The organism is Deltaproteobacteria bacterium, from assembly GCA_013151915.1.
Lineage (GTDB): Bacteria > BMS3Abin14 > BMS3Abin14 > BMS3Abin14 > BMS3Abin14 > BMS3ABIN14.
The window spans coordinates 1-57,671 of record JAADHJ010000011.1; the positions used below are offsets into that span (position 1 = coordinate 1).

Consider the following 57,671-nt stretch of genomic DNA (forward strand, 5'->3'; position numbering starts at 1 on the left):
TGGTGGACCAGGGGTTCATCTCGACAGAGTATAATTTCGGCGATATCCTCTTAGGTGGCGTCAGCTTCGATCTGGAACCGTCCATCAATTTCGGATTTGTGGTGGGGCTTGGGCTGAACGACGGCTCCTCGGACTTCCTGCTGGGCGGCAAGCTGGCCTTCTCGCTCTAAGGTTGATGACTTCGCAATAAGTCATCAATGCGCCCATTAATGGGCGCGCAAATCAATGGTTTGCAGCGCAAGTTGTTGATTTGTAAGGAAAGTGAAAATGACACTTTTCGCTTTCCGTGGAATAAAAAGCCATGAATGGACTTTTTACGACCCTATCAAAATTAATTCACCACAGCGTGACCACTTACAGGTCACACCACAGGGTTGTTGCACAGGGAAAAACCTTTAAAGATTAGTATTTTTTACTTTAAAACCCTGTGGAGCAGCCTGTAAGCCGGCTGCGCTGTGGTAAAATAAAATGATTCATCATTTGGTTTTTCGGGTGAAACATACACATTTTCGCGGGAGGTAGATGCTGATGATCAAGAAGAGGATATATTCGCCAGGTCCGGTGGACGTATCTCCATATCTCCATACACTGCGCTGGAGATGGCTCAGCCGATTATCCACCACAGGGCACCGGAGTTCATAACCGTCCTGAAGGAGGTTTTCGATGGTCTGAAGTTCATCTTCCAGACCAGAGGTGATGTGCTGCTGTTCACCTCGTCCGGGACCGGGGCCATGGAAGGCGCCGTTGCCAACATCCTGAACCCGGGTGAAAAGGCCATCTGCGTAAACGGCGGAAAATTTGGCGAGCGATGGGCCCAGCTCGTGTCTACCTATGGCGGCATCCCCGTGGTAATTGATGTTCCCTGGGGCCAGGCGGTTGACCCGGCGGTCATCGCCGAGAAGTTGGAAGACGACCCCGGGATCAGGGCGGTCTACGTTCAGGCCAGCGAGACGTCCACCGGGGTGTCCCATCCGGTTAAGGCCATCGCTGAGATCGTCAACCGCTACGAGGACAAGCTCATCATTGTTGACGGCATCACCGCGGTAGGGGTTATGAACCTGCCCTTTGACGAGTGGGGACTGGACGTGGTCGTGGGGGGATCCCAGAAGGCATGGCGGCTTCCTCCCGGCCTGTCCTTCGCCGCCGTCAGCGACAAGGCCTGGGCGGCTGTGGCTAAGTGTACACAGCCCAGATACTACTTCGACTGGGCCAAGGAGAGGAAGAACGCCGCCAAACCGAGCACGGCCTACACCCCGGCCGTTTCCCTCATCCTTGGGCTCAGGCAGGTGATACGCGAGATCAGGAAAGAGGGCCTTGAGGACATGTTCGCAAGGTGCGCTTCCTACGCCGAGGCTACCCGTGAGGCCATGAAGGCCATAGGGCTGAGGCTTTTCGCGCCCGACTCTCCGTCCGATTCCATAACCGCCGTTCTTGCCCCCGAGGGGATGGACGCCCAGGCCATTGTCAAGAATCTGAGCGTAAAATATGGGATCACAGTGGCCGGTGGTCAGGACAACGCCAAGGGAAAGATCTTCCGTCTTTCCCACATGGGCTACCTGGACGGCCTGGATATGGTAACCGCCATCGCCGCCGTGGAGATGACTCTCAGGGATTTGGGGCACAAGGTTGAACTCGGCGCGGGCGTCCGCAGGGCCGAAGAGATACTCGTCTGAAAGGGGGGCGGTGATGAAGGTACTTGTAAGCGACAAGTTGTCCCCGGCCGGGGTGGAGATACTTGAAAGGACCCCCGGCCTCTCGGTGGACGTGAACACCGGCCTGAAACCGGAGGAACTCAAGGAGATTATCGGACAGTACGACGGCCTGGTGATCCGCAGCGCCACAAAGGTCACCGGGGAAATCATCCAGGCGGCCTCCCGCCTCAAGGTCGTCGGCCGGGCCGGTATCGGGGTGGACAATGTCGACATCCCGGAGGCCACGAAAAGGGGGATCGTGGTCATGAACACCCCCGGCGGAAATACGGTGACCACCGCCGAACACGCCATCTCCATGATGTGTTCCCTGGCCAGGAATATCCCGCAGGCCGACGCGGGCATGAAGGCCGGCCGGTGGGACAAGAAACTCTACATGGGCGTTGAGCTCATGAACAAGACGCTGGGCATCATCGGAGTCGGTAATGTCGGCTCCATTGTGGCTAACAGGGCCCAGGGGCTCAGGATGAACGTCATCGCCTACGATCCGTATATCAGCGAAAAGGCCGCCGAGAAGATGGGCGTGGAGTTGGTTGATCTTGAAGAGTTATACAGGCGGTCCGATTTTATCAGCATCCATGTTCCCAAGACCGATGAGACGAAGAACCTGATCGACATCGAGGTGTTCAAGAAGATGAAGAAGGGGGTCCGGATCATCAACTGCGCCCGTGGGGGTATTGTGAACGAGGCCGACATGGCGGATGCCTTGAAGAAGGGGCTTGTGGCCGGAGCTGCATTCGATGTCTTCTCGAGTGAGCCGCCGGACAAGGACAACCCCCTGCTGGGGCTGGATAACGTCATCCTCACCCCCCATCTGGGCGCCTCCACCGGGGAGGCCCAGGTGAACGTGGCCATTGCGGTGGCAAACCAGATCGCTGATTACCTCGTCAACGGGACCATCACCAACGCGCTTAACGTGCCGTCCGTGAGCGGAGACCTTCTCCCGAAGGTCCGGCCCTACCTCGATCTGGCCGACAAACTGGGAAGCCTAACGGCCCAGCTCGTGGAATTTGCCCCCAAATCCGTGGAGGTCCGCTACGCCGGGTCTGTGCGTGATCTGCCCCTCGAGCCCATTACCATAAGCGTCCTGAAGGGAATACTGGAACCGGTGCTTGGCGTTGGCGCGGTAAACTTCGTGAACGCCACTGTTCTGGCTACCGACAGAGGCCTGAAGGTCAACGAGGTGAAGAGTTCGGAACCCGGGAACTACAGCAATCTCATCGAGGTTACCCTGTCCTCGGGTAACGATAAGATGGTGGCTGAGGGGTATATCTTCGAGGGTAGGGAACCGAGGATCGTCAGCATCGACGGATTCTCCATGGAGGCTATTCCCGAGGGTCACGTGCTGGTCCTCCGCAATGATGACCGTCCGGGCGTCATCGGCAACCTCGGCAAGACGCTGGGCAGTCACGGCATCAATATCGCCAGTATGCAGATAGGCCGCGACGAGCCGGGCGGGGAAGCTCTTTCTTTCATCCAGGTCGACTCGGAGCCCGGCGACAATGTCATCGATGCCCTCATGAAGCTGCCGCACATCAAGACCGTAACCAGGGTGAATTTCTAGGGTTTTCGGGGCGCGGGTCGGCGGTAATCCGGCCTGCGCCTTATTGCGTCCGGAAAAAACGAGGCTTTTCCCATGAAGAAACCAGAAGGTTCCTGGCTGCTGCCCACCGGTGTTTTCGAGATGCCCCCCGCCAGGGCGGCGTTTATAAGAAGGGTGGAAGGGCAGATCATGGATGCTTTCCGGCTGTGGGGGTACCGGGAGGTTCGCACCCCGGCCATGGAGTACCTGGAGACCATGGCCCAGGGACTTGAGGCGGCCGAATTGGATATGGCCTTCAAGCTGGTGGACCGGGCCACGGGCAGGGTGATGGTCCTGCGGTCCGATATGACGCCCCAGGTCGCGCGTATGGCGGCCCTGGCCCTTCAGGATGTTCCATATCCCCTGCGGCTGTGCTATGTCTCGGATGTCTACCGTTATCCCAGGGACCCCAGTCATCCCAGGCGGGAGCTGATCCAGGCGGGGGCCGAACTTCTGGGTCCGGGCGACCCACAGGCCGACGCGGAGGTGATCGCTCTTGCCGTGGAGTCCCTGAAAAGGATGGGATTTTCAGGGATCAGGATCTCCTTGGGGCAGGTCAGCTACGCCAGGGGTTTGTTGAAGGAGTGCGGTCTGTCCAGGGAAACGGAGGATCTCCTCATCGGAGCCGCGGACAGGAAGGACGTTGGGGAGGTCGGACGAATCCTTGACCGGACGAACGTACAACCATCCCTGAGGCAGTCGGTCCTCTCCCTGGCCGAGCTGCGCGGCGGCCTCGAGGTAATAAGGAAAGCCGGGAAGGGTGCCCCAAACGGCGAGTGTTCGGACGCCCTTTCCAACCTTATGGAGGTTCTTGACCTTGCTGTTTCCCACGGCGTCGATGCCCATCTCATCGAGGTGGACCTGGGAGAGCTGTCCTCGTTCAGATATCATACGGGAATCGTCTTCTCCGGTTTCGTTTCGGGCGCGGGCAGGGCGATTCTGAAGGGCGGAAGATACGATGATCTGGTTGGGAAGTTCGGTCGTCCCGCCCCGGCCACCGGTTTTGCCATTGATATCCTGGAATTAGTTGAGATCGTGTCGAGGACCGAAGTCAGGCACGGGGGTGTTGATTACCTCTTTGTGAACAGGTCCGGAGACCAGGCGAGAGGGCTGTCCGCCGCCATGGAACTGAGACGTAAGGGCCGGGGAGTATTTTGTCTTATCCAGGACCTGGGCGATGAGGATCTTCCGGCCTTCGCCGGGGCCCACGGGATCAAGACGATAATTGTTCTGGAAGACGGGGGGTTGAGGAGATGGGACAGCAAGGCCGGCAGATCCACCCCGTGTGATATTGATGCTCTATAATAAATAGGGTCGTCCTGGAAATGAGTACCTGAAGGATGGCCAGATTTTGTGAAAAGCTAATTTAACACAGGGTGCACAGAGTTTCACCAGCCGTCGCTGAAGCTATGGCTGGCAGGCAGGGTTAAATCAAAAAAATATTCCCCTCACCTGACTTCTTTGCGTAACTCTGCGGTATGTGCGGCCTACCATCGAGCCGCCTTTGCGTAACTCTGCGTTACAGCTCTAAAGCACAGGTTTTATCGCAGAGGGCCGCCCTTCGACAGGCTCAGGACAGGCGCGGAGGGCGCCACTCTCAGGCGCTGCCGCAAAGGGCCGCAAAGTAAAATAATGAGGTACGCATTATTGTGATGAACCATAATTTATTTCCGGAGGACAGGTAATGCCCAATGTTGTGGTTATCGGTGCCCAGTGGGGCGACGAGGGTAAGGGAAAAATCGTTGACGTCTATACCGAGCGGGCCGATGTGGTGGTGCGTTGCCAGGGGGGGCACAATGCGGGGCACACCGTTGTCGTAGGGGGGGAGACGACCATTCTCCACCTCATCCCTTCCGGCATCCTGCATTCCGGAAAACGGTGCCTTATTGGAAACGGGGTGGTGGTGGCTCCCGACGCGTTGGTAGCTGAAATGGACTCCGTTGCCGCTAAGGGGGTCGAGTTGGATGGGAGGCTTTTCATAAGCGAGAGGGCCCACGTCATCATGCCCTACCATGTCGCCCTGGACCAGGCGAGGGAGGAGAGGAGAGGGGTCAAGGCCATCGGAACAACGGGCAGGGGAATCGGGCCTGCCTACGAGGACAAGGTGGCCCGTACCGGGATACGGATCGGTGACATACTTAACCCTCCTGTTTTCCGCGAGAAGCTCGAGGCGGCCCTCGAATTCAAGAACTTCATCCTCGCCAGGTTCTTCGGCAAAGAGACATTCGATGAGTTGGAGGTTTTCGAATCCACCATGCTCCTGGCTGAGCGTATCCGGGGGTACGTCGCCGATACCACAGATCTGCTGCAGCAGGGGATTGCCGATGGGAAAAACGTCCTGTTCGAAGGGGCGCAGGGAAGCCATCTTGACATCGACCACGGTACCTATCCCTTCGTAACCTCGTCCTCCACCACGGCCGGAGGCGCCTGTACCGGTTCGGGAGTGGGACCCGGTTCCATCGACGAGGTGATCGGTATCTCCAAGGCGTATACCACGAGGGTGGGCGGGGGACCGTTTCCCACGGAACTGGGAGGATCGCCGGGTGAACGCATCAGGGATGCGGGAGATGAGTACGGGGCCACCACGGGAAGGCCAAGGCGGTGTGGATGGTTCGACGCCGTTGTGCTGGGCCAGAGCGCGATGGTTAATGGACTGACCGGGCTTGTGGTCACAAAGCTCGATGTTCTGGACGGGATCGATCCCGTCCGGATCTGTACAGGATATTCCTGCGGCGATCTCAGGTTTGACCATGTTCCGGCGGACCTGGACCAGTTGACCCTGTGCAAGCCCATTTACGAGGATCATCCGGGTTGGAAAGGGACAACAAGGGGTTTGAGAGAGTGGAAGGCCCTTCCCAAAGAGGCTCAGGCCTACATAAGGAGGCTCGGGGAGTTGACCGGGATTCCCATCGCCCTGGTTTCCACAGGGCCCGAGAGGGACGATTATGTGGAGCTGATCGATCCGTGGAGCTGATGAGCCCGCGGTTGGAAAAAAATATTCGTATGTAAGAAATAGACGACAATGTGCGAGGGAAACTTTATTCATGAAATATCGTGGGTGTGAGCCCATGGTATTGAATGGGATGGTATTGTACGAGACGGTTGACAATAAAGACAGTAAGTATTAGATAGTGACCCTCCGGAGCCCGTAGCTCAGTCCGGTAGAGCAGCGGACTTTTAATCCGTCGGTCGAAGGTTCGAATCCTTCCGGGCTCACCAATAAATATGGTCCCCTTCGTCTAGCCTGGCCCAGGACACCGCCCTTTCACGGCGGCGACACGGGTTCAAATCCCGTAGGGGACGCCAAAAAGCAATGGCCCCGGACTTTACTCCGGGGCTTTTTTTCGCGGTCAACCCCCGGTGTCAGAGACCTGACGGTCCACAACCATTTTCACGCATTGCGCTAACCGTTGCAATTCAGGTAATATAAAATATAGGCTGGGTCGGCGCATTTCCGGGGGGATGCTCCGGTTATATTTCAAGGAGGTATGACAATGCCTTATTCTTCACGATTTACGGTTTTCCTGCTCGGTTTCGTAGTTCTTTTTTCATTAACGGTTGCATCCAGCCCGGTATCGGCGGCGTCGGCGGCCAAGATCGATAAAAGGGTGAACGAGGCCCTTCGCACCTTCCACGAAGAGGTCAGCTCCGGCGATGAACTAATGGCCCAGGCAAAGGGGGTCCTGATATTCCCTAAAGTGTACAAGGCGGGTATCGGGATCGGAGGGGAATATGGTGAAGGCGTCCTGAGGATCAAGGGGAAGACCGTCGGCTATTACTCAACAGCCGCCGCCTCCATCGGGTTTCAACTGGGGGCCCAGTCCAAGATCGTTATTATCATGTTCATGTCGAATGATGCTTTGAACGGATTTCGCCGAAGCAACGGATGGGAAGTTGGTATTGACGGGTCGGTTGCGCTTGTGGACGTCGGTGCCGGTGGATCAATTGACACCACAAATATCAAGAAACCAGTCATTGGATTCATCATCGGCCAAAAGGGACTTATGTATAATTTGACCTTGGAGGGGTCGAAGATCACGAAACTTGACAAGAAATAAAAGACCACGAACCCAAATTCGGTTACGCGAGACGGGGAGGCTCCCCATCTCGTATTTTGCTTGTTTTTCCCATGGGTTTGCTGTAAAAATGGTTTGCCCGGGGGAGGTGGAACCCGGATGAGTCTGTTTGTTCTTTTCAGTGAGAAGGGGGTCACAGAATGGCAGAAGGTACGGTGAAATGGTTCGATGAGAAGAAGGGATTCGGATTTATCGCTCAGGAGGAAGGACCGGATGTTTTCGTCCACTATTCGGCGATCGGAGGGGAAGGCTTCAAGACCCTCCAGGAGGGCCAGCGTGTGACCTTTGAAATTACGGAGGGAACCAAGGGTCCCCAGGCGACCAACGTTCTTCCCGCCGAATAGAAAAGATATCATACCACCAAAAAGGCCCCTGTATTGGGGCCTTTTTTTTAGTTCATCCGGCTGGCTAATGCGTACCTTAACCCGGTGTCCAACGTTCAATGTTGATAGGGTCGCAAAAAGTCCATTTATGGCTTTTTGCTCTACGGAAAGCGAAAAGTGTCATTTTCACTTTCCTTACAAATCAACAACTTGTTTGGGCGCCCATCAGTGGGCGTAATGATGACTTTTTGCGAAGTCATCATTGTTCAACGGCGGGATTCAAGATCCAGAGTCCAGAGTAGAAAAGGGGACGCGGCAATCCCGGGCGACTTGTCACGGCGAAGTTCGAAAAACGAAGACGGAAGCTGAAAAAGCCGTCGCGGCGCCCTCCGGGCGCTACGGGATCGCTTCACTCGGATACGGTTCGCGATGACCAGCGAAGTCATTGCGAGGAGCATCGAGGGAGACGAGAGTGACGCGGCAATCTCATGCGGAGTTGAAAAGGTAGACGGAAGCAATCCCTAAAGTCAAAAGCTGATTTATCACAGTCACGCCGATGGCGTGACCTGGAGGTCACTTCACAGGGTTTAAAAAGAGGGTTGCACAGATTTTAAACTTCGCGAAACTTTGTTAACTTGTTTTAAATAAACCCTGTGCCACCCTGCCTGCCAGCCATAGCTTCAGCGACGGCTGGTGAAACTCTGTGCACCCTGTGTTAAGTTAGCTTTCCACAAAATCTGGTCATCCTTCAGGTACCCATTTCCGGGATGAACCAGTTTTTATTCGTTTTCAGCGTTTACCTGAAAACCCGTAGCATTTTACAAGGGTAAGAGGGAGGGAGTTCTGGTCCAGGGATGCATCCAGGACCAGAACCACACGCTTGAACCGTTGCAGCAAAAACTTCCTCTCGTGGGCGAAGTCCCTATAGCTGACGAAAAGGGCATTCTCTCCCGTGTGGGCGGAGGGATCAAACCATGAGAAGTGGCTCCTTCCGTGGACGCTTCCGGGTCCCAGGACGGTAACTTCCGGGTTGCCGGGGGTATAGAAGGCGGCGAGGGAGGAAAGAGCGTAGGACCTGGTGAAAACAAAGGTTGCCCCCTCCTTCTCCATTTCCTTCAGGTTGGCGGCTATCTCGGCGCCCTTTCCCGAGGGGGAGGCGGTGAGGAGCTTCAGATCCGAGATCTTTATCTTGTCGGGCCTGATGGGAGATTTCCAGCCCTCTGGAAAGGTAAGAGGCAAAATAGGAATAAGGAAGATCAGCAGGGAAATTGTCCAGGCGGTGGCGGCGGCTCCGATATAGTATCCGCCGGCCTTTTCCCCACGAAGAAGAAACCCGGCCACCGCAATCGCCAAAAAAGGGACCCCTATGCCGGTCCATTGAGGGTCGACTTTGGTCAGAACGCTGATGGCCAGAAAGCCTCCAAGGGGAACAAGGGCCAGGAAAGCCGGGATCTCCCAACGGGCCGTCACGGCGTTTCGTCCGGGCGGGAAACAGACGGCCAGAGCGGGGAAGGCCAGAAGGAAAACCACAGGGCTAAGGGCAAGAGCCTGTCCGGCCAGGTAATCGGCGAGGTGGGTCAACCCGAGAGCGAGGGGGGCCTGACGGGAGGAGAAGTTAAAGACAAAGGTGGCCCAGTTGTGGGATGCGTTCCAGATGAGAATGGGGACCAAACCAAGTGCTCCAATGCCCAGGGCGATGTAGGGCCCCGATTTCCTCAGGTAAAAACGGTATTTTGGTGAGAGAAGCAAGTATCCGAAACAGGCCGCGATGAGACCCACGCCCAGAAACTTGCTGAGGATGGCTGCGGCAAAGCAAACACCCAGGCCCCACCATGCGTATTTTCGATTCCTGACCACCGCCTGATAGAAGAGGTATCCTCCCATTGTTCCTGCCAGCACGAGAGGGGTATCGGTGGTGTATATCAGACCGCCGACTTCAAGAAGAGGTATCCCCATGGCAAGGATTCCCGTCAGGTTTGCGGTCTTCGTTGAACCCGAGATGAGAAGTGTCAGGCGGCGCGTTATCAGTATGACGAGTGGAATACCGATAATGGCGCCCATCCGGACAGCGAGTTGAGTATTCCCGAACAGTTTAATCAGGGGCCACATGACCCAGGCCGCCATGGGGGGATGGTCGTAATATGAGAGGGCGGGATGCCTGGCCCATTCCCAGAAATAGGCCTCATCCCCTGTAAGCGGCAGAACGACAGCGTAGACCAACCGGATTCCCGTGCTAATAACCAGGAGCGACCAGAAAAGCACTGCAAACCGACTCCCGGTTTTGTCCCCATTTTGAATCATCATTACGGTTTCCTTCAGCCAGGCACCGTTGAGTAAAAAGCCATTGAAGGACTTTTTACGACCCTACCAAGGTTGATGACTTTATAAGAGGTCATCACCGCGCCCTCTTTAGGGCGCTCAAATCGAAGATTTGTGAGGAAAGTGAAAATGACATTTTTCGCTTTCCGTTGAGTAAAAAGCCATGAATGGACTTTTTACGACCCTACCATAGTCGAGATCCAGAATGTGTAAGTAATGATCGAAAGGGCGGTGCTTGCCGTTACCGCTGCCGCCGCCAGGTCCTTGTCCCCGCCCATTTCCGCAGCCATGACGTAGGAGATGGTTGCCGATGGGCTTGCCAGGAAGATGATGGCCGCTCCCGCCGCACCCGGCTCCAGGTGAATAAGACGAAAGATGTAAAATCCAATCATGGGAAGGATTGCCAGCTTTAATGCGGCTGAGAGGGCAACAAGACGAACACGACGGGTTGAGAAAGGTTTCAGCGATCCCCCGATGATAAGCAGGGCCAGGGGAAGGGCCATTTCGGCGACTATCCTGAATGTATGCGCCAGGAACCCCGGTACCTTTATCCCTCCCGCGGAGAAGATAAGCCCAAGCAGGGTAGCCAGAATTATGGGATTGCCTAAAAATTTCCAGACCGTGTTGAGGGAAAGCCTTTCCCCCCCCCGGGCGAGCAGGGTAAAGAGCGAAATGGAGAGAAAATTCTGAAACAGCATGAGAAACCCGGCCAGGACGCTTGCGGCAGCCCTTCCTTCGGTTCCAAGAACGTAGAACACCACCGCCAGTCCAACGTAGCCCAGGTTTCCGTGAAAGGAGGTCTGGGAGAAGGTAGCCCTTCCGTTGGGAGATAGCCGCATTGCCCCCCCTGCGACCAGTGATAGGGCGAATATACCGGCCACAGCCAGAAAGGTCCCTCCGATCTGGCCCGGGTTGAAGCTTTCAGCGAAGTTTCCCCGGGAAATTTCGCTGAAAATCAGGATGGGAATGGCAATGTAGTAGACCAGGCGGTTGGCTGGTTGTATGAATGAATCCGGCAGGAATCCCAGTTTCCGGGAAAGGTATCCAAGTCCAATCACCAGGAAAACAGGGGATATGTTCTCAAGAATGGTCAGCATGGCACGGCGACTATAGCGGATGACATGTCTGCGGGCAAGAGCACTGTCAGCCTTGACAAGGGCCTGGCCGGAGCTAAATTCAGGGTATACAGAGGCATGGCGCCGACGGTTATTGACTCCTCGCCGGGATGGGGAGTCAACGGCGGCAAAGAAAGAAAGGAGGAAAATAAAATGGCGATTGCACGGATCAGAAGTCAAAGGCCTGTACTCTGGGGACCGTTTTTCGGCATGGGCGGCATTCAGAATGAGATGAACCGGCTACTCTCCGATTATTTCGGTGAGCCCGCCGAAACCGCCATAGCCGGTCTTAGTCCCGCCGTGGACCTCGTGGATACGGGGGAAAACATCCAGGTCAAGGTCGAGTTGCCCGGAATCGACAGGAAGGATGTGGAGATCTTACTGAAGGACGACACCCTTACCATAAAGGGCGAGAAGAAGGAGGAGAAGGAGGAAAAGGGAGAGAACAGGTACTACATCGAGCGGAAATTCGGTAAATTCTCCCGAACTCTGACCCTGCCTTCCAGGATAAAGGGCGACAAGGCCGCGGCGAAATTTGTTAATGGCGTCCTGCACGTCACCCTTCCCAAGGTCGATGAGGAAAAGACCCGGGAGACCAGGGTCGAAGTCAAGTAAACGGACTGTGTCCACCTGAGCGCAAGCCGGAAAGGCCGCCCCTTTGGCGGCCTTTTCCTTTCCCCTAGATGGCTCTTTGTCCCTCAATGGGCTATGATGCTTCCAATTCTAAAGAATGCCTGACGGATATGAAAGATGATGGACTCGCAAAAAGTCCATCATCGCGCCCGGGGAGGAAAGTGAAAATGACACTTTTCGCTTTTCGTGGAGTAAAAAGCCACGAATGGACTTTTTACAACCCAATCATGAAAGGAGCTTGAAAGACGTTGCTATGAAAGGGCCGGGAGGTAAGGGCGAGGAGCGATTTTCCCCGGAAACACAGATATTCGTCCGGGATGAGATCGCCGATTGTGGTGGAAATGAAGTCTTCTTCATCGGGCGGACCGATGGGGAGGGTCTCGTTGTGGACATTTTGCCCATGGCCAGGGGCGACCGCGAGGCGGTTCCGGCCATCACGGAGAATACAGGGCCCGGGGATGTGGTGATCCACAACCATCCGACGGGTATTCTGGCCCCATCGAAAGCCGATCTTTCCATTGCTTCCAAGGTGGGTGGTGACGGGGTCGGTTTTTACATCGTGGACAATGAGGTCAGGCGGGTCTATGCCGTCGTGGAACCTCAGCAGGCCAGGGGGACCGTTGAACCGCTCAATCCGGAAGAAATATCCGCTCTTCTGGGTCCCAATGGGCCCTTGGCCGCCGTTCATCCCCACTATGAGTCACGTCTTTCACAGTGCCGTATGGCTGCTGACGTGGCGCGTATTCTTGACAGCCGGGCGGTGGGCGTCCTCGAGGCGGGAACCGGTACGGGGAAAAGCCTCGCCTATCTGATCCCGGCCGTCCTTTGGGCGTTGAAGGGGAAGCGCCGGGTTGTGGTTTCCACCCGAACGATCAACCTCCAGGAGCAGCACCTTCGACAGGATCTGCCTCTTGTGCAGAAGGCTTTGGGGGAACCTTTCAAAGCTGTCCTTATCAAAGGGCGTGGGAACTACCTGTGTCTTCGTAAAAGGGATCTGTTGGATAATGATTCAGGAGAATTGCTGCTCGATTTCGATGACGTCCTGGAGGTCAGGGAACTCATCGAATGGAGCCGGATGACATCCGACGGGACCCTTTCGGACCTGTCCTTTGTACCCGGTGACGCCAACTGGAACCTTTTGAAAGCCGAGTCCGATTCCTGCCTGCGGGCCAGGTGCCCTCACTTTTCCGACTGTTTCTTCTACCGCTCCAGGATGGATGCAGCATCGGCCCAGATCCTTCTTGTCAACCATCATATCCTTTTCGCCGACTTGGCAGTCCGCAGCGCCGGGCATGAAGCCGCCGCGGTCATGCCCCGCTACGATGCCGTGGTACTTGATGAGGCGCACAACCTGGAAAGTGTGGCCCTATCCTACTTCGAGGGCAGTGTGGGGAAATGGGGCCTGATGGGGCAACTGGGCCGTCTGGTCAGCAGGAAAAAACAGGACAGGGGCCTTGTCCCCTTTCTTACGAGACGGATCAGCGGGATGCGTTTCTTGAATGTCGGGAAAAGGAATAAACTCGATGAACTTGCCGGCTCAATAACATCCGGCGTCACGGAGGCGAGGGGTCGTATGGATCGTATATTCGACGATCTCGCAGGTGTGATGATTCCATGGCTGGGAGGCGCCCGGGGAACGGGCTCCAAGTGGCGCGTCCCCCCGGCCCTGAGGAACGAAGCCGAATGGAAAAAGGTTGAACAACTCCTCGATGAACTTGGCGCCGCCCTTTCGGTTCCCTTGGCCCCCTTAAGGAAACTCAACCGGGTTCTGAGGGGTCTGGTTGATGACGGTTTTGATGATCTTACCGGGTTCTGGGGGGATATCGGGGCGGTAGCCTCCCGCCTGGATGCGAGCCTGGATTTCATCACACGGGTCCGGGAAGGTGAGGAAGACGGTGAGGTCTGCTGGGTGGACGTACGCCTCAGGAAAGGACGTTCATCCGTCAGCTTTCACCTGACCCCCCTGGATGCGGCCCAAATCATGGAGCAGACCCTTTTTTCCCTGGATGGGCCGGTGGTGATGACTTCCGCTACCCTGACAGTTGAAGGGACGTTCGATTTTTTAAACGAGAAGCTTGGCATCAGGTCTCTCCAGGACCGTGATGTGGTGGAGGAGGTCTACCCATCACCCTTTGATATGGCCGCCCAGATGCGCCTGGCCGTGCTCGACGATGTTGCGGAACCGGGGAGAGAAGGGTATGTGCGTGAACTGACCCACGCTGTGTTGGATCTCGTGAAAGCTTCGGGTGGTGGGGCACTGGTGTTGTTTACATCCTACAGGACAATGGACGCGGTTTTCGAGGGGTGTGGGGAGGAATTTTCCCGGCGGGGGATTCAGGCCCTCCGCCAGGGGGAATCCCCCAGAACGGTTCTTCTGGACAGGTTTCGTTCAGATCCGGATCTGACCCTCTTTGCAACCGACAGTTTCTGGGAGGGGATCGATGTTGTGGGGGATTCCTTGCGGAGCGTAATTATCACGAGGCTTCCTTTCCCCGTGCCCACGGACCCTGTGATGGAGGCGAGAAGCGAGGCCCTGGTGAGGGAGGGACGGGATCCATTCATGGAGGATTCGGTGCCCCGCGCCGTCATCCGGTTGAGACAGGGGGTCGGCAGGCTCATCCGGCACAAAGATGACCGCGGATTCGCGGTCATTTGCGATACGAGGTTGCTAAAGCGATCTTATGGGAGAATCTTCCTGAACTCTTTCCCGGGAACCGAGGCGGAGGGGGGCACCGTGGCCGGCACCGCGGCCGATATCAGGACCTTTCTGGATATTTGAGGCCGTAGAGTTCAACCCGGATGGACTCTTGTTGACTTTTTCCCACCGGCAATGTATTAATTGACTTATTCCACCCGTTGTGCGGGTGGATTCTTTTTCGGGATAATTCAATGCCTTCTCCAGCGGGGGCATTTTTTGGTTCATTTTTGACAGGGTCGTAAAAAGTCCATCAATGACTTTTTACTCCACGGAAAGCGAAAGGTGTCATTTTCACTTTCCTCACAAATCTTCGATTTGCGTGCTCTGAAGGGGGCGCGATGATGACTTCGCAAGAAGTCATCATTTTTGGAGGGTAAAATCCCATGACAAAATATCCCATGACTCCCGGGGGGCTGGAGAAATTGAAAAGTGAATTGAAAAGGCTGAAGGCCGAAGAGCGCCCCAAGGTAATCGAGGCCATCGCCGTTGCCAGGGAGCACGGTGATATTTCCGAAAACGCCGAATATGACGTGGCCAAAGAGCAGCAGGCGTTTCTTGAGAGCCGAATCCGGGGAATCGAGAATCGGATCGCAAACGCCCAGGTTGTGGATCCTGCGGGAGTCGGCACCGACAAGGTGGTTTTCGGCGTCCTCGTGAAAGTCCAGGACCTGGAGTCCGGGGAGGAACTGGGCTACCAGATTGTAGGCGAGGACGAAGCGGATGTTTCCGCCGGGAAGATCAATGTGACATCCCCTGTGGCCAGGTCGCTTATTGGCAAGCAGGTGGGTGACGTGGTACAGGTGCAGATCCCAAGGGGTCTGAGGGAACTGGAGATCCTTGATATATCCATCCCCGCTAATACTGCCTGAAAATGTGGCATACTGGAGATAGGTTGATGGAACAATGTGCAGTCAGCCGGATTCTTCCGGTTTTCTTTCCCAAAAATATTCAGAATTATTAAGTGGTTACGACCGTATATTTAGTTTAGGATCCTTGGTATGAGTGTTGCTTTAACTTTCGGAGCAGGGAGCCATCCCTCGCCTCGTAAAATGGTTCGAAGAGGCTTTTTGCGAGGTTGTCAAAACTGGAGGATAATAACATGAAAAAGGTTGAGGCCGTTATCAAGCCGTTCAAGCTGGAGGAGGTTAAAGAGGCTCTCAACTCCCTCGGTATCCAGGGGATGACCGTCAGCGAGGTGAAGGGTTTCGGCAGACAGAAGGGCCACACGGAGCTTTACCGTGGAGCCGAGTATATCGTCGATTTTCTGCCCAAGGTGAAGATCGAGGTTGTTGTAAAGGACGAGATTCTGGAAAAGGTCCTTGAAGCGGTGTCTAAAGCCGCCAAAACCGGGAGGATCGGGGACGGTAAGATCTTTGTCCTGCCCGTGGAGGATGTTATCCGGATCAGAACCGGCGAAACCGGGGAAGAGGCGATTTAGGCAGTCGTTTTTTAAGGTTTTCAACGGAGATGACTTTGTAAAAAGTCATCGAGGCGCCCGCTTGGGGCGCTCAAATCGGAGATTTGTGAGGAAAGTGGAAATGACATTTTTCGCTTTCCGTTGAGTAAAAAGCCGTGAATGGACTTTTTACGACCCTATCAATAGAAGATCGGAGGGTGCAGGTATGACACCGAAAGAGGTTCTTGAGTTTGCGGAGAAAAACGGGGTCAAGATGGTTGATCTCAAGTTCATGGATCTACCCGGGACGTGGCAGCATTTCGGAGTACCCATCAGCCAGCTTGAAGAGAGCAGCTTTGAGGAGGGTTTCGGGTTTGACGGTTCCAGCATCAGGGGTTGGCAGCCCATCCATGCCAGCGATATGTTGGTCGTGCCTGATTCGGACACGGCCCAGATCGATCCTTTCTCTACGCGGGTGCCTACCCTTTCCCTTATCTGCGATATAGTGGATCCCATTACAAAGGAGTCCTATTCCAGGGATCCGAGAAACGTGGCGCGCAAGGCGGAAAATTACCTCAAGTCCACGGGTATCGGCGACACGATCTACTTCGGACCGGAGGCCGAGTTCTTCATCCTCGACGACATCCGTTTCGGACAGAACCCCCAGTCAGGATTTTACTTCCTGGACTCGAGCGAGGGGTGGTGGAACACGGGCCGGGAAGAGGAACCCAACCTTGGTTATAAACCACGGCACAAGGAGGGGTATTTTCCCTGTCCCCCCACCGACGCCACCGATGAAATACGCGTGGAGATGGTTCAGGTGCTCGAGAGCCTGGGGATCGAGATCGAGGCGCAGCACCACGAGGTGGCCACCGCCGGTCAGGCGGAAATCGACATGAAGTTTGCTCCGCTGCTTCAGGCCGCCGACAACCTCATGAGATTCAAGTACGTCGTCAAGAACGTTGCCAAGCAATTCGGCAAGACGGCCACCTTCATGCCAAAACCGATATTCGAGGACAACGGCTCCGGCATGCACGTGCACCAGAGTATCTGGAAGGATGGCAAGCCCTTGTTCGCGGGGGACCGGTACGGCGGCGTGAGCGAGTTGACCATGTTCTACATCGGGGGCATTATCAAACACGGGGCGGCGCTGTGTGCCCTGACCAACCCCACGACCAACTCCTATCGCAGGCTGGTTCCAGGTTACGAGGCGCCTATCAACCTGGTCTACTCCTCAAGGAACCGGAGCGCCGCCATCCGGATTCCCATGTACTCGGCAAACCCCAAGACGAAGAGGGTGGAGTTCAGGACCCCCGATCCTACGTGCAACGGCTATCTGGCCTTTGCCGCCATGCTCATGGCCGGTCTGGACGGCATCGAAAATCGAATCCATCCCGGGGAACCCCTCGACAAGAACATCTATGGTCTGCCTCCCGAGGAACTGGCCCAGATTCCCTCCGTGCCGGGCTCCCTGAGCGAAGCCCTCGATGCCATGGAAGCGGATCACGATTTCCTGCTGAAGGGTGATGTCTTTACCCCCGACCTCATCGAGATGTGGTTGACATACAAAAGGCAGAACGAGGTGGACGCCATCAATCTCAGGCCCCATCCCTGGGAGTTCGCGCTCTACTTCGATATTTAAACACCTTCCCGCTTATCAGTAAAAAAAGGGGGTTCGCGTTTGCGAACCCCCTTTTTCACTCTGGACTCTGGACTCTGGACTCAGCGACTCTGGACTCCTAATCCCTTTCCCCCGCCTGTGACCGCAGGAAATAGAACAACAGGCCCAGGGGCAGGAGCACAAGACTCACGATCTGGCTCGTGGACAGAAAGAATCCCATGATTTCAGCCCCACCTCTGGGATCTCCCCTGAGGAACTCCACGCCGAAGCGAAAGATGCAGTAAATTATTATGTACAGGGCTGCTATCTGACCGTCGAAGCGCCTCCGCGGGGTTTTCCAGACCAGGAAAACGGTCAGGATCAGGAGGGCCAGAGAGGAGTATAGCTGGGTCGGATGAACCGGGATGCCAAGCACGCCCGTGGCCAGGCTGCGGGGGTCGGTGAAGATCACCGCCCAGGGCAGGTCCGTGGGCCTGCCGTAGCCGCAGCCGGCGGAAAAGCACCCGATCCGCCCAAGGGCGTGGCCCAGGGTAAGTCCCGGCGCGGCAATGTCCAGGGTTCTCCAGAGGGGCATCCGGTAGATCAGAATGGCGACCAGCAGCCCAATGAGCCCTCCGATAAGCCCTCCGAAGAAGACCAATCCACCTTTCCAGACCATAACCATCTCCAGCGGATGGCTCTGGTAGTAGGAGAGGTTGATGATGATGAAGAGAGTCCTGGCGCCAAGGAGTCCGGAAAGGATGACGATGAGCGACAGATCGACAATGCGGCCCGGCTCTCCACCCTGTTTTCTGTTCAGGTACTCGGCGAGGGTAATGCCGGCGAGCATACCCAGGGCGACCATGAGGCCGTAGGTGTGGAGCGTGAGCGGTCCTATATGAAGAAGTTCCGGGAACATCCTGTCTCCCTGTATCTGTTGATAGAGTCGCAAAAAGTCCGACCCGGGACTTTTTGCACAACGGAAAGCGAAAAGCGTCGTTTTCGTTTTCCTCACAAATCAATGACTTATGTAGCAAGTCGTTGATTTGGGCGCCCCACGCGGGGCGCGTTGATGACTTCCTATGAAGCCATCAACTATTCATCGAGTCCATGTGGCCCCTCAGAAAGAGGAAGCCCAAGTAAATGGCTCCGACGGTGATTGCCGAATCGGCCACGTTAAAGGCAGGCCAGTGGTATGGTCCCACAAACACATCCAGAAAGTCCACAACCTTTCCCGTGACGGTTCTGTCGTAAAGATTTCCCACGGCGCCTGCGGCGATGGCTGTAATAGCCAGACGGACCTGCGTAGAAGAGCTGCGTTGAGCCTCCCTGTAAAGATAAAGCAGGAGAAGCAGAGCGCACAGGGGCACCAGGATAAAGAAGACCCGCCTGAAGGGGCTGTCCCAGCCGGCCAGGATGCTGAATGCCCCGCCGGTGTTCCTCACGTAGGTCAGGTGAAAAAAAGAGGGGATCACCGGTGTCGACTGGTACAGGTCCATCAGGTTGACCACCATGATCTTCGACACCCGGTCCGCCGTCAGGATACCCACGAAGAGAAGAAAATCTACCATGACCTATCCCTCGATAACGCTCTGACACCGGGCGCAGATCCCGGAATCTTTACCGTCGGCCCCGACTTCAGGGGCAAATTTCCAGCATCTTTCACACTTGCCGCCTTCCGCCTTCCCGACCGTTACTCCGAATCCGGGAAATCCCTCATGGGTAAAGGCGTCTTCAGGCAACTCCCCGTGGGATTCGATTGCAGCCGATGAGACGATAAAAAGGTCAGGCAGACCCTTTCCAAAGCTTTCGAGAAATTCCGCGGCTGCCCGATCCGTTACGTGAAGCGTCACCGCCGCCTCGAGGGAGTTGCCGATCTTTTTAAGCCGGCGGTCCTCCTCGAGGGCCTTCGTAACGACATCTCTGATGGCCACCAGTTTTTCGTAGCGGTTTTCCAGATCATGGTCTGCCCATCCGGCGTCCGGTCTCGGAAACTCGGTCAGAAAAACGCTTTCGGCCCTTGATCCCGGCAGGTTCTCCCACACCTCCTCGGAGGTGAATGAAAGGATGGGCGCCATCAGGCGGACGATTCCGTCAGCCAGGGCCAGGAACGCGGTCTGCCCGGACTGTCTCAGAGGACTGTTTGCCTCGGAGGCATACATCCGGTCCTTTAAGATGTCGAGGTAGAAGTTCGACAGATCCACCACGCAGAAGTTGTGGAGCGTGTGGAAGACATTGTGGTACTGGAAGGTGTCATAGGCTTCAACTATCCGGCCTGTCACCCGGGATAGCCTGAGCAGCGCCCAACGGTCCAGTTCATCCATCTCATCGTAGGGGACACTGTCCTTCTCCGGGTCGAAGTCGGAAAGGTTGCCCAGCAGGTATCGGCATGTGTTACGGATACGGCGATATGCCTCCGTCAGGCGCAAAAGGATCTCATCGGAAATACGGATGTCGTCCCGGTAGTCGGTAGCGGAAACCCAGAGGCGTATGATTTCGGCCCCGTATTTATCGATGATCTTCTGCGGGGCGATGACGTTGCCCAGGGATTTGGACATCTTCCTTCCGTTGCCGTCGACAACGTAGCCATGGGTGAGGACCTCTCTGTAAGGCGGCTCGCCCCTGGTTCCCACCGATTCGAGAAGGCTGCTGTGAAACCATCCCCGGTGCTGATCGGATCCCTCGAGGTACATGTCGCAGGGCCATTCGAGATCGTCCCTGTCCTGGAGAACCGCGGCGTAGCTTGCACCGGAGTCGAACCATACGTCCAGGATGTTCATGTCTTTTTTAAAGGAGACTCCGCCGCACGCCCGGCATTTCGTTCCTTCCGGCAGAAGTTCCCCGGCCAAAGCAGTGAACCAGACATCGGCCCCCTTCTCCTCCATCTGGTCGGCCACATGATTGCAGATATCCCCGCTCATGAGGGCTTCTCCGCACTCCTCACAGTAGAAGATGGTAATCGGCGATCCCCAGGACCGCTGACGGGATATGCACCAGTCCGGCCGGTTCTCGATCATCTGGTAGATCCGCTGCCGGCCCCATGAGGGGATCCAGCGGACTTTGTTGATTGCCTCAAGCGCCTTGGAACGGAGGCCGTTGTGTTCCATGGAGATAAACCACTGTTCGGTTGCTCTGAATATGATGGGTGAATCACACCTCCAGCAGTGCGGGTAGGTGTGTTCAATGGGGGTTTCGGCGAGAAGAGCGCCAATTTCTTCCAGTTTTTCAATGATATTCCTGTTGGCCTTGAATACATGCGTGCCCGCGAAAAAACCTACGTCGGAGGTAAATTTACCTTCGTCATCCACCGGGGCATAAACGTCCAGACCGTATCTCAATCCTGTCTCGTAGTCATCCTGTCCGTGCCCGGGAGCGGTATGGACACATCCTGTCCCGGCGTCCAGGGTCACGTAATCCGCGAGGACGACGATTGACTCCCTGTCGTACAGGGGGTGCCTTGTTTTCAGCCCTTCAATCAGCTTCCCCGGGAAGCGGGCTATGATCTCCGGTTCTCCCGCACCTATGGTGGAGGCGAGATGAGAGGCCAGATCCTCCGCGGCTATGAGGGCCTCTCCATTAACGAGGAATGCCACGTAGGAGAAATCGGGGTGAAGGGCTATCGCCAGGTTCGCCGGGATCGTCCACGGGGTGGTTGTCCAGATAGCCACCGCTGAGGGTATGCCCTTCAACTCCGGAATCTTTTTCGCGGGGTCGTCCATGAAAGTAAATTTTACGTAGATGGACGGTGAAGTATGATCGTGATATTCCACCTCAGCCTCGGCCAGGGCTGTGCCGCATGAGGAGCACCAGTACACCGGTTTTCTTCTCTTGTAGACGGAGCCCTGTTGGACGAAAGCGCCGAATTCCCTCGTTATTCTCGCTTCGTAAGGGTATGCCATGGTCAAATAGGGATGATCCCAGTCCCCGAAAACCCCCAGCCGGCGGAACTCCGTTCGCTGGATATCGATAAAGTGGTTGGCGTAATCACGACAGGCCCGACGGATCTCAATGGCCGAAATCCCGGTTTCCCGGGCCTTTAACTCCGTGTCAACCTTGTGCTCGATGGGAAGGCCGTGGCAATCCCAGCCTGGAACATAGTGAGAGTATTTACCGGCCATCCATTTGGACTTTACGACGAAGTCCTTGAGGATCTTGTTTAAGGCCGTCCCCATGTGTATGTTTCCGTTTGCGTATGGGGGGCCATCGTGAAGAATGTAGGTCTCCTTCCCCGCCCTCGCCTCCAGAATTTTTCTGTAGATATCCTGATCCGCCCACTTTTGAAGGCGCTCCGGCTCCTTTCTGGGGAGACTCGCCCTCATGGGGAAGTCAGTTTTAGGGAGATTCAGGGTATCTTTGTAGCCTTTGGGATTTTCAGCAGCCATCGTTGTTCGCCCTCGTTCCCGTAAAGTAGTCGGTAACAATATGTCTCACAGCCACATCTGTCAAGACAGGGGGGTTCCTATCCGGCAATGAGCACGATCAGGCCCTGGATTGCGCCGATGAGGGCGCCGGTGAGGGCGCCGACCCACTCGATATGCTTGAACTCCCGGCTGGCCAGAGCGAATATCAGGGTCTCCAGGGTCTGTATCTCGAACTGCTCGATCCGGTCGGCCACGATTTGTCTGATATCCACGGAGTTCCGCAGTTTTCTGACGAAGGAGTCCCGGTATCGGGCGATGAGCCTGTTGATCTCCGGAGCCAGGAGGTCAATGATCTGCGGAAGGATCAGAGCTTCCCACGCCTTGGCTATCCCCGGGATCTTTCCGATGAACATTCCCGGCCCCTTTGTGTGGAGGATGGATGTCAGGGTGGAACGGACCTCATCCTCCCACTGGACCCCGCTCATGGCCTCATCCAGATCCTCGACGGTCAGCAGCTCCTGCTCGACGGTCTCGGCGATCCTCTGGGCGATTTGGTGCTGGCGCTGTGGAATTAGTCCCTGGATACGGAATCCCAGGAAACTGATGGGTTTCCGGGGTCTGAACAGCATGATGATGGCGATCCGGTTGGTGATCCAACCCACCAGGGCGCCAACCACGGGGAAGATAGCAAAATAGACTATTTTAGGCATGGTGCGGATTCTACCCGTATGGCGCCGGTTGTGTCAACGCAGGTGAGGCGGCGCTGCACAATTTCCATTTTTGCGTTGGCGTTTCCGTTTGCGTGGTTTTTTTTTCATGGTATTGTGCTTAGTTAATTAAGGATCATTTCCAGGATGAACCTAAGTGTAAAACAGCACGGACATATGCCGCCGGTGTTTTACGGGAGGAGAAAATTGGCAAAATCCACAAAGAAAGACGAGGGTTTCGAGGAAGGCCTAGCCGAGTTGGAGGCAATCGTCGCGCAGCTCGAAGGGGGCGACATATCCCTTGAAAAATCCCTCGAGCTCTTTGAGAAGGGCACCGTCAAGTTGAAAAAACTGGCCGGGATACTCGACGAGGCGGAAAAGAAAGTCGAGATCCTTACCCGGGACATATCCGGCGAGGTGAAGGCCGTTCCCTTTGACGAAGAGGAAACTGAGGACTGATGGCAGGATTTCTGGAGGAGGACAAGGCACAGGTTGACCGAGCTCTGGAGGGAGTTATGCCGCCCAAGGGCACCTACCCTTCCCGGCTTGTCGATGCGATGCGCTACAGCCTTTTCGCCGGTGGAAAACGGATCCGGCCCATCCTGGTTCTCTCCTCGGCCAGGGCAGCCGGGGGGGACCCCGAGAACGCCATGGCCGCGGCGTGCGCCGTGGAACTCGTCCACACCTATTCCCTGATCCACGATGACCTTCCGGCAATGGACGACGATGATTACCGAAGGGGGAAACCGACCTGCCATCGGGCTTTCGATGAGGGCACCGCCATTCTCGCCGGGGACGCCCTTTTGACAATGGCGTTTGAACTTCTCTGTGACCCTGAGCTCCTGCAATCCGTCCAGCCTGTTGACAGGTTGAGGATGATTCGGAAGCTTGGCGCCGCTGCCGGATGGAAGGGCATGGTGGGAGGCCAGCAGGTCGATCTCGACAGCGAGGGAAAACCCCCGTCCCAACCTGTCCTGGAGTACATCCATACCCATAAAACCGGCGCCATGATCCGTTGTTCCGTCCTACTGGGGGCTCTCGCGGCCGGGGCTGGAGATGCCGTATCAAGAGCCCTTGGACAATACGGTGAAAATCTGGGTCTCGCCTTTCAGGTCGTTGATGACATCCTTGATGTTACCGCGTCCACGAACGAGATGGGAAAGGACCACGGCAGCGACGCTGCAAGCGGAAAGGTTACCTATCCCGCCCTTTTCGGGCTTGAGGGTGCAAAGGACCGAGCGAGGGGCCTCATCGCCGAGGCAAAGAGCCATTTGGAGGGGATGGCGGATGACGGGCACCTTGCTGAAATTGCAGATTTTGTACTTTTAAGGAGGTTGTAGCATATTGAGTGAATCCGACCCTGGAAAGGCTTCAATCCTCGACGGGATCAACTCGCCCGCCGACCTTTGGGATCTGAAGATCCCGGATCTGGAACGGCTTGCTGGAGAGGTCCGGGAGGTTATCCTCGATGTGGTTTCCAGAAACGGGGGGCATTTGGCATCCAACCTGGGAGTGGTGGAGTTGACCATTGCCCTGCATTATGTGTTCCGGGCTCCAGAGGACCGGATCGTCTGGGATGTCGGGCATCAGGCCTATACCCACAAACTGTTGACCGGACGAAGGGACCTGTTTTCCACCCTTAGGCGAAAAGGCGGAATCAGCGGTTTTCCAAAAAGGAAAGAGAGCCCCTACGATAGTTTCGACGTTGGTCACAGCGGTACATCTCTTTCGGCCGCTCTTGGCATCGCCGAGGCGCTTGAACGGTTGGACAAGCCCGGCAAGGTCGTTGCGGTGATCGGGGACGGAAGCATGACAGCGGGCCTTGCCCTCGAGGGCCTCAACCAGGCCGGGGAACACGGAAAACGCCTCGTGGTGATCCTTAACGACAATGAGATGTCCATCGCCCCCAATGTCGGTGCAATGTCCTCTTACCTGTCGAGATTACTTACCGGCAGCATTGTCAACAGGGTTAAAAGGGAGACCGAAAACTTCCTGAAGAACATCCCCAAGGTCGGCGAGCCTTTCCTCCAGGTTGCCAGGAAGGCGGAGGAATCGTTCAAGGCCCTGATCTACCCTGGAATGCTGTTCGAGGAACTGGGCTACGAATACATCGGCCCCATAAAGGGGCACCGTCTGGATCGCCTTGTCGCGACCTTTCGGAATGCGCGCAGGATTGAAGGCCCGGTGCTCATCCATGTCGGGACGGAGAAGGGAAAGGGGTACGGGCCCGCCGAGAAGAACCCGGCAAGGTTCCACGGGGTCGGACCTTTCGACCGGGAGACGGGAAAGCCGATCAGGAAGACATCCGTTCCATCATATACGAGTGTATTTTCCGATGCTCTCATCGAGGCGGCGAGGAAGGACGATCGCATTGTCGCAATAACCGCCGCCATGCCGGAAGGTACGGGGTTAGACAGGTTTGCAGATGAATACCCTGACCGTTTTTTCGATGTGGGGATTGCCGAACAGCACGCCGTAACCTTCGCGGCGGGGCTGGCAACACAGGGGTTTCGCCCGGTGGTGGCCATCTACAGCACTTTCCTTCAGAGGGCTTACGATCAGATAATCCACGATGTCTGCCTCCAGGGCCTGCCGGTTGTCTTCGCCATTGACCGGGGAGGGCTGGTGGGTGAGGATGGCCCGACCCATAATGGGGTCTTTGATTTTTCCTACCTCCGTCCGATACCCAATATCACCATTATGGCGCCGGGGGATGAATCGGCGTTAAGGGACTCCCTCGCCACTGCCCTGACCATGGATGGTCCCTGTTCCTTCCGGTATCCCAGGGGAACGGGCGTGGGTGTTTCTCTCGGTGAACCCAAGATCTGGGAGGTAGGCAAGGGCAAGCTCCTCAGGGAAGGGACTGACGTAACTCTGGCCGCTGCCGGATCGAGCCTCCATCCTGTGCTTGATGCAGCTATGAAGCTGAAGGATGATGGAATCGACGCCGCGGTTATTGATGCCCGGTTTATCAAACCCCTTGACAGCGAGTTGATCTTCAAGTGGGGGCGGCAAAGCGGGAATATCATTACCATAGAGGAAAACGCGCTTATGGGCGGGTTCGGGTCAGCGGTTCTGGAGGCAGCCTCGGATAGGGGGGAGAGTTGCAGGATTCACAGACTGGGGCTCCCGGATGTTTTTATACAACAGGCTACCCAGGCGGAGCTCAGGGCAGACCTGAGTATCGATATGGACGGAATCATTCGTGCCGTTCGAGAGGTTCTCGGGGATGCCGGCCCGTGAGAGAGTGGATCTGCTGCTCGTAGCCAGGGGCCTCGCGCCGAGCAGGGAGAAAGCTCAGGCGCTGATCCTCGCCGGCCGGGTCTACTCCGGCGACAGGAGAGTGGATAAAGCCGGGCACCGCCTGCCGGTGGACGTTTCGCTCCAGGTCCGGGAAGGGCTGCCCTACGTGGGGCGCGGAGGGCTGAAGCTTGAAGCCGCCCTGGACCGGTTCGGTGTCGACCCTGCGGGGAAACGGTGTCTTGATGTGGGGGCATCAACCGGAGGTTTTACGGATTGTCTTCTTCAGAGGGATGCGGCCCATGTTTTCGCGGTGGATGTCGGGTATGGCCAGCTGGCATGGAAGCTGCGGTCCGACGTCCGGGTAACTGTCCTTGAAAGGACCAATTTTCGGACCATCTCCGACGATGTCCTGCCCCATGATCTTGAATTGGCGGTGGTGGATGTGTCCTTTATTTCACTGAGGCTCATACTTCCCCGCCTGCGGGTGTTTCTTCGAAACGGTGCGGACGCGGTTGTCCTGGTGAAGCCCCAGTTTGAAGCTGGAAGGAAAAATGTCGGGAAAGGCGGGATAGTCAGGGACCTCAGGGTTCGTCGGGAAGCCCTGGCCGGCATCCTTGCGGCGGCGGCGGAGGAGGGGTTCGGGATTCGGGGATCCATGGAGTGCCCTGTTCCCGGAGCGGACGGCAACGTGGAGTTCCTGGCGCATTTAACTAAGGTGTTATCGGATGGTTCATCCGGTTAACGCGTACCTTAACCCGGTGTCCAACGTTCAATGTTCAACGGCGGGATTCAGGGTCCAGGGTCCAGGGTCCAGAGTCCAGAGTCCAGGGTCCAGAGTAGAAAAGGGGACGCGGGGAACAGAGAGCTGTCATTGCGAGGAGCATCGAGGGAGACGAGAGTAACGCGGCAATCCCGGGCGGAGCTGAAAAAGTCAAGAGCTGTTACCCTGTGAAACTCTGTGCACCCTGTGTTAAATTAGCTTTTCACAAAATCTGGTCATCCTTCAGGTACTTATTTTCAGGATGATCCTCGAATATAAGGAAATACCATGAACGAGGTCAAGCGAATAGGGATTATTGCCAAGACCACCAGCCCCCATGCCCGGGAGGTAATGGTGAAACTGGTTCCGTGGCTCATGGGCAGGAATGTGGAAATCACCGTGCAGGAGGAGTACGAGGGACTGAGCGGGACATTGGCGAAGGCCGTACCGAGAAACGAGGTCCCAACCGGGGTTGACATCATGCTGGTTCTTGGGGGGGACGGCACCCTTCTGTCTGTAGCACGTCTCGTGGAGGGCACCGACATTCCCCTTTTGGGGATTAACCTCGGATCCATGGGATTTCTTACGGAACTTGGATTGGAAGAGCTTTTCCCCGCGCTTGAGCGGGTCCTGACCGGGAAGTACGGGATTGAGGAAAGGATGAGATTGAAGGTTCACCTTTACCGGGAGGGTGACGAGATCCGCGAGTTCAAGGTCTTTAACGACGTGGTTATAAACAAAGGCGCTCTCGCCCGCATCTTCGACCTGAAGGCCTTTGTGAATGGACACGAGGTGACAACCTACAAGGCCGATGGACTAATCGTCAGTACGCCCACGGGATCCACCGCCTACAGCCTGTCCGCCGGGGGGCCGATCGTTGAGCCGACCCTGGACGTTATTCTGATCTCTCCCATATGTTCCCATACCCTGACAAACAGGCCGCTTGTGGTGCCGGGTAGTTCCCTTGTGGAGCTACACCTGACCGGGGATCCTGGAAAGGTCTATCTGACCCTGGATGGGCAGGAAGGAATGAGCCTGTCAGGTGGGGACAGGGTCCAGGTGAAAGCCTCGTCCGGCCGGGTCAAACTGATCAGGACCGGGTCGAAAACCTTCTACGATGTCCTCGGGGCCAAGCTTCACTGGGGAAGGCGGTAGGACCTGAGAGACTTTTTACGAGGTTGTCAAAGCTGGAACGCGGAACTGAATTCATGCTGAAGCGACTCGACATCAAAGGGTTCGCCCTGATTGATGAACTCTCCCTCCCCTTTGGCGCGGGGCTGACGGTCCTTACCGGTGAGACGGGCGCCGGCAAGTCGATCATTGTGGATGCCCTTCAGGCCGTTCTTGGTGAAAAGACGGATACTGCCGTCATCCGGTCGGGGGAGAACTCAGCCATTATTGACGGCGTCTTCCGGGTCCCGGAGGCCATGTATGATCTGGTCGAACCCGGATCAGACGGGGAACTGTCGGTCCACCGGGAAATACCGGTGGAGGGAAGAAGCCGGGCTTTCGTCAACGGCTCATCCATGCCCCTGTCCAGGCTCAGGACATTGGGGGACGGCCTCGTGGACCTTCACGGCCAACATGAGCACCAGACCCTCCTCAAGGTAGCCGCCCATCTACAGGCTCTCGATGCTTTCGCCGGCCTGGAGGAAAAGAGGGCTCAGCACGAAGAGACCTTCCGGCGAAAGGCGGAGATCAGCAGAAAAATCCGTCATATCGAGGAGAAGGGGAGGGAGAACCTGGCACGGACAGACTATCTGAATTTCGTGGTACATGAACTCGAGGCTGCCTCTATCGACGCTGATGAGGAGGATGCGCTCAGGGGAGAGGAAAAGGTTCTCGCTTCGGCCGGGAAACTCCAATCCGCGGCCGCCAACGTCCTGGAGGCTGTATATCAGTCGGACGGTTCCCTTGCCGATGGGGTCGGTGGGGCGGCTTCCAGTCTGCGGGGTCTTCTGAATGTCGACGCGAGGCTGGGAGAAATTGTTGACCTTCTGGACAATTCCCGGGCGCAGATCGAGGAGGCGGCGCACCTTCTGAGGAAATATGCCGGGATGGTTCAGGCAGACCCCCAGCGGCTGGACATGATTTCCGGAAGGTTGGCCCTCATCGAGGATATGAAAAGGAAATATGGCCCAACGGTGAAAGATGTCCTTGCCTTCTATCATGGGGCTATACGGGAACTGGATGAGATGGAAACGGGCCAGGAGAGCGAGGACGCACTCAGGGCCGAGGAAAACAGGCTGGGTGAAATCCTGGTGAAATCAGCCCGGGATCTGAGCGCCGGAAGACGGGCCGCCGCCTCCAGGCTTGAGAAAAGGGTTCTGGCCGAACTGGCCGACCTGGCAATGGAACGGATCAGGTTCAAGGTCGACTTTGAGGATGTCCCTCATTTCGAGAAGGGCACGGACCTCGTGGAATTTCTTATTTCCACCAACCCGGGAGAGCCCCTTATGCCCCTGCGGAAGATAGCCTCGGGCGGGGAGCTTTCCAGGGTGATGCTGGCTCTCAAAACGATCCTGGCCCACACGGATGGGGTTCCCACACTGGTTTTTGACGAGGTTGATTCGGGCATCGGGGGACGCACCTCCGGCATACTCGGCAGGAAACTCAAGGAAATATCCGGCCACCACCAGGTCCTGTGCATTACCCACCTTGCTCCAGTTGCCGCCTGCGCGGATCGTCACATCATGGTCGAGAAGGTGGAGCATGGGGGACGAGCCGTCATCCGGGCAAGGTTTCTTGATGGGGATGAGAGGGTAGGGGAACTGGCACGGATGATCGGTGGTATGGAACTGACCGCGGCCATTGTGAGTTCGGCGAGGGAAATGCTGGAGGAATTCAATGGGTAACTCCGGCTGGAATATAAGGAAAGCTCGAATCGGCGATGCCTCGGCCATCCATCGGCTTGTCAACGGATACGCATCCGCGGGAGAGATGCTTGGACGATCCAGGAGCGAGATCTACGAGGGGATAAGGGATTTTTTTGTTGCCGAGATGGATGACCGAATCGTCGGGTGTTCAGCTCTGCATGTGAATTGGGAGGATCTGGCGGAAGTAAGGTCCCTTGCCGTGGAGGAGGATTACCAGGGACATGGGGTGGGCGGCGGCCTGGTTGCATCCTGTCTCAAGGAGGCTGTGGAGATTGGGATCTCCAGGGTCTATGCCTTGACCTATAGGCCGGAGTTTTTCGAGAAACTGGGCTTTACCAGGGTTCCGAAGGAATCTCTTCCCCAGAAAATATGGGCGGACTGTCTCAAGTGCCCTCAATTCCCCAACTGTGACGAACATGCCGTTATTAAGGAATTGAATTGAACCTGCATCCTGACGGCGTGGTCGAAGGGCGATAAGGTTTGTGGTTAAGGAGCGGCGCACCGCGACAGGACACGTTGTTCCACCACAGTACAGCCGCTTGCAGGCTGTACCACAGGGTTTTAAAGTAAAACAAATACTACTTTTTGGTTTACCCCGTTTAGTAACCCTGTGGTGTGACCTGGGAGTGGTCACGCCCTTCGACAAGCTCAGGACAGGCTGTGGTAAATTAGCTTTGGAAGTGTCTGTTATTTTACCATGGTTTCACATCCAGGCACTCATTTTTGTAATGATCCTTAGAGGTAAACATGCAACACAAGCTGCAAATTCTGGCTGAAAGGATAAGAGAGGTAGCCCTTACCTCGGGCGCGGAGGATGCGGAGGCCATTGTGCGGTTCATCGATTCCTCCCGCATCGAGGTGAAGGATGGAACCATAGAGGGCTCACGCCGCAACCGCGAGACCTCTACGGCTGTCCGTGTATTGGTGGGAAACAGGCCCGGGTTCGCCTACGTGACCGACCCTGATGACGGGGCTATAAAGGGGATGGCGGAGGACGCCGTAGAGGGGGCTAAACTCGTACCTTCGGGAGATGAGAACCGTTTTTCCACCGCGACCGAAGAAGGAACCGTCGGGAACATTTTCCATTGCGCCGGGTTTGAGGCGCCTTTGAACCGGAAGATTGATATGGCATGCTCCATGGAAGCCTCAGCCATGGCCGCCCACCCGGCGATAACGACGGTCTACAAGCCATCATATACCGAGCAATATCGGGTTACGGCAATTTCGTCGGGGGGGATGGTGTGGTCCTACGAGGACACTCTGTTCTCCGTGGGGGTCCAGGCCGTAGCCGAGAGCGATTCCGGCTCCCAGACCGGTTACGATTACCAGGTCTGCCGGAACTCGTCGGACCTGGAGCCTGATGCCGTCGGGTCGAGGGCCGGATTGGAGGCCGGCGGCCTTCTTGGCGGCGGCCCTCCGGAAACAGGTGAATATCCTGCGCTTATTCCCGCAAAGGTCACGGTGGGCCTGCTTGAGGTGCTGGCATCATCCTTCTCCGCCGACGAGATACAGAAAGGCCGATCCGGTCTGACGGGCAAAATGGGACGGCAGATCTTCTCGCCCATGATCAGTCTCGCCGATAAGGGGCTGTTGCCGGGGGGAGTGGGAAGTGTTCCCTTCGATGACGAGAGGGTCTGCCCGATATCCAGGTTGCTGGTGGATGGTGGAGTGATGGCCGGGTGTTTCCATACCATCAGGACAGGAGGCAAGGAGGGGAAAGAGTCCACCGGAAACGGTTTCAGGGGGTCCTTGTCGTCGGTTCCATCTCCGGGGGCCACGAACCTGATCCTGGGATCCGGGGAAAGTCCCGCAGAAAAGTCCCTTCCCCCGGGCGTAGCTCTTCAGATCGAGGATCTGATGGGTCTGCACACCGTTGACCGGGTATCGGGGGATTTCTCCCTCGGTGCTTCGGGATACATCATCAGGGGTGGAGAAAGGATGGAACCGTTCAGAAACGCGGTTGTAAGCGGCAACCTTTTTCAGCTCTTTTCCAGGGTCCTTGCCGTTGGAAACGATCTCAAATTTTACGGATCTACGGGCGCTCCTACGCTTTTAGTGGAATCGATTATCGTATCCGGAAGGTGATCACTCCACTTGCAATTCCATGATTTGTATGTTAATTTTTCCGAAATTTTGAAACCAAAACCCAGGTTGCATACAAGCTTCCGAGGGGAGAGTTTGCGGCGTGACGAAGAAGAAGTATACCATCATGGTAGTGCCGGACGAGACCACCAGGGTCCGCCGGTACCAGATCCCTAAACTGTTTGTACGCGGCGTTCTGTTCTTTTCCCTTATCGTTATGGCCGGGCTGGCGTATCTTTTGACGGATTACTATAGCGTCAAGAAGATGGTCTCGGATGTTGACCGCCTCCGCCTTGAAACCAGGCAGCAGAAGAAACAGCTGCTGACCTTTGCCAAGGACATCGACGATATCCGGACTGAGATGAACCGTCTTCGCCATTTTGACACTAAGCTGCGTGTCATGGCCAACCTGGATTCGGTGGTCTATCCCGAGCAGATCATGGGGATCGGCGGCGAAAATCCGGAGCCGTTCAATCCCATGGATTCGGAGGTGACCTTCCAGGACCAGGCGCTTCTCAAGGGCATGACGAATGAGCTTTCCCGTGTCAAGGCCGAAGCCGATATACAGGAACGAAGCTTCCAGGAATTGATGGAATATCTTGAAGATCAGAAATCGCTCCTGGCCTCCACGCCGTCCATATGGCCCGTTAGAGGATGGACAACCTCCGGTTTTGGGTACAGGACATCCCCGTTTACAGGAAGGCGGGAGATGCACAGGGGGGTCGATGTGGCGACCCGTACGGGAACGCCGATTATTGCACCCGCGGACGGGGTTGTGGTCTTTGCAGGTCGGGAAGGGGGCTTCGGCAACCTTGTTGTTCTCGATCATGGTTATGGGATCGCGACCAGGTATGGCCACTGCTCCAAGCTTAACGTCAAGATCGGCCAGAAGGTCAAACGTGGCGATGTCGTGGGGTTTGTCGGAAACACCGGAAGAAGCACCGGGCCGCACCTTCATTACGAGGTCGCGGTTAACGGGGTGGCCGTTAATCCTATGAGGTATATACTTAATTAGGATCATCCTGTAAATGGGTACCTGGATGAGGACCATACCCCGCCGTCTGTCATCGCGAGCTGCAACTTATGCGAAGCGATCCCGTGGGCGACCGGAGGTCGCCGCGACGATCTTTTCAGCTCCGCATGAGATTGCCACGCCTATGGTTTCACTCGGGCTCGCAATGACAGCAAAATAATAAAGGTACGCATTAGCCGGATGAACCAAAAATCTTCGATTTGCGCGTCCCTTAAGTAGGCGCGTTTATGACTTCGCAGTTCAAGCCTCCATGTTGTCCTGAATTTCAAACCCCGGGAGTGAGACTTCCGGGGTTGTTTTTATCCTGAATGGATATTTTCGGCTCCCATGATCCGGCTTGAGGTGCTAATCTATAAAGTTGCATGGAAGTATCGAGGTGCCGAAGTATCGAAGAACCTCAAACCTCAAACTGCATTATTTCACCACAGTGCAGCCGGCTTGAAGGCTGCATCACAGGGTTTTAGAAGGGTGGTAAATTAGCTTTGGAAGTGTTTATTAATTCACCACAGAGCCACAGAGGTTGTTGCGTACGCGGAGAAGGACAATAAACCAAACGTCAGGGTTAGGGAAAACTGGAATTTTAAACGCATGCCACCGTAGCCTCCGGCGAAGGTTAATGGACCCTGGACTCTGGACCCTGAACTCTGGTTATCAATAGAGAGGACTCCGATATAGAATGCTCAGCGCCATAGGAAAAAAGATATTTGGGAGCAGGAACGAAAGGGAGCTGAAAAGGGTTGCGGCCATCGTTGATCGGGTCAACAGCCTGGAAAATTCCATCAGGACCCTGGACGACGACGCGCTCCGCTCAAAGACCGGACAGTTCAAGGAGAGGGTCGAAAAGGGTGAGTCCCTGGATGACCTTCTTCCCGAGGCCTTTGCGGTGGTCCGTGAGACCGCGCACAGGACACTGAACATGAGACATTTCGATGTCCAGATCATCGGGGGTGTTTTCCTGCATGAGGGCACTATCACGGAGATGAAGACCGGTGAGGGGAAGACCCTGGTCGCTACCCTGGCTGTCTATCTTAATTCTCTGACCGGTCATGGAGTCCACGTCGTGACTGTCAACGATTACCTTGCCACCCGGGATAGTGAGTGGATGGGTAATATATACAGCTTCCTGGGGTTGACCGTGGGGATTATACGGCATGATATGGGCGATGTCGGGAGAAAGGCCGCCTATGCCGCGGATGTAACCTACGGAACGAACAATGAGTTCGGTTTCGACTATCTCCGGGACAACATGAAATTCAGCCTCGAGGACTACGTCCAGAGGGAGTTGAATTTCGCCATCGTCGACGAGGTCGACAGTATCCTTGTTGACGAAGCCAGGACTCCTCTCATCATCTCCGGTCCTGCCGAGGAATCCACCGACAAGTACTACACTGTTGACAAAATAATCCCGCGACTGAGGCCGGAGGTGCATTACACGATCGACGAAAAGGCCAGAAGCGTGATGCTCACCGAGGATGGCGTGGCGAACACGGAGAGACTCCTGGGGGTGGAGAACCTCTACGAACCGGGAAACATCGAGATCAACCACCACGTCCAACAGGCCTTAAAGGCCCATGTTCTTTTCAAAAGGGACGTGGATTATGTTGTAAAGGATGGACAGGTCATTATCGTGGATGAATTCACGGGGCGCCTCATGGAGGGGCGGCGATACAGCGATGGTCTGCATCAGGCCCTGGAGGCCAAAGAGGGGGTGAAAATCGAGAGTGAGAACCAGACCCTCGCATCCATCACTTTCCAGAACTATTTCAGGATGTACAATAAACTTTCGGGAATGACGGGCACCGCCGATACCGAGGCCGCCGAATTCAAGAAGATCTACAATCTCGACGTGCTGGTGATGCCCACCCATCTGCCGATGATCAGGCAGGACAACCCCGACGTCATATTCCGGACGAGAAAAGAGCTCAACGAAGCCGTGGGGGAGGAAATCGCGGACCTTCACCGTCGGGGTCAACCTGTCCTGGTGGGTACCGCCTCCATCGAAAATTCCGAACTCCTTTCCAGGATGCTCAAACGGGCGGGGGTCCCCCATCACGTTCTTAACGCCAAGCACCATGAGAGAGAGGCCGAGATCGTGGCTCAGGCCGGCCGGCTGGGTGCGGTTACCATTGCCACAAACATGGCCGGGAGGGGGACGGATATCGTCCTCGGGGGAAACCCCGAATCCCTTGCCAGGAACAAATCCGGCGGCGACACGGAAGGGGAGGAGTATCAGCGGCTGCTCGAGGAGTTCAAATCCATCTGCGAGGATGAAAGGCAGAGGGTTCTGGAGGCCGGGGGGCTCCATATCCTGGGCACGGAACGGCACGAGAGCAGGCGGATCGATAACCAGCTCAGGGGACGGTCCGGGCGTCAGGGCGACCCGGGAAGCTCGCGTTTCTATATCAGCCTGGAGGACGATCTCATGAGGATCTTCGGGTCTGAAAGGATCTCCGGTCTGATGGAGAGGCTGGGGATGACCGAAGGGCAGCCCATTGAAAACAGCATGGTCACCAAGGCCATCGAGAATGCCCAGCGGAAGGTCGAGGGGCATAACTTTGATATCCGCGAGCATCTGCTCGAGTATGACGATGTAATGAACCAGCAGCGGGAGGTGGTTTACGGCCAGAGGCGCAACATCCTGGGATCCGAGGACCTCTCCGACTGGGTCATGGAGATGGCGGACGAGATCATCGAAGAGGCAATGGATATTTACGTTGATCCCAAGGACTATATCGAAGATTGGGACCTCGACGGGCTTGGTGACCGCATCTTATCTATCTTCGGTTTCCGGCCCGATATGGAGGAGGCGAAGAACGGGAGGGATGCTCTCGGGGAATCCATCGTTAAGACCGCTCACGCCAGGTACGAGGAGAGAGAGTCGGAGTTCGGGAGCGAACTCATGCGCCGGCTGGAAAAGATATTCCTCCTCCAGGTCCTGGATGCCCAATGGAAGGACCACCTTTACAATATGGACCAGCTCAGGGAGGGGATAGGGCTACGGGGCTATGGACAGAGGGACCCCCTTTCGGAATACAAGATCGAGGGGTATGAAATGTTCGAGACGATGATGACCCGTGCCAGGGACGAGACCGTCACGACACTCTACATGGTCCAGGTTACCAGCGAGGAGGAGGATCTTCCTCAAAGGAAGAAACAGAGGATTCAGCTTGGCCGAGGTGAATCGGGCGGGGAGAGAGCCAAGCCCGGTACGGTGAGAAGAAAAGAGGCAAAAATCGGCCGCAATGCCCCGTGCCCGTGCGGATCCGGAAAGAAATATAAAAAATGCTGTGGTTCAGTGGCCTAGGAGGAAGCATTTGTCGGTAACCCCATTGCCTGATAAACCAAGAGTCCTGGTGGTGGACAATGACCGCGTGACTCTCGAGATAGTCCTTGAAATCCTGCGTTCCGACGGCATGGATACAAAGGGGGCGACCGGGGGCGCGGAGGCCCTGGAGATCTTTGGGGAAGGGGCCTGGGACATTGTGATTACAGGTGTCGTTATGGATGGCCTGACAGGCATCGGTTTGCTTCGCAGGGTTAAGGCCGGCAACAGGCTCCTTCCCGTTATCTGTATGAGCGGATACAGATCTTTTGATGACGCGGTCGAGATGATCAGGGGCGGTGCCTTTGATTTTCTCTATAAGCCCATCAATCGGGACAGGCTGCTGAATGTGGTCGAAAGTGCATTTTCAGATTACCGGCGGTCCATCGAGAACGAGCATATCATCGTCCGGTCGCAGTCCTGGGCCAGGGAACTGCTTACCCTCAGGCAGCTTGGCGAGTCCTCCAGCCGGGATATGCTGCAGGTCCTCTTCCAGAAGACGGTTGAAGCCGTGGCCGAAACCCTTCAGATCGAGACAGCCTCACTGATGATCATTGAAGGGGATCATCTCACCATCGCTGCGGCCATGGGGCTGCCGAAGGAGATTGTCGGGAAGGCGCAGATGCCTCTTGGCTCCGGAATATCCGGATATGTGGCCCAGACCGGAGAACCGGTCCTTATCAATGACATCAGTAAGGATGATCGGTTCAAACCGTCCAAATTCAGAAAACAGTATTCCACCCAGTCCGCCCTGTGTGTCCCGCTCATGCACGGCGACAATGTGCTGGGCGTCATCAATGCCAATAATAAGACCAACGGAGAGGCCTTTACCAGGTCCGATCTGGACCTTCTGGTAACCATCGCGGCCCAGGTCGCCATGGCGGTTGACAACACGAGGCTCTTTAAAGGTCTGGAGGAAAAGGCCCAGGCGTTAGAGAAGGCCCACCAGGAACTCGTTCGGCTGGACAAGGATAAAACCGAACTGATTCTCAATATCTCTCACGAACTGAAGACCCCATTGACCTCGATTATGGGGTTTGCGAACCTGCTGTACGGGCTGGATGTGCAGGGGAAATCGGAGGACCTGGCCGATTACGCCGGGCGCATCGAGACGTCCGCCGGCCTGTTGAACCATCTGATTGACAGGATGCTGGAGCTGTTTCGTCTGGAGGCCGGGCGAAGTGGGATGAACCGGGGTTTTATTCCCCTTCAATCCGCCGTCTCCCAGGCGGTGGCTGCCCTCGAAGGCACCTTGCATGAACGCGATGTCAGGGAGGATCATTCCGGGTTCCGGGGAGCCCGTGTTTATACCGATCGTACTCTTTTCACCCGTGCCCTCGGCCTTATTCTGGAGAACTCCGTGAAATTCTCCCCTGAGGATACACCCATAGCAATCTCAGGCTGCTGGCACGATGATTTGCCCACCGTTCCGGTCTATGCAGCCTACGCCGACCTGGGAAAAACCAAAGACATTGCCGACGGATGGGTGGAGGTCATGGTCTCCGACCTGGGTGAAGGGATGTCGGCGGAGGAGATTCCTGTTATCTTCGAGAAGTTCCGGCAGCTTGGAGATATCATGACGACCAAACCCACGGGAATCGGCCTGGGGCTGCCCATAGCCAGGACCATCCTGGAGCTCCAGGATGGGGCACTGTGGGCAGAGAGCAGTAAGGGAGAAGGAAGCACATTCCACATTCTTCTCCCCGGAAAGAAAGAATAGACGATGGGACCTGTAAGAAATTTCAAGGTTGCGGGGTTTTCCGCCTCCGCCGTATCCGGTGATATTCGTAAAAAGGGAGATGGACGCCTGGATATGGGGCTGATCTTTTGTTCAACCGATGCGTCGGCCGCGGGAGTCTTTACCGGCAACAGCATGGCCGCCGCACCTGTGGTCCTGTGCCGGGAGAGGCTGGAAATAGGCACCGCGAGGGCGGTTCTTGTCAACAGTGGAAACGCCAACTGCATGACAGGACAGGCGGGGATGGAAAACGCCCGGAAGCTCTGTCGGGATGTGGGCCGGCTCCTGGGAATTTCCGAAGAATCGGTTCTGAACAGTTCCACCGGGGTTGTCGGGGTTCCCCTGCCCATTAAAGATATGGGTGCTGCCCTTGATCCCCTTGTCATGGGGCTTTCCGAGGATGGGATGGAGATATTCTCAAGGGCCATCCTGACCTCGGACACGCGCAGCAAGACGTCCGCTGTGGATCTGGACCTTTCAAGCGGTCCTGTCAGGGTCCTGGGTGTCGCCAAAGGGGCAGGGATGATTGCCCCGAATATGGCAACCATGCTCGCCTTCATTCTTACGGACGCGGCCGTTCCCCCCGGAGAACTTCATGGGACCCTGTACGATGCCGTGGAGGGGAGCTTTAATGCCGTAACGGTTGACGGTGACACAAGCACAAACGACACCGTCCTGATGCTGGCTTCCGGCATGGGACCCGCGCTTGGCAGCGATAGGGACAGACATCTTTTCAGAGATGGAGTCGGCGAGGTTTGTCGGGCATTGGCAAGACAGGTCGTTGCGGACGGCGAAGGGGCCGACAGGGTCGTGGAAGTGCTGGTGGTCGGAGCCGATGATAACTCCCAGGCAAAACTCGTCGCCCGTGCCGTAGCCCAAAGCCTGCTGGTGAAGACCGCCCTTGCCGCCGCCGACCCCAATTGGGGCAGGATTGCCGTCGCAGTGGGGTATTCCGGCGCCGGGGTTCACCCCGAGGACCTTTCCCTGTCCATAGGGGACGTAGCCGTATTGCGGGGAGGTGAACCTGTGTCAGGATACCGGGAGGAGGATGCGGCTAAGATCATGGTTCGGGACAGTTATACCATCAGGATCTCCCTGGGTTCCGGCACGGGCGCGGCATCCATGCTTACAACCGACCTTACGGAGGAGTATGTCAGGATCAACTGCGAATATCGAAGTTGATGCAGCACGCCTGTGAGACCTGTCGTTTCCCATTGCGGCCTTGACTGATTTCTGATACTTAAAACTGTTTGATGACTTCATTTATAATGACGCACGCCCTGGACCTTGCGAGTGGTGCCCGCCGTTGCCCTGAAACCCTTGGCCGAAATGCTCGATGCGCGGAGCTTTCGTCCGGGCTGGAAGGGTCTGGTGTGGTTCTCGATGGGGATGAACGGGCGGTGGAAAAAACCGAACGGAACAGGAGGAAGTAATGGCGATTATTACAATGAAGCAGCTTCTTGAAGCGGGGGTGCATTTCGGCCATCAGACCCGCCGGTGGAACCCGAAGATGGCGAAATATATTTTCGGTGATCGCAACGGGATCTACATTATAGATCTGCAGAAGACCCTGCGGTGTTTCAAAGAGGCCTACAGATTCGTCCGTGAGCTGTCCTCGGAGGGAGGGGTTATCCTTTTCGTGGGGACGAAGAAACAGGCACAGGACTCTATTGTCGAGGAATCAGGGCGTTGCCAGATGCCCTATGTAAATCACCGGTGGCTCGGTGGGCTTCTCACCAATTTTGCCACCATAAAGAAGAGCGTTGCCCGCCTGAAAATGATTCAGGCCATGGATAAGGAACAGGATTGGGGCGGCATTACCAAAAAGGAGATCCTGGGTCTGCAGAAAGAGAAGGACAAACTGGCCCGCAACCTTGAGGGCGTTAAAGACATGGGCAAACTTCCCGACGCGGTCTTTATCGTGGATCCTAAGAGAGAGGAAATCGCGGTAAAAGAGGTTCGCAAGCTCGGTATCCCTCTCATCGCCGTGGTTGACACAAACTGTGATCCGGACCTGGTGGACTACGTCATCCCCGGCAACGACGATGCCATACGGTCCATTCGGCTTTTCGCTTCAAAGATAGCCGACGCAGTGATCGAGGGACAACAGCTTGTAGGGGCTGACGATCTGGGTATGGTCACCGGCGCCGATGCCCCGGACGATAAACCGGTACCAGACGTGAATGAAGAGGCCGATGCCGCGGTCGGTGAGCCGGCCGTTGAAGAACCGGAGACAGCCGGTGAGGAGGAAAAGTGATGGGGATCAGTGCATCAATGGTTAAGGAACTCAGGGAAAAAACCGGGGCCGGTTTTATGGATTGCAAGACGGCCCTCGTGGAGTCCGATGGGGATGCCGAGAAGGCCGTCGCCTTCCTTCGCAAGAAGGGTCTGTCAGCAGCGGGGAAGAGGGCCGGTAAACAGGCCAGCGAGGGAGTTGTTGGATCCTACATCCACATGGGCGGCAAGATCGGGGTTCTCATCGAGGTAAATTGCGAGACCGATTTCGTGGCCAGAACCGATGATTTCAAGGACCTTGTCTCAGACTTGGCAATGCAGGTGGCCGCGGCCAATCCGCTGTACCTGCGGGCCGATGAGGTTCCGGAGGACCTCTTGAACAAGGAACGCGAGATTTACAGGGCTCAGGCCACAGAATCGGGCAAACCCGAGAAGATTGTCGACAAGATCGTTGACGGGAAAATTGACAAATACCTTCAGGAAATCTGCCTGGAGGATCAGGAATTCATAAGGGAGAAAGGAACCAAGGTCCTGGATTATGTCAAATCAGTAGCCGGAAAGTTGGGTGAGAACGTTCAGATACGGCGTTTCGCCCGTTTTGAAATCGGTGAAGGACAGGAAAAAACGGCTGCCTGTTAGCTAGCCCGCGAGGTAGGGGAAGGAAGCCATTCCCCACCGAAGGAAAAAGAATCGAAGAGACTTGTTGCGAGGTTGTCAAAATTGAGCAAAGCCAGGTCAAAATATAAGCGGGTTATCCTGAAGTTAAGCGGAGAGGCGCTCCTCGGGTCGCGACAGGCCGGGCTTGATTTTTCGGAGGTTGAGATCATCGCCAGGGAGGTTGCGGAGGTCCACAGTATGGGAGTGGACGTTGCCGTGGTTATCGGCGGTGGGAATATTTTCAGAGGCGCCGCCGACAGTGGTTCGGTCATTGGACGTACAACCGGGGATTACATGGGGATGATCGCAACGGTGATCAACGCCCTCGCCTTTCAGAGCACCCTTGAAAACCTTGGGGTTCCAACGAGGATTCAGTCCGCAATCGGGATGAGCCAGGTCGCCGAAGCCTACATACGGCGAAAGGCCATCAGGCATCTGGAGAAGGGAAGGGTAGTCATCTTCGCCGCCGGAACGGGCAACCCGTTTTTTACAACCGATACGGCCGCCGCCCTTCGCGCCATGGAGATCGGTGCGGATATACTCATGAAGGCTACGAAGGTGGATGGGGTGTATTCCCAGGATCCCATGACTCACCCCCAGGCCGAAAAGTTCGACAGGTTGACCTTTAAGGATGTTCTGAACAGAGGGTTGATGGTCATGGATGCCACCGCCATTGCCCTGTGCATGGACAACCATATGCCTATCGTGGTATTCAATCTGAAGGAACGCGGGAACATGATAAAGGCGGTGTTGGGGGAACCTGTCGGGACAATGGTGACAGGGGAGGAAGAGTGATGCTCAAGGAACTCTACCAGGATGCGGAAAACAATATGGGCAGATCCATTGAATCCCTTGGAAGGGAGCTGGCGACCCTCCGCACCGGAAGGGCTTCCCTTGCCATCCTTGACGGTATCACCGTCGATTATTACGATTCACCAACCCCTCTCAACCAGGTGGCCACCCTCTCCATCCCGGAAAGCCGTCTGATCGTTATCCAGCCCTGGGATCCGTCCCTGATCAAGGATATCGAGAAGAGCATCATGCGTTCGGACCTGGGTCTGACACCTTCGAATGACGGGAAGGTCATACGGATTCCCATACCCGCTCTAACCGAGGAGAGGCGTGTTCAGCTCGTAAAAGTGGCCAAACGCTACGGCGAGGATTGCAAGGTCGCCATCCGGAACCTCCGAAGGGACTCCATCGCTGAGGCCAAGAATTATGAAAAGGAAAAGATGATCTCCGAGGACGATCTTCGGCGGGCCCAGGATGAGATACAGAAGATAACGGATCGGTTCATTGCGAAGGTGGACAATGCTTTCCGAAACAAGGAAAAAGAGATCCTCGAGGTCTAAGGTCTCGCCGGCCCAACATCCCCCCGAACCAGCAGGTTCCTATATCCCGTGAGTGTTAAGATACCCGGCCATATCGCCATTATCATGGATGGCAACGGAAGGTGGGCCGAGGCCCGCGGGCTTCCCCGGATCGCCGGCCATCGGGCGGGAGTCCAGGCCGTTCGGACCGTGGTCGAGGAATGCGCGAGGCAGGGCGTGAAGTACCTGACCCTCTTCGCCTTCTCCCGGGAGAATTGGAGAAGGCCTCACGATGAGGTGGGGGGCCTTATGACCCTTCTCGACCAGTTCCTCAAAAGAGAGCTTAAAACCTTCATGAGGAATAACATCCGGCTGATGACCATCGGCAGGACTGCCGACATCCCCGAAAATGTGAAAAAAACACTCGACAAGGTTGTGGACGATTCAGCGGGCAACGATGGAACCACTCTTATTCTCGCCCTGAGCTACAGCGGACGTCAGGACATCCTGGATGCCGCCAGACGTTTCGCCGAGGAGGTCCTGAGATCGGGGGGCGATATGGACGCCCTCGATGAGGATGCCTTCGGCGCCTGCCTGGCCACTTCCGGGATTCCGGATCCCGACCTTCTCATAAGGACAAGCGGGGAGATGAGAATCAGCAACTTCCTCCTGTGGCAGATCGCCTACGCCGAGCTGTACATAACCGATAAGCTCTGGCCGGATTTTTCCAGGGAGGACCTTCAGCTTGCGTTAGAGGAGTACAGCCGGCGGGAACGGCGTTTCGGCATGACGTCCGGACAGGTGAGGAACCTGAAATGAAACGTGTCCTGTCGGCATTGGTCCTGGGTCCGGCCGTCCTCCTGATCCTTCTGGCTGCTCCCCCCCTCGTTGGTGTCATCCTGGTGGCCGCCATTAACGTCATCGCCGTAGTGGAGATGAGGAAATTGGTCGCCCCCGGGGAATCCTTCCCGACGGGTATGGCAATCCTTGGGGCTTTCATTATGCCCGCATGTGCCTGGAAGGGCGGGGAAACCGGACTGGCATCCGGTTTGGCCGCCTCGGTCCTGATCCTTATGATCGCCGGTCTTGTCGGGTATCGGGCCAAGGGTGCGGCTCGGGGCATTGCGAACGGTGTTTTCGTCCTCGTTTTTCCCGTATGGGCACTCACCCACGCGGTCCTTTTCCTGGGAGGCTCCCAGGGTCCGATAGCCCTGTTTTATCTCCTCCTCGTTATCTGGACGTGTGATACCTCCGCCTATCTTTTCGGGAGCGCCTTCGGCAAGAGGAAGCTGGCGCCCACCGTCAGCCCCAATAAATCAGTGGAGGGTTTTCTGGCCGGCCTGGTTTCCTCCCTGCCGGTTTCGGTGGCCTTCTATTACCTGTCTTCCCTCAACTGGAGCCTGAGTTTTATTATGGCAGCCGGCCTGATAATCGCTTTTGCCGGGCAGTTGGGGGATCTGGTGGAATCGGCCATTAAGAGGGGTGCCTCCGTGAAGGACTCAGGCTCCCTCATCCCGGGGCACGGAGGTATACTGGATCGGATTGACTCTCTTCTGTTCGCTGTTCCCGTTTTCTATTACCTCGTCCAACTTTCCCGGAGCGGGTTTTGATGAGGCGGTTATCGCTCATCGGTTCAACGGGATCCATCGGCAGAAACACCCTTGACGTTGCCGGGCGTATTCCACAGAATATCAAGGTTGTAGCGCTGGCTTCCAACTCCGATTTCGAGGGGATAGTCGGACAGGCGAGGCGGTTTCACCCGCTTCTTGTGTCCCTTTTTAATGAGGAATCGGCGGCACGTGCGGAAGAGATGCTTGTTGGAACCGGGATAACCGTTCTCTCGGGGCTCGATGGAATCCTTGAGGCCGCGACGCTCCGGGAAGCGGATATTGTGGTCTCCTCCGCCGTAGGGGCTGCCGGTATAATGCCGACCTTCGCCGCGGTTAGCGCCGGCAAGGTCGTAGCGTTGGCCAACAAGGAGGCCCTGGTGGCGGCGGGAGCCGCCATTACCATGGAGGCGGAACGGCATGGAGCGCGTCTCCTTCCTGTGGACAGCGAACACTCCGCTATCTTCCAGGTCCTCCTTGGACAGGACCGAAAGGGTGTCCGCAAGCTGATCCTGACCGCGTCGGGGGGGCCCTTCTTTGGAAAGGACTCAAGATTTCTTGATGGGGTAACCCCGGAAATGGCCCTGGATCACCCTCGCTGGAAGATGGGCCCCAAAGTCACGGTTGACTCGGCGACCATGATGAACAAAGGGTTTGAGATTATTGAGGCAAGCTGGTTATTCGGGCTTAACGGGGAATCCATTGACACCTTGATTCATCCCCAGAGCGTCGTTCACAGCATGGTGGAGTTTGTGGATGGCTCGACCCTTGCCCAGATGGGGATAACCGATATGCGTATTCCCATTTCCTTCGCTCTTTCCTATCCCGACAGGATGCCTTTGCCGTTCAAATCACTGGATCTCGCGGCGGTAAGAAACCTCGAATTTTTCAGGCCGGATGCACAGCAGTTTCCGTGTCTCAAGCTGGCCTATGATGCCTTGACGGCCGGCGGAGGCGTGCCGGCGGCCATGAACGCCGCTAACGAGGTGGCTGTTGAGTCTTTCCTGGATGGGAAGCTTCCGTTCAGAAAAATACAGGTCGTTGTCCGGAAGGTCATGGATCAGACCCCGCCTGCCGATGAATCAAAACTGACCGAGATCCTCCACTGCGACCGTTGGGCCAGGAAGGCCGCACGGTCCATTATCAGGGAGTTGAAATTTAAACCATGACTACCATCCTTTCTTTTATAGCAGTCCTTGGCATCCTTGTTCTCGTTCATGAGTCAGGCCATTTCCTGGTGGCAAAAGCCATGGGGGTTGGAGTTGACAGGTTCTCCTTAGGTTTTCCCCCGAAGATGTTCGGGGTAAAAAAAGGAGACACGGAATACTGCGTCTCGTGGATTCCCCTTGGAGGCTACGTCAAACTGCGGGGGGAGGACCCTGATGAGGTCGCAGATCCGCAGGATCCAAAGATGTACAGTACCCGTTCCCCGGGACAGCGGGCTGGAATCGTCGCGGCGGGACCTGTCATGAACCTCATCCTCGCTTTCATCCTGATGCCCATGATGTTCATGATCGGGATCAACATCCCGGCCTTCTTTGAGCGGCCCGTTGAAGTGGGTTGGGTTGCCCCCGATAGTCCTGCGGAGGCGGCCGGGCTCCGGCCCGGGGACCTTGTGGTCAGGTTTAACGGAGAGAAGACCGGCGACTGGGAGGCCCTTTTCAAGGCCGTATCCGCAGCCGCCGGTGAGACGGCCACCGTTGACCTGGTCAGGGACAACCGTACGCTTTCCATCGTCGTGGCGGGAAAGGACCTTAAAGGGAACAGCGGGCTCGGTGTTTTCCCCCCCATGGCTCCTGTTGTCGGTTCCCTCGCGCCCGGATATCCCGCTGAGAAGTCCGGGATAAAGGAGGGAGACCTGATTCTGGCTGTTGGAGGGCTGCCCGTTACCCACTGGAACGAAATGGCCCAGGTCATTCACGGAAGCCCCGATAAAACCATCACCGTCGTGGTGAAAAGGGGCAGCGAGAAACTGCAGGTTCAGGTGACCCCCCGTCTGGACGAAAAAACCGGACGGGGTTTTATCGGTATTTCACCCAAGAGTGAAACAATCACCCGGCGGTTCGGGTTCATGGAGTCCATTTCCAGGGGGTTTAAGCGAAACATTGAGCTGCTGAAACTGACCTTCGGCTTCCTATGGGACATGATCACCCTCCACGCCTCCATAAAATTTCTGGGCGGTCCAATCATGATCTTCCAGGTGACCGGCCAGGCGGCCCGGGCCGGCCTTTCCGAGTTTATCGCGTTTATGGCGTTTTTAAGCCTGCAGCTTGGAATTCTCAATCTACTGCCTGTCCCGGTACTCGACGGCGGGCACCTTTTCTTCCTGGGATTGGAAAAGATCAAGGGAAGGCCCCTTACTCCTCATGTTCGTGAGACCGCCCAGCGGATAGGGTTCGCTCTTCTTATCCTTCTCATTGTCGTCGTTTCCTACAATGATATACTGCGGCTTTTTTCGGGCAGATGACCTTGCCGGCAAACAGTGTGACGGCCCCCCGGAGGCTTACCCGGAGTATTGAGGTTGGGCGCGTTGCGGTGGGGGGAGAGGCCCCGGTCTCCGTTCAGTCCATGACGAATACGCCCACCGCGGATGTGGATGGAACACTGGCCCAGGTGCAGGCCCTCGCCCAGGCGGGATGTGATATCATTCGAATTTCCGTCCCCGACATCCCTTCCCTCGAAGGTTTTGCCCGGCTGAGGGCCAACGTGAGGGTTCCCCTGGTCGCCGATATCCATTTTGACTACCGTCTTGCCGTCGGGGCCCTTGACGCCGGGGCCGACGGCGTGAGAATAAATCCGGGCAACATCGGGTCGGTAAAAAAAGTCGGGGAAGTGATCAGGGCCGCCGCGGATAAGGGAGCTTCCGTCAGGATCGGTGTCAACGCCGGATCCCTCGAGAGGGATATCCTCAAGTCATATGGGCACCCAACCCCCGGGGCGCTGGTGGAAAGCTGTCTGCGCTCCGTGGACCTGGTGGAGGGGATGGGGTTTCACGAACTCAAACTCTCCGTCAAGGCGTCCGGCCCCATGGAAACGGTGGAAGCCTATCGCCTCCTGTCCGAGGAGGTCGATTATCCGCTCCATATCGGTGTTACTGAGGCAGGTACCGCCCTTTGCGGCTCGGTGAGGACTTCTGTGGCTCTGGGGCTTCTTCTTTCAGAGGGAATAGGCGACACGCTCAGGGTTTCCCTGTCGGGGGACCCGGTTCCCGAGGTCCGAGCCGGCATCGAGATCCTTCAGTCCCTGGGAATGAGGGGCGGTCCATGGGTTGTGGCCTGCCCAACCTGCGCCCGAACCGAGGTGGACGTGGCGGGTCTGGCCGCCGAGGTGGAAAAGCGGTTGAGGGACATATCCGCTCCGCTGAAGGTGGCCGTAATGGGATGTCCCGTAAATGGGCCGGGAGAGGCCCGGGAATCCGACGCGGGCATCGCAGGGGGGAAAGGCGTCGCCATCCTTTTCGTGGAGGGGAAGGTTAAAGGGAAGGTGGGACTCCACGAGGCCGTGGATGCTTTGATGGATGAGGTGAGAAGACTGGAGCAGAAGTGGACGAAGGCACAGGGGGTAGAGAAGTAAGGGACTCTGGACTCTGGACACTGGACTCTGGACACTGGACTCTGGACCAGGGATTAACAACCCGATACGGGAGAATTCATGAAATATTCGAAATATTTCCTTCCAACGCTTCGTGAGGTGCCCGCGGACGCTGAAATCGTCAGTCATCAGCTCATGTTGAGGGCCGGGATGATACGCCGAGTCGCCGCCGGGATTTACGATATCCTGCCCATGGGACTCAGGGTCATCCGGAAGGTGGAGGGTATCATCAGGGAGGAGATGGACCGCGCCGGGGGCATTGAGGTTATTCTCCCGAGCATTCAGCCTGCCGAACTCTGGGGAGAAACGGGCCGCTGGGACTTCTACGGAAAGGAGCTGCTTCGCATAAAAGACCGCCATGGCCGTGAATTCTGCTACGGCCCTACCCACGAGGAGATCGTGACCGACCTTGTAAGGCGGGAGATCCGTTCCTACAGACAGTTGCCCGTTACGCTCTATCAGATCCAGACAAAATTCCGGGACGAGATCAGGCCGCGTTTCGGCCTCATGAGGGGGCGTGAGTTCACTATGAAGGACGCCTATTCCTTCGACAGGGACAAGGACGGGGCGGAGGCCAGCTACAGGGCGATGTACGATGCCTACACGGCCATCTTCTCACGCTGTGGTCTTGAGTTCAGGGCTGTTGAGGCCGATACGGGAAAGATCGGTGGAAGCCTGTCCCATGAATTCATGGTATTGGCGGATACGGGGGAGGACCGGGTGGTAAGCTGTGATTCATGTGATTACGCCGCCAACCTTGAGATGGCGGATGTTGCCTCCTCCACCGGTGATCCAGTCGTGGAAGCTATGGGGGAGAGCAAGTCCGGGGGCTCTGCGGCGCCCGGTACCGGCGGGAAGGGGACTCGGAAAGTTAAAACCCCGGGGCGGCGGACCGTGGACGAAGTCACGGCGTTTCTCGGTCTGGAACCTACCGATCTTGTCAAGACGATTATCCTGTCGGGAGAGAAAAAGGCCGTGGCCGTACTCGTGCGCGGGGACCACGAGGTCAATCCGGTCAAGGTACGTCGGATGTTGGGCGATGAGACCATGGACCTGGCTGACCCCGAAGTGGTGGAAAGGGTCACCGGTGCCCCCACAGGTTTTGCCGGTCCTCTGGGAATCGATCTTCCGGTATATGCCGACAACGCCGTTGCCTTCATGTCGAACTTCGTCACGGGCGGCAATGAGAAGGACGTCCATGTGGTAGGTGTTGACCTTTCCCTGTTTGAGGTGACGGCTTTTGCCGACCTGAGAGAGGCCCGGGAGGGGGATCCATGTCCCCGGTGCGGGGGAAAGTTGTCTTTCCTCCGGGGGATCGAGGTGGGGCACATATTCTACCTCGGCAAAAAATACAGTGAGGCCATGAAAGCCGTCTTTCTGGATGAGACAGGCCAGGAGAGGACTATCGAGATGGGCTGCTTTGGAATCGGGGTTGGAAGGACCGTTGCAGCTTCCATAGAACAGAATTATGATGAAAGGGGTATTATCTGGCCTCTCCCCATTGCGCCGTTCGCCGCAAGCCTCCTCTGCCTGAACATCACCGATCCCGAGGTACACGAGGCCGCGGACAGGATCTATGCCGCCCTGTGCGATGGGGGTGTGGAAGTCCTGTACGATGATCGGGATGAGCGTCCCGGCGTCAAGTTCAACGATGCGGACCTGACAGGGATTCCCATCAGGGTGACGGTTGGTAAGAAGGGCCTGAAGGAGGGAAACGTGGAGCTGCGTCACCGGGCGACCGGGGAGGAAAGCAAGGTTCCCGTGGAGGGTGTTGTCCGGGCGGTCAGAGAACTCATCCGGGGCGCGAGGCAGGCGTCATTCAGCGATCACAACGAATAAAAGACAGTTTTTTTCATCTGACATCCACGCTGACGGACAGATTCCCACGGTTCGGCGCGCGGTTGCTGGATCTTCTTCTGTCCAATTCACCCATAAACAGAATCCTTTTGGAATCCGCCCTGAAGGCCGGCAGGAAAAGGTTGAGCCGTGCACTCAAAAATGGATTTCGCCGTATATTGGTGGTGGGCGATCTGAACATTGGAGATGCGGTTAACCTGCAGGTGGCCGTCTGTGCCCTGAAGCGGTTTTTCCCGGATGCGCGGATCGACTATGTCGTCAACCGTAATGCAGAGCCGTTGATTCAGGGCAATCCGCATATATCGGTCCTTCTTCCTGTTTTCAGCGGTTCCCCCGTACCGGATGACGGCGATATCGAGGCTTTGAGGGATGCTGTACAAAAGGAAGATTACGATGTCATATTCAATTTCTGTCCGTTTTTTGATGCTTCGGTTTTCAGCGGAAGCGCCGGGGGCCCGATTGTAATCGGCCCTGATGCGATGGTCTATATGCTTCTGTACGGGGACCATGAGAAAAACCGGATAAACAATATCCTGTATCAGGCGGATCAGTTCATTTACGCGCTCCTTTCGGATATAACAGGTCTGGAAAGGAAGAGAACCTTCAGGGGGACGACCGTCTATCTTTCAGATGACGCCCTGGTGAAGGCAGAGGAGTTTCTGGTCCATGAAGGAATTTTTCACGGAGGGCCCATACTGCTTTACAATCCCGATACGACTTCCCCGTTTACACGGATTCCCCTGGATTATCAGGCGGACCTGTTGAAAAGACTCCTGAGATCGGCTGGGGGCGTTACTATCCTGATGGGCGCCGGGCATGTAAAGAAGGGCATTGAACAGGCCCTCCTGGAAATGCTCCCGGCGGATATGCGGGGGAAAATACATATCGTACCTGAATCAATTCCCCTGGATTGCTATGTCGCACTGATTGATCTCTCAGACGTTTACATTACGGGTGATACGGGCCCTCTCCATCTGGCATCGGCCTTGAAAGTTTCAAAATCCGGCAGGTCTGTTTTCAGGAACCGGACCGCCGTATTCTCAATATTCGGCGCCACATCTTCGAGGATCTATGGGTACGATTCCAATTTGAAAGGTTATCTTCCCTCGCATCAGAATGCGTCTTCGAATGTTTATGTCTCGAAAAGCCCATGCCGAAACATTACATGTGTAAACAAAAGGGCAAAAACGTGCCGGAAGGTTCGCTGCTTTGATTACCTGGACACGGAGAAGATCGCGGGGGACGTGACAGACTACCTGAAACGCGGAACGCGTTTCAGAGTCCAGAGTCCGGAGTCCGGAGTCCAGAGTCCAGAGAGGGGAAAGGCGGATGCGGGGATGCCCCTCGACGAGACTCGGGGCAGGCGGTGACGAGGAGGTACATGAGTGCTTGGGAGCATGGGCGAATGGAAGAGTGGCCACGGAGACACGGGGGTATGGGGGTATGGGTGTATGGAAGTTTGGCTATCGAGGTGTCGAGGTATCGAAGTTACTGAAACTCTGGACACTGGACTCTGGACCTTGGACTCTTTTTTTAGAGGTTCTATGAATTGAAACTCTTATTGCTGATGCCCCTGGTTTACGTGATGGGATTCCTCACAGCCATTCCCATCGGGGCCACCCAAATAGAAATTGCAAAGCGTTCCCTGAACGGTTATGTGCCCCAGGCGATGATGGTCGTGCTGGGTTCTGTAATATCGGATGTGATGTATGGTTTTATAGCCATGTTCGGTTTCGCGCCGTTTCTGCACAACAGAAAGGTCGAGGCGATCTTCTGGCTAGCGGGGGCGGGGATCCTGGCGATATTGGGTATTTTTACGATTACCCGGCACGGGAGCCGGAAAGAGATAAAGGTTAAGGATGTATTGCTTGAAGATTACGGCCTGTCTCTCTTTGTGGGGTTTTCCCTGGCCGTCATCAATCCGCCCATGATGCTCTGGTGGCTGGTATGCGCCTCCTTTGTCAAGAGCCTGGGGCTGGTTCAAAGCTACAACGCGGTATCTTCATCCCTGTTTCTTCTGGCGGGTGGATTGGGGATCGCCTCCTATCTGACTGTTTTGGCCCTGGCGTTGAAAAAGGCCGGCAGGTTCATCACCCCAAAACTTGAGCATAGGATCACGGTATTTTTAGGGGCTGTTCTCCTGCTCCTGTCGATCTATTTCCTGGTCCGCTTCATAATGGTGTTTGTGTAAAGACAGTTCCTGGTTCCTAGTGCTTAGTGCCTGGTTAAATTCAAGTTCAAACCGCGCATTTCCTGAAACACCAGGAACTAGGTACCAGGAACTGCTCTTCCATGCTCCGTGTCCCCGCGTCTGCTTTTTCTCTGGACTCTGGACCCTGGACTCTGGACTTCCTGTCACGCCGGCCTGTCACGTCGTAGTTCAGGGAACGAAGGCGGATGAACCCTGGACTATCCCTGCTCCACTCCGGGTATTGCATTGCCCATGGGGTTATGCTAAATACTACCCGGTTATCGCTTCTTTAACGGTGGATTTATTGCGAGTCCACCCAGAAGGCTCTGAGCAGTGTGCGTGGTCTTGAGAACACCGGGTTATCTTCGTTTAAGAGCGGCAAGTCCCGCTCTTTTGTATTTTATGGGTCGAATTTTGATGACTTTGCAAAAAGTCATCAAAGCGCCCGCTTAGGGGCGCTCAAATCGAAGATTTGTGAGGAAAGTGAAAATGACACTTTTCGCTTTTCTTCGCTGTTTACGGTCTGATATCGAGGCACGGCCATGGACACCCACGGCATAGTAGACTATATCACCCGGATTGTGGAGCCTATTACCGGACGGCTTGGCCTTGAGTTGGTGGATGTGGCCTTCAGGAGCGAGGATGGACGGTGGGTCCTGAGGGTGACCATTGATCATGAAGATGGGGTGAAGGTGGCTCACTGCACGGCGGTAAGCAAGGAATTGGGCGTTCACCTTGAGGTGGAAGATCCGATTTCCGTTCGGTATCACCTTGAGGTCTCATCTCCGGGTCTTGACAGACCGCTGAAGAATGAGGGGGATTTTGAACGCTTTGCGGGGCGTCAGATCCTTATCAGAACCCATCGATCGGTTGCAGGAAGAAAGAAGATCCGAGGGATTCTGGAGGGCGTCGAAAACGGGATGGCGCAGGTGCGGATGGCCGATGGGACCCTGGTGGAAGTGCCCATGGAAGATATGTCCTCCGCAAGGCTTGATTTCAGCCTTTGATGACTTCGTAAAAAGTCATAAATGGACTTTTTACGGCCCTATCAATCTTTAGAAATGGAAAGAGGCCCGCATCGCAATTGTGCCGGATGGGGGCGTTAAGAAGAGGGGTAATGGAGAATGACCGTTAACCAGGAACTAATGATTATCTTTGCTCAGCTGGAGCGGGAAAAGGGAATCGACCAGGAATCCCTCGTCGAGGCCATCGAGGCGGCCCTCGTGACCGCTGCCAGAAAGGTATATGGATCGGGTACGGATATGTTTGCCCGAATGGATCGCCAGACGGGGAGGATTGAAATTTACCAGCGTAAGGAGGTGGCTCTCCAGGTCGGGGATCCTTCCATGGAGATATCCCTTCTTGATGCGAGACAGCTTGACCCCCATGTCATGCCGGGTGACGAGGTGGAGATAGAGATAGATGCCAACGAGTTCGGCCGTATTGCCGCGCAGACCGCCAAACAGGTCATTGTGCAGAAACTGCGGGAGGCTGAAAGGGAGATGATCTTCAAGAATTACTCGGGACGTGTCGGGGAGATTATCAACGGCATCGTCCACGGGTTTTCGAGGGGGGCGATCATCGTTGACCTTGGAAAAACCGAGGCGGAGATTCCCGCCAAGGAACAGGTTCCAAGGGAGCGATATAAGCAGGGCGACCGGATAAAGGCATACATCCTTGAGGTTAAGCAGGTCGCCAAAGGCCCTCAGGTTGTCCTGTCCAGGTCTTCCCTTAATTTTCTCCTGAAACTGTTCGATCTGGAGGTCCCGGAGGTTGCCGAGGGCATCGTCGAGATCCGAAGCGCGGCCAGGGAACCCGGCGCCCGTTCTAAAATCGCCGTTGTCAGCCACGATCCCAACGTTGATCCCGTTGGGGCCTGTGTCGGCGTCAAGGGGTCCAGGGTGCAGGCCGTGGTCAATGAACTGCGGGGCGAACGGATAGATATTATCCCGTGGGTCTCGGATCCCGCGCTCTTTGTCAGCAGTTCTCTCAGCCCTGCCCAGGTGACGAGAGTGATTATCAACGAGGCGGACAAGAGCATGGGAGTCATCGTCGCCGATGAGGAACTTTCCCTGGCCATTGGGAGGAATGGGCAGAACGTCCGTCTTGCAGCCCGCCTTACCAATTGGAACATTACCATCAAGAGCGAATCGCAGGCAGAGGCCGAGAAGTTGGAGAAAGAGCAGGGGAAAGAAGGCCCGGAGGATGAGAACCTTTTTTCCGGCATATCAGCCAAAATCGTGGATTCCCTCAAGGAATCCGGTTTCGGGGACGCGGAAGCCATACGCAACGCATCGGACAAAGATCTCCTGCGTATTCCCGGCCTCGGCCCCAAGACCTTGGAAAGGCTTCGGGAGAGGGCTGAAGGACCCGAAGGGGATCCCGGGAACTGAACAATGCCTCCTCGTTCCGAGCCTGTCAGGACATGTACCGGCTGTGGAAAAAGACATCCCAAGGGGGAGATGATACGCATTGTAGCGGACCCGGTCACCGGCAAGGTCCTGATCGACCTGAAGGGAAAGGTTCCCGCAAGGGGGGCTTACGTCTGCCCGGCCAGGGGGTGTGTTGAGGCTGCGTGCAAGGGACGGCTGGCAAGGGCGCTGAAAAGTGACCCGATTTCCGTTGGCGGCCCGGAGGAACTTTCCGGTTCCATCGCCTCGGTTTTGAAGGGAAGGATTCTGTTACTGCTGGGACTGGCGCAAAGGGGTGGAAGAGTTGTTTCAGGGACCAACCTCGTGGTCAGAGAAATCCGAAGAGGATGCAATACACGTTGGCTTGCCATCGTTGCCGAAGACGCCTCAGACGGTATTGCCGTGAAACTTGTGCGGCGTTTAATGGCCGGGGGAGTACCGGTCCATAAGGTCCTTGGCAGGGCTGAATTGGGCGCTGCGGTTGGAAAGGGTCTCCGTAGTGTTCTGCTTGTCAGGGACGCCGGGCTGGCGGCATCTATTGAAGTGGCGATCATCCGCTATCTTGCGGTGAGGTAATAGGTCAGGGTTGATAGGGAGGAAAAAAAGCATGAGTATGGTTCGGGTTGAAGATCTTGCCACCGAACTGGGATTGGATCCGGAAGATCTGTTCTCGCAGCTGAAGGCCATGGGTTTTGACGTGGTAAACGTCACAAGCAATGTTGATCTGAGCCTCGTAGAAATGGTCAAAGACATGCTTGTCGGTAAGCCCGTGGAGAGGGACACCGGTACGCGCAGGATCGTTTCAGTGCGAAAGGGTGCGAAGGAAGCCGAGGTGGAAGTCCGTCTGGAGGAGGCCTCGGCAGGGGAGGAAGGCCCGGCAGAGGAGGAAGCTGTTTTGTCCGGGGATGTTCCGGACGAAAAAGGTTCCCAGGGCAAGGAGGAGGAAATGCCTCCGGCTGATGAGGCGGGTGGATTGGCCGATGGCGTTACGGAGGCTGGTGAGACTCCGGAGGTCGAAGCGCCGACGAAGGAAAGTGAACCCTCCAGGACAGGATCGAATTCCCTCCCCATTACCGCGCTTGAGATTGAAAAAAATCTCGGTTCTGTTGGCTCGGCTATTCCCACCGCCAAGGTCGTTACTCATGCGGCACCGGAAGTGGAATCCAAGGTTGACACTCCGAGCGAATCGAAGGGTGAAAGGGATGCCCCGGCTAAAAAAATCAAAGTTGAACCGGAGGCAAATGAAAGACCGGGCAAACGCCCCGTAGCCAAAAAAGGCAGGAAACCCTCCAGAAAAGAGCTGCTAAAAGAGGTGGATGAACTTGAAATGACCGGGGACCTTCCCCTTGAGGAGGCCGAACAGGAGCCGACACTGAAAGTGGTTGAGATCAAACAGGCCGCCGGGGCGGCCAGGCAGGGGAGGAGGCGTGAGCCGCCCAAGAGAAGGCTCAGGGGGGCTAAAAAGAAGAAAAAGGACGTCGAGGCCACGGTGGAGACGTCAAAGGCACCATCAAAAATCATCCGGATAACACCAGGGCTCACAGTGGGGGGCCTGGCCGGAATTACCGGGACGAAAGCGTCGGAGATTATCAAGATCCTTCTTCAGTTGGGCATCATGGCGACCATCAACCAGACGATAGAACCTGAAACCGCATCCCTGGTGGCCAGTGAACTGGGATTTGAGGTTGAGATGCGAGGTGATACCCTGGAGAGTCTTCTTAAGGGTGAACAGGTTGTTCCTGAAAACATGGTTCCCCGACCGCCGGTTGTAACCGTCATGGGGCATGTGGATCATGGTAAAACGTCGCTTCTCGACGTTCTCAGGGAGACTGACGTCGTCTCAGGGGAGGCGGGAGGGATAACTCAGCATATCGGCGCCTACGTTGTCTCCCACACCAAGGGAAAGCTGGTTTTTCTGGACACTCCAGGGCATGAGGCCTTTACCGCAATGCGATCCAGGGGGGCACAGGTTACCGATCTGGTGGTGCTGGTGGTTGCGGCGGACGACGGTGTTAAACCACAGACTGTGGAGGCCATAAATCATGCCAAAGCAGCCGATGTCCCCATCGTAATTGCCATTAACAAGGTTGACAAACCTGATGCCGAGCCCGACCGGGTTCTGCGGGAGTTGTCCGAACATGGAGTCGTGGTCGAAGAGTGGGGTGGAGATGTCCTCTATACAAAGGTTTCGGCCAAGAGGAAAACCGGCATAGAGGATCTGCTGGATATGATCCTTCTTCAGACGGAGATGCTTGAGCTAAGGGCCGATCCGACCAGTGCGGCTCGCGGAACCGTTATCGAGTCAAGGCTGGATAAAGGGCGTGGTCCCATTGCCACGGTTCTGATCAAGACCGGTACCCTCAGGAGGGGGGATCTTGTTGTGGCCGGCCCTTATATCGGCCGCGTCCGTGTGTTGATGGATGATAAGGGGATGAAGGTTGAGGATGCCGGACCCGGGACTCCGGTGGAGGTTGTGGGACTTCCCAATGTTCCGCAGGCAGGGGAGGCGCTTATCGTTTTTGCCGACGAAATAAAGGCGAAGCGGGTAGCTCAGATGCGTCAGGATACGATCCAGGCCAACCGCGGCCTGCACAAGAAGGTCTCCCTAGAGGATATCTTCAACCAGATCCAGAATGGCGAAGTACAGGAACTCAACATTGTTCTGAAAGCGGACGTTCAGGGGTCGGTAGAGGCCATCAGGGAGGCGCTGGAGAAACAGTCCACGGAGGCGGTCCGCGTGCATATTATCCACGAGGGGGCAGGAGGGATCAACGAAGGTGACGTGGTGCTGGCCGCCGCTTCCAATGCCATTATTATCGGGTTCAACGTGCGGCCTGACAACAAGGCCCTGGATATTGCCCGCAAGGAAAATGTGGATGTCCGATTTTACCGGGTGATCTATGATGTGGTCAAGGAGATCAGGGATGCAATGAAGGGCCTGCTGGCACCTGTATATCGAGAGGATATACTTGGCCGCGCCGAGGTTCGCCAGACCTTCGTTGTACCTAAGATTGGTACCATCGCCGGAAGCTATGTGACCGATGGGGTTATCAAGCGAAATGCACTGGTCCGTGTCATCCGGGACGGGATCGTGATTAAAGAGGAGGCGGTAGATTCGCTGAAGCGCTTTAAGGACGACGCCCGTGAGGTTGCCGCCGGATTCGAGTGTGGAATCGGCATCAGTAATTTTAACGATCTTAAACCGGGAGATATCCTCGAGAACTTCCAACTGGTGGAGGAAGAGGCGACACTCTGACGGCCTGGGCGGTCCAGGATGGAAGGCATCGGGTGGCTGTCGGTATTCTGAGATTAACCCTGTACCTGCCGGAGAGCAGATCCCTTAAGGATAAGCGTCGTGTGCTGCGCAGCGTCAAGGACCGTCTGAGGGGGCAGTTTAATGTCTCCGTCGCTGAGGTTGATCACCTTGATCTCTGGCAGAAGGCCACCGTTGCGGTGGCGCTGGTTTCGAAAGATGCCCGACACGCCGACAGGTTGCTTCAGAAAGTTCTCGACCGTGTGGAATCGTACAGGCTTGCGGATATCATCGATGTGAAAACGGAAATCCTGTGACTGCCGTTTTCCCTGTTGTTCCGGACCTTATTTTTGGGTTCATCCGGCTAATGCGTACATCGATATCATGAGACGTTCCCAGAATTATAAAAGAGCAGACCGCGTAGGTGAATTGATCCGGCACGAGGTGGCGGACATCCTCCTTAAGGAGATCAAGGACCCCAGGATCGGGTCCGTCACCCTCACCAGAGTCAAGATTACGGATGATCTGCGGTCTGCACGGGTCTATTTTGGAGTCCTGGACAGGACCACTCATGTTGAGGAAATAGAAAAGGGGCTGGAGGCGGCCGGCAGCTACGTCCACCGTCTCCTGGTAAAGAGGCTTAGGCTCAAGACGGTGCCGCGCCTTAGCTTCCACTTTGATCGAAACCTGGATTACAGTTTCTATATCTCCGGAATCCTGAAGAATCTTGATGAGGGGGGCGACTAGCTGAAGCCTTTTTTAAAGGAAGGAGGACCATGAGAAACAGCCGCAGGGGTCCCCAGGGGATCCTGGTGGTGGACAAGGAAGTCGGTATTACATCGCATGACGTTGTCCAGCGGGTCCGAAGAATTTTCAGGATGCGCCAGGTCGGTCATTCCGGGACCCTTGATCCCATCGCTTCAGGTGTACTTGTGGTGCTTGTGGGGTCCGCGACACGTGTTGCCCAGTACCTCCAGGAGAATGAC

Annotated in this window: 50 protein-coding genes and 2 tRNA genes (1 of these 52 running past the window's edge); 46 read left to right on the forward strand and 6 right to left on the reverse strand. The window is 56.1% G+C overall.

Annotated elements, in window-relative coordinates; translation table 11 throughout:
• The 9 genes from GXP52_02875 to GXP52_02915 all read left to right on the forward strand — a co-directional run.
• The coding region (locus GXP52_02875) for a hypothetical protein (protein ID NOY86231.1) at positions 1–170 on the forward strand (170 nt) is incomplete at its 5' end.
• A 429-nt stretch (positions 171–599) separates the two neighbouring features.
• Positions 600–1,673: an alanine--glyoxylate aminotransferase family protein gene (locus tag GXP52_02880; GenBank protein ID NOY86232.1), complete on the forward strand. Its 1,074-nt coding sequence runs from the start codon at positions 600–602 to the stop codon at positions 1,671–1,673.
• 10 nt (positions 1,674–1,683) lie between these two features.
• A complete protein-coding gene (locus GXP52_02885; protein ID NOY86233.1) occupies positions 1,684–3,273 on the forward strand; it encodes a phosphoglycerate dehydrogenase in 1,590 nt (529 codons plus the stop codon).
• Positions 3,274–3,345: 72 nt separating this feature from the next.
• Complete coding sequence (gene hisZ, locus GXP52_02890; protein ID NOY86234.1) at positions 3,346–4,596, forward strand: ATP phosphoribosyltransferase regulatory subunit; 1,251 nt, start codon at positions 3,346–3,348, stop codon at positions 4,594–4,596.
• Between the two features lie 379 nt (positions 4,597–4,975).
• A complete protein-coding gene (locus GXP52_02895; GenBank protein NOY86235.1) occupies positions 4,976–6,265 on the forward strand; it encodes an adenylosuccinate synthase in 1,290 nt (429 codons plus the stop codon).
• Positions 6,266–6,433: 168 nt separating this feature from the next.
• A tRNA-Lys gene (locus GXP52_02900) sits at positions 6,434–6,510 on the forward strand.
• Between the two features lie 9 nt (positions 6,511–6,519).
• A tRNA-Glu gene (locus tag GXP52_02905) sits at positions 6,520–6,597 on the forward strand.
• 188 nt (positions 6,598–6,785) lie between these two features.
• Entirely contained in the window at positions 6,786–7,349 is a 564-nt protein-coding gene (locus GXP52_02910; protein ID NOY86236.1) for a hypothetical protein, read from the forward strand.
• A 158-nt stretch (positions 7,350–7,507) separates the two neighbouring features.
• On the forward strand, positions 7,508–7,711 hold the full coding sequence (locus GXP52_02915; GenBank protein ID NOY86237.1) for a cold-shock protein: 204 nt from the start codon (positions 7,508–7,510) through the stop codon (positions 7,709–7,711).
• A gap of 768 nt (positions 7,712–8,479) precedes the next feature.
• On the opposite strand, the gene GXP52_02920 is transcribed toward GXP52_02915, so the two are convergent.
• On the reverse strand, positions 8,480–9,994 hold the full coding sequence (locus GXP52_02920; GenBank protein ID NOY86238.1) for a glycosyltransferase family 39 protein: 1,515 nt from the start codon (positions 9,992–9,994) through the stop codon (positions 8,480–8,482).
• Positions 9,995–10,185: 191 nt separating this feature from the next.
• Positions 10,186–11,106 carry an AEC family transporter gene (locus GXP52_02925; GenBank protein NOY86239.1) on the reverse strand — a complete coding sequence of 307 codons (921 nt, stop codon included), beginning with the start codon at positions 11,104–11,106 and terminating at the stop codon, positions 10,186–10,188.
• Positions 11,107–11,334: 228 nt separating this feature from the next.
• Between GXP52_02925 and GXP52_02930 the strand changes: the two genes are divergently transcribed.
• From GXP52_02930 to glnA, 5 genes are all read left to right on the forward strand, one after another.
• Positions 11,335–11,739 carry an Hsp20/alpha crystallin family protein gene (locus tag GXP52_02930; GenBank protein NOY86240.1) on the forward strand — a complete coding sequence of 135 codons (405 nt, stop codon included), beginning with the start codon at positions 11,335–11,337 and terminating at the stop codon, positions 11,737–11,739.
• Positions 11,740–11,995: 256 nt separating this feature from the next.
• The gene (locus GXP52_02935; GenBank protein NOY86241.1) at positions 11,996–14,536 is read left to right on the forward strand and encodes a helicase; all 2,541 of its coding nucleotides are present in this window, start codon (positions 11,996–11,998) and stop codon (positions 14,534–14,536) included.
• Between the two features lie 302 nt (positions 14,537–14,838).
• Positions 14,839–15,324: a transcription elongation factor GreA gene (gene greA / locus GXP52_02940; GenBank protein ID NOY86242.1), complete on the forward strand. Its 486-nt coding sequence runs from the start codon at positions 14,839–14,841 to the stop codon at positions 15,322–15,324.
• A 230-nt stretch (positions 15,325–15,554) separates the two neighbouring features.
• Positions 15,555–15,893, forward strand: a complete 339-nt coding sequence (locus GXP52_02945; protein NOY86243.1) for a P-II family nitrogen regulator — start codon at positions 15,555–15,557, stop codon at positions 15,891–15,893.
• 184 nt (positions 15,894–16,077) lie between these two features.
• Positions 16,078–17,493 carry a type I glutamate--ammonia ligase gene (glnA, locus tag GXP52_02950; protein NOY86244.1) on the forward strand — a complete coding sequence of 472 codons (1,416 nt, stop codon included), beginning with the start codon at positions 16,078–16,080 and terminating at the stop codon, positions 17,491–17,493.
• 97 nt (positions 17,494–17,590) lie between these two features.
• Here the strand turns inward: glnA and lgt are convergent, their stop codons facing one another.
• The 4 genes from lgt to GXP52_02970 form a co-directional block, all read right to left on the reverse strand.
• Positions 17,591–18,370, reverse strand: coding sequence for a prolipoprotein diacylglyceryl transferase (lgt, locus tag GXP52_02955; protein ID NOY86245.1), 780 nt, complete (start codon positions 18,368–18,370; stop codon positions 17,591–17,593).
• A gap of 172 nt (positions 18,371–18,542) precedes the next feature.
• Complete coding sequence (gene lspA, locus GXP52_02960; protein NOY86246.1) at positions 18,543–19,022, reverse strand: signal peptidase II; 480 nt, start codon at positions 19,020–19,022, stop codon at positions 18,543–18,545.
• A gap of 3 nt (positions 19,023–19,025) precedes the next feature.
• The gene (gene ileS, locus GXP52_02965) at positions 19,026–21,833 is read right to left on the reverse strand and encodes an isoleucine--tRNA ligase (protein ID NOY86247.1); all 2,808 of its coding nucleotides are present in this window, start codon (positions 21,831–21,833) and stop codon (positions 19,026–19,028) included.
• Positions 21,834–21,910: 77 nt separating this feature from the next.
• Positions 21,911–22,522, reverse strand: coding sequence for a DUF445 family protein (locus GXP52_02970; protein NOY86248.1), 612 nt, complete (start codon positions 22,520–22,522; stop codon positions 21,911–21,913).
• 174 nt (positions 22,523–22,696) lie between these two features.
• Here GXP52_02970 and xseB point away from each other — a divergent pair, with 174 nt between their 5' ends.
• The 32 genes from xseB to truB form a co-directional block, all read left to right on the forward strand.
• Positions 22,697–22,978 (forward strand): exodeoxyribonuclease VII small subunit, encoded by a 282-nt coding sequence (gene xseB / locus GXP52_02975; GenBank protein NOY86249.1) that lies wholly within the window; start codon positions 22,697–22,699, stop codon positions 22,976–22,978.
• Entirely contained in the window at positions 22,978–23,859 is an 882-nt protein-coding gene (locus GXP52_02980) for a polyprenyl synthetase family protein (protein ID NOY86250.1), read from the forward strand. The genes xseB and GXP52_02980 overlap by 1 nt, the downstream gene beginning before the upstream one ends.
• A 4-nt stretch (positions 23,860–23,863) precedes the next feature.
• Positions 23,864–25,762, forward strand: coding sequence for a 1-deoxy-D-xylulose-5-phosphate synthase (gene dxs, locus GXP52_02985; protein NOY86251.1), 1,899 nt, complete (start codon positions 23,864–23,866; stop codon positions 25,760–25,762).
• Positions 25,749–26,504 carry a TlyA family RNA methyltransferase gene (locus tag GXP52_02990; GenBank protein ID NOY86252.1) on the forward strand — a complete coding sequence of 252 codons (756 nt, stop codon included), beginning with the start codon at positions 25,749–25,751 and terminating at the stop codon, positions 26,502–26,504. The genes dxs and GXP52_02990 overlap by 14 nt, the downstream gene beginning before the upstream one ends.
• A gap of 306 nt (positions 26,505–26,810) precedes the next feature.
• A complete protein-coding gene (locus tag GXP52_02995) occupies positions 26,811–27,677 on the forward strand; it encodes an NAD(+)/NADH kinase (protein NOY86253.1) in 867 nt (288 codons plus the stop codon).
• 53 nt (positions 27,678–27,730) lie between these two features.
• Positions 27,731–29,377, forward strand: a complete 1,647-nt coding sequence (gene recN / locus GXP52_03000) for a DNA repair protein RecN (GenBank protein NOY86254.1) — start codon at positions 27,731–27,733, stop codon at positions 29,375–29,377.
• On the forward strand, positions 29,370–29,840 hold the full coding sequence (locus tag GXP52_03005) for an N-acetyltransferase (protein ID NOY86255.1): 471 nt from the start codon (positions 29,370–29,372) through the stop codon (positions 29,838–29,840). Before recN ends, GXP52_03005 begins: the two co-directional genes overlap by 8 nt.
• Before the next feature lie 305 nt (positions 29,841–30,145).
• Positions 30,146–31,483 (forward strand): TldD/PmbA family protein, encoded by a 1,338-nt coding sequence (locus tag GXP52_03010; GenBank protein ID NOY86256.1) that lies wholly within the window; start codon positions 30,146–30,148, stop codon positions 31,481–31,483.
• 124 nt (positions 31,484–31,607) lie between these two features.
• The gene (locus tag GXP52_03015) at positions 31,608–32,495 is read left to right on the forward strand and encodes a M23 family metallopeptidase (GenBank protein NOY86257.1); all 888 of its coding nucleotides are present in this window, start codon (positions 31,608–31,610) and stop codon (positions 32,493–32,495) included.
• Positions 32,496–33,189: 694 nt separating this feature from the next.
• Positions 33,190–35,817, forward strand: coding sequence for a preprotein translocase subunit SecA (secA, locus tag GXP52_03020; GenBank protein ID NOY86258.1), 2,628 nt, complete (start codon positions 33,190–33,192; stop codon positions 35,815–35,817).
• Between the two features lie 25 nt (positions 35,818–35,842).
• Entirely contained in the window at positions 35,843–37,555 is a 1,713-nt protein-coding gene (locus GXP52_03025) for a GAF domain-containing protein (protein ID NOY86259.1), read from the forward strand.
• A gap of 3 nt (positions 37,556–37,558) precedes the next feature.
• Positions 37,559–38,755, forward strand: coding sequence for a bifunctional glutamate N-acetyltransferase/amino-acid acetyltransferase ArgJ (gene argJ / locus GXP52_03030; protein NOY86260.1), 1,197 nt, complete (start codon positions 37,559–37,561; stop codon positions 38,753–38,755).
• 86 nt (positions 38,756–38,841) lie between these two features.
• Positions 38,842–39,006, forward strand: a complete 165-nt coding sequence (locus GXP52_03035) for a hypothetical protein (protein NOY86261.1) — start codon at positions 38,842–38,844, stop codon at positions 39,004–39,006.
• Positions 39,006–39,830 carry a 30S ribosomal protein S2 gene (gene rpsB, locus GXP52_03040; protein NOY86262.1) on the forward strand — a complete coding sequence of 275 codons (825 nt, stop codon included), beginning with the start codon at positions 39,006–39,008 and terminating at the stop codon, positions 39,828–39,830. Before GXP52_03035 ends, rpsB begins: the two co-directional genes overlap by 1 nt.
• Positions 39,827–40,447: a translation elongation factor Ts gene (tsf, locus tag GXP52_03045; protein ID NOY86263.1), complete on the forward strand. Its 621-nt coding sequence runs from the start codon at positions 39,827–39,829 to the stop codon at positions 40,445–40,447. Before rpsB ends, tsf begins: the two co-directional genes overlap by 4 nt.
• Positions 40,448–40,528: 81 nt before the next feature.
• Positions 40,529–41,260 (forward strand): UMP kinase, encoded by a 732-nt coding sequence (locus GXP52_03050; protein ID NOY86264.1) that lies wholly within the window; start codon positions 40,529–40,531, stop codon positions 41,258–41,260.
• The gene (frr, locus tag GXP52_03055; GenBank protein NOY86265.1) at positions 41,260–41,817 is read left to right on the forward strand and encodes a ribosome recycling factor; all 558 of its coding nucleotides are present in this window, start codon (positions 41,260–41,262) and stop codon (positions 41,815–41,817) included. Before GXP52_03050 ends, frr begins: the two co-directional genes overlap by 1 nt.
• An 84-nt stretch (positions 41,818–41,901) precedes the next feature.
• The gene (gene uppS, locus GXP52_03060) at positions 41,902–42,594 is read left to right on the forward strand and encodes a di-trans,poly-cis-decaprenylcistransferase (protein NOY86266.1); all 693 of its coding nucleotides are present in this window, start codon (positions 41,902–41,904) and stop codon (positions 42,592–42,594) included.
• Positions 42,591–43,385, forward strand: a complete 795-nt coding sequence (locus GXP52_03065; GenBank protein ID NOY86267.1) for a phosphatidate cytidylyltransferase — start codon at positions 42,591–42,593, stop codon at positions 43,383–43,385. Before uppS ends, GXP52_03065 begins: the two co-directional genes overlap by 4 nt.
• Positions 43,385–44,551: a 1-deoxy-D-xylulose-5-phosphate reductoisomerase gene (locus GXP52_03070; protein NOY86268.1), complete on the forward strand. Its 1,167-nt coding sequence runs from the start codon at positions 43,385–43,387 to the stop codon at positions 44,549–44,551. Before GXP52_03065 ends, GXP52_03070 begins: the two co-directional genes overlap by 1 nt.
• Entirely contained in the window at positions 44,548–45,849 is a 1,302-nt protein-coding gene (gene rseP, locus GXP52_03075; GenBank protein ID NOY86269.1) for an RIP metalloprotease RseP, read from the forward strand. Before GXP52_03070 ends, rseP begins: the two co-directional genes overlap by 4 nt.
• On the forward strand, positions 45,846–46,955 hold the full coding sequence (gene ispG, locus GXP52_03080; protein ID NOY86270.1) for a flavodoxin-dependent (E)-4-hydroxy-3-methylbut-2-enyl-diphosphate synthase: 1,110 nt from the start codon (positions 45,846–45,848) through the stop codon (positions 46,953–46,955). The genes rseP and ispG overlap by 4 nt, the downstream gene beginning before the upstream one ends.
• Before the next feature lie 78 nt (positions 46,956–47,033).
• The gene (locus GXP52_03085; GenBank protein ID NOY86271.1) at positions 47,034–48,812 is read left to right on the forward strand and encodes a proline--tRNA ligase; all 1,779 of its coding nucleotides are present in this window, start codon (positions 47,034–47,036) and stop codon (positions 48,810–48,812) included.
• Between the two features lie 62 nt (positions 48,813–48,874).
• Positions 48,875–50,200: a glycosyltransferase family 9 protein gene (locus GXP52_03090; GenBank protein NOY86272.1), complete on the forward strand. Its 1,326-nt coding sequence runs from the start codon at positions 48,875–48,877 to the stop codon at positions 50,198–50,200.
• Between the two features lie 179 nt (positions 50,201–50,379).
• Positions 50,380–51,021: a LysE family transporter gene (locus GXP52_03095; GenBank protein NOY86273.1), complete on the forward strand. Its 642-nt coding sequence runs from the start codon at positions 50,380–50,382 to the stop codon at positions 51,019–51,021.
• A gap of 542 nt (positions 51,022–51,563) precedes the next feature.
• A complete protein-coding gene (locus GXP52_03100) occupies positions 51,564–52,028 on the forward strand; it encodes a ribosome maturation factor RimP (protein NOY86274.1) in 465 nt (154 codons plus the stop codon).
• A 117-nt stretch (positions 52,029–52,145) separates the two neighbouring features.
• Positions 52,146–53,414, forward strand: a complete 1,269-nt coding sequence (nusA, locus tag GXP52_03105; GenBank protein ID NOY86275.1) for a transcription termination/antitermination protein NusA — start codon at positions 52,146–52,148, stop codon at positions 53,412–53,414.
• Positions 53,415–53,417: 3 nt separating this feature from the next.
• The gene (locus GXP52_03110) at positions 53,418–54,008 is read left to right on the forward strand and encodes a DUF448 domain-containing protein (GenBank protein NOY86276.1); all 591 of its coding nucleotides are present in this window, start codon (positions 53,418–53,420) and stop codon (positions 54,006–54,008) included.
• 31 nt (positions 54,009–54,039) lie between these two features.
• Positions 54,040–56,688: a translation initiation factor IF-2 gene (gene infB / locus GXP52_03115; GenBank protein ID NOY86277.1), complete on the forward strand. Its 2,649-nt coding sequence runs from the start codon at positions 54,040–54,042 to the stop codon at positions 56,686–56,688.
• A gap of 32 nt (positions 56,689–56,720) precedes the next feature.
• Positions 56,721–57,002 carry a DUF503 domain-containing protein gene (locus GXP52_03120; GenBank protein NOY86278.1) on the forward strand — a complete coding sequence of 94 codons (282 nt, stop codon included), beginning with the start codon at positions 56,721–56,723 and terminating at the stop codon, positions 57,000–57,002.
• A gap of 112 nt (positions 57,003–57,114) precedes the next feature.
• Positions 57,115–57,432 (forward strand): 30S ribosome-binding factor RbfA, encoded by a 318-nt coding sequence (gene rbfA, locus GXP52_03125; GenBank protein NOY86279.1) that lies wholly within the window; start codon positions 57,115–57,117, stop codon positions 57,430–57,432.
• A 29-nt stretch (positions 57,433–57,461) separates the two neighbouring features.
• On the forward strand, positions 57,462–57,671 hold the beginning of the coding sequence (truB, locus tag GXP52_03130) for a tRNA pseudouridine(55) synthase TruB (GenBank protein NOY86280.1). The gene runs 714 nt beyond the window's last position; the window shows 210 of its 924 coding nt (coding positions 1–210); its start codon is at positions 57,462–57,464; its stop codon lies off the right edge, out of view.

What these genes read in the sequence shown, in the direction of transcription:
- glnA (NOY86244.1), top strand. Translation starts at nt 16,078, where the DNA reads ATGACACCGAAAGAGGTTCTTGAGTTTGCGGAGAAAAACGGGGTCAAG.
- nusA (NOY86275.1), top strand. Translation starts at nt 52,146, where the DNA reads ATGACCGTTAACCAGGAACTAATGATTATCTTTGCTCAGCTGGAGCGG.
- GXP52_02970 (NOY86248.1), bottom strand. Translation starts at nt 22,522, where the DNA reads ATGCCTAAAATAGTCTATTTTGCTATCTTCCCCGTGGTTGGCGCCCTG.
- GXP52_02925 (NOY86239.1), bottom strand. Translation starts at nt 11,106, where the DNA reads ATGCTGACCATTCTTGAGAACATATCCCCTGTTTTCCTGGTGATTGGA.
- GXP52_02910 (NOY86236.1), top strand. Translation starts at nt 6,786, where the DNA reads ATGCCTTATTCTTCACGATTTACGGTTTTCCTGCTCGGTTTCGTAGTT.
- GXP52_02930 (NOY86240.1), top strand. Translation starts at nt 11,335, where the DNA reads ATGGGCGGCATTCAGAATGAGATGAACCGGCTACTCTCCGATTATTTC.
- recN (NOY86254.1), top strand. Translation starts at nt 27,731, where the DNA reads ATGCTGAAGCGACTCGACATCAAAGGGTTCGCCCTGATTGATGAACTC.
- frr (NOY86265.1), top strand. Translation starts at nt 41,260, where the DNA reads ATGCTCAAGGAACTCTACCAGGATGCGGAAAACAATATGGGCAGATCC.
- xseB (NOY86249.1), top strand. Translation starts at nt 22,697, where the DNA reads ATGCCGCCGGTGTTTTACGGGAGGAGAAAATTGGCAAAATCCACAAAG.
- lgt (NOY86245.1), bottom strand. Translation starts at nt 18,370, where the DNA reads ATGTTCCCGGAACTTCTTCATATAGGACCGCTCACGCTCCACACCTAC.
- GXP52_03085 (NOY86271.1), top strand. Translation starts at nt 47,034, where the DNA reads ATGAAATATTCGAAATATTTCCTTCCAACGCTTCGTGAGGTGCCCGCG.
- argJ (NOY86260.1), top strand. Translation starts at nt 37,559, where the DNA reads ATGGGACCTGTAAGAAATTTCAAGGTTGCGGGGTTTTCCGCCTCCGCC.
- GXP52_03070 (NOY86268.1), top strand. Translation starts at nt 43,385, where the DNA reads ATGAGGCGGTTATCGCTCATCGGTTCAACGGGATCCATCGGCAGAAAC.
- infB (NOY86277.1), top strand. Translation starts at nt 54,040, where the DNA reads ATGAGTATGGTTCGGGTTGAAGATCTTGCCACCGAACTGGGATTGGAT.
- GXP52_02915 (NOY86237.1), top strand. Translation starts at nt 7,508, where the DNA reads ATGGCAGAAGGTACGGTGAAATGGTTCGATGAGAAGAAGGGATTCGGA.
- GXP52_02995 (NOY86253.1), top strand. Translation starts at nt 26,811, where the DNA reads ATGAACGAGGTCAAGCGAATAGGGATTATTGCCAAGACCACCAGCCCC.
- GXP52_03110 (NOY86276.1), top strand. Translation starts at nt 53,418, where the DNA reads ATGCCTCCTCGTTCCGAGCCTGTCAGGACATGTACCGGCTGTGGAAAA.
- rseP (NOY86269.1), top strand. Translation starts at nt 44,548, where the DNA reads ATGACTACCATCCTTTCTTTTATAGCAGTCCTTGGCATCCTTGTTCTC.
- GXP52_02920 (NOY86238.1), bottom strand. Translation starts at nt 9,994, where the DNA reads ATGATGATTCAAAATGGGGACAAAACCGGGAGTCGGTTTGCAGTGCTT.
- greA (NOY86242.1), top strand. Translation starts at nt 14,839, where the DNA reads ATGACAAAATATCCCATGACTCCCGGGGGGCTGGAGAAATTGAAAAGT.
- ileS (NOY86247.1), bottom strand. Translation starts at nt 21,833, where the DNA reads ATGGCTGCTGAAAATCCCAAAGGCTACAAAGATACCCTGAATCTCCCT.
- GXP52_03015 (NOY86257.1), top strand. Translation starts at nt 31,608, where the DNA reads ATGGTAGTGCCGGACGAGACCACCAGGGTCCGCCGGTACCAGATCCCT.
- hisZ (NOY86234.1), top strand. Translation starts at nt 3,346, where the DNA reads ATGAAGAAACCAGAAGGTTCCTGGCTGCTGCCCACCGGTGTTTTCGAG.
- GXP52_03010 (NOY86256.1), top strand. Translation starts at nt 30,146, where the DNA reads ATGCAACACAAGCTGCAAATTCTGGCTGAAAGGATAAGAGAGGTAGCC.
- GXP52_02895 (NOY86235.1), top strand. Translation starts at nt 4,976, where the DNA reads ATGCCCAATGTTGTGGTTATCGGTGCCCAGTGGGGCGACGAGGGTAAG.
- GXP52_03065 (NOY86267.1), top strand. Translation starts at nt 42,591, where the DNA reads ATGAAACGTGTCCTGTCGGCATTGGTCCTGGGTCCGGCCGTCCTCCTG.
- uppS (NOY86266.1), top strand. Translation starts at nt 41,902, where the DNA reads ATGGATGGCAACGGAAGGTGGGCCGAGGCCCGCGGGCTTCCCCGGATC.
- lspA (NOY86246.1), bottom strand. Translation starts at nt 19,022, where the DNA reads ATGGTAGATTTTCTTCTCTTCGTGGGTATCCTGACGGCGGACCGGGTG.
- ispG (NOY86270.1), top strand. Translation starts at nt 45,846, where the DNA reads ATGACCTTGCCGGCAAACAGTGTGACGGCCCCCCGGAGGCTTACCCGG.
- GXP52_03005 (NOY86255.1), top strand. Translation starts at nt 29,370, where the DNA reads ATGGGTAACTCCGGCTGGAATATAAGGAAAGCTCGAATCGGCGATGCC.
- rpsB (NOY86262.1), top strand. Translation starts at nt 39,006, where the DNA reads ATGGCGATTATTACAATGAAGCAGCTTCTTGAAGCGGGGGTGCATTTC.
- GXP52_02945 (NOY86243.1), top strand. Translation starts at nt 15,555, where the DNA reads ATGAAAAAGGTTGAGGCCGTTATCAAGCCGTTCAAGCTGGAGGAGGTT.
- GXP52_02880 (NOY86232.1), top strand. Translation starts at nt 600, where the DNA reads ATGGCTCAGCCGATTATCCACCACAGGGCACCGGAGTTCATAACCGTC.
- GXP52_02990 (NOY86252.1), top strand. Translation starts at nt 25,749, where the DNA reads ATGCCGGCCCGTGAGAGAGTGGATCTGCTGCTCGTAGCCAGGGGCCTC.
- GXP52_03035 (NOY86261.1), top strand. Translation starts at nt 38,842, where the DNA reads ATGACGCACGCCCTGGACCTTGCGAGTGGTGCCCGCCGTTGCCCTGAA.
- GXP52_03100 (NOY86274.1), top strand. Translation starts at nt 51,564, where the DNA reads ATGGACACCCACGGCATAGTAGACTATATCACCCGGATTGTGGAGCCT.
- GXP52_02980 (NOY86250.1), top strand. Translation starts at nt 22,978, where the DNA reads ATGGCAGGATTTCTGGAGGAGGACAAGGCACAGGTTGACCGAGCTCTG.
- secA (NOY86258.1), top strand. Translation starts at nt 33,190, where the DNA reads ATGCTCAGCGCCATAGGAAAAAAGATATTTGGGAGCAGGAACGAAAGG.